The organism is Microbacterium sp. CFSPD4_SD4, from assembly GCF_057364585.1.
Genome location: NZ_JBNFOC010000014.1, coordinates 1 through 56,621, shown reverse-complemented (window position 1 = coordinate 56,621; position 56,621 = coordinate 1). Strand labels below are relative to the sequence as shown.

General features: G+C 69.6%; 56 protein-coding genes and 3 tRNA genes (1 of these 59 running past the window's edge). 12 read left to right on the top strand and 47 right to left on the bottom strand.

The genetic code is table 11. The annotated features are described in order from the left end of the window. Together AC2W7E_RS15350 and AC2W7E_RS15345 are read left to right on the top strand one after the other, a co-directional pair. On the top strand, positions 1-392 hold the 3' portion of the coding sequence (locus tag AC2W7E_RS15350; protein ID WP_485989448.1) for a glycosyltransferase. The gene continues 448 nt to the left of window position 1, outside the view; the window shows 392 of its 840 coding nt (coding positions 449-840); its start codon lies beyond the left edge, outside the window; the stop codon is at positions 390-392. A gap of 77 nt (positions 393-469) precedes the next feature. Further along, positions 470-1,864, top strand: a complete 1,395-nt coding sequence (locus tag AC2W7E_RS15345) for an O-antigen ligase family protein (protein ID WP_485989447.1) — start codon at positions 470-472, stop codon at positions 1,862-1,864. On the opposite strand, the gene AC2W7E_RS15340 is transcribed toward AC2W7E_RS15345, so the two are convergent. The 11 genes from AC2W7E_RS15340 to AC2W7E_RS15290 form a co-directional block, all read right to left on the bottom strand. Then, positions 1,830-2,627 carry a HisA/HisF-related TIM barrel protein gene (locus AC2W7E_RS15340; RefSeq protein WP_485989446.1) on the bottom strand — a complete coding sequence of 266 codons (798 nt, stop codon included), beginning with the start codon at positions 2,625-2,627 and terminating at the stop codon, positions 1,830-1,832. The two genes, AC2W7E_RS15345 and AC2W7E_RS15340, sit on opposite strands and share 35 nt — an antisense overlap. Beyond that, positions 2,612-3,214 carry an imidazole glycerol phosphate synthase subunit HisH gene (gene hisH / locus AC2W7E_RS15335; RefSeq protein ID WP_485989445.1) on the bottom strand — a complete coding sequence of 201 codons (603 nt, stop codon included), beginning with the start codon at positions 3,212-3,214 and terminating at the stop codon, positions 2,612-2,614. Before hisH ends, AC2W7E_RS15340 begins: the two co-directional genes overlap by 16 nt. Next, on the bottom strand, positions 3,211-4,455 hold the full coding sequence (locus tag AC2W7E_RS15330) for a glycosyltransferase family 4 protein (protein WP_485989444.1): 1,245 nt from the start codon (positions 4,453-4,455) through the stop codon (positions 3,211-3,213). The genes hisH and AC2W7E_RS15330 overlap by 4 nt, the downstream gene beginning before the upstream one ends. Beyond that, entirely contained in the window at positions 4,452-5,585 is a 1,134-nt protein-coding gene (locus AC2W7E_RS15325; RefSeq protein ID WP_485989443.1) for a glycosyltransferase, read from the bottom strand. The genes AC2W7E_RS15330 and AC2W7E_RS15325 overlap by 4 nt, the downstream gene beginning before the upstream one ends. Positions 5,586-5,593: 8 nt before the next feature. Next, complete coding sequence (locus tag AC2W7E_RS15320; RefSeq protein WP_485989442.1) at positions 5,594-6,715, bottom strand: N-acetyl sugar amidotransferase; 1,122 nt, start codon at positions 6,713-6,715, stop codon at positions 5,594-5,596. After that, the gene (locus AC2W7E_RS15315; protein WP_485989441.1) at positions 6,712-7,353 is read right to left on the bottom strand and encodes a NeuD/PglB/VioB family sugar acetyltransferase; all 642 of its coding nucleotides are present in this window, start codon (positions 7,351-7,353) and stop codon (positions 6,712-6,714) included. The genes AC2W7E_RS15320 and AC2W7E_RS15315 overlap by 4 nt, the downstream gene beginning before the upstream one ends. Beyond that, a complete protein-coding gene (locus AC2W7E_RS15310) occupies positions 7,346-7,966 on the bottom strand; it encodes a sugar transferase (protein ID WP_485989440.1) in 621 nt (206 codons plus the stop codon). Before AC2W7E_RS15310 ends, AC2W7E_RS15315 begins: the two co-directional genes overlap by 8 nt. Further along, positions 7,963-9,093: a DegT/DnrJ/EryC1/StrS family aminotransferase gene (locus AC2W7E_RS15305; protein ID WP_485989439.1), complete on the bottom strand. Its 1,131-nt coding sequence runs from the start codon at positions 9,091-9,093 to the stop codon at positions 7,963-7,965. Before AC2W7E_RS15305 ends, AC2W7E_RS15310 begins: the two co-directional genes overlap by 4 nt. Next, the gene (locus tag AC2W7E_RS15300; protein WP_485989438.1) at positions 9,090-10,961 is read right to left on the bottom strand and encodes a polysaccharide biosynthesis protein; all 1,872 of its coding nucleotides are present in this window, start codon (positions 10,959-10,961) and stop codon (positions 9,090-9,092) included. The genes AC2W7E_RS15305 and AC2W7E_RS15300 overlap by 4 nt, the downstream gene beginning before the upstream one ends. 71 nt (positions 10,962-11,032) lie before the next feature. Beyond that, on the bottom strand, positions 11,033-11,986 hold the full coding sequence (locus AC2W7E_RS15295) for a hypothetical protein (protein ID WP_485989437.1): 954 nt from the start codon (positions 11,984-11,986) through the stop codon (positions 11,033-11,035). A 4-nt stretch (positions 11,987-11,990) separates the two neighbouring features. After that, positions 11,991-12,179: a hypothetical protein gene (locus AC2W7E_RS15290; protein ID WP_485989436.1), complete on the bottom strand. Its 189-nt coding sequence runs from the start codon at positions 12,177-12,179 to the stop codon at positions 11,991-11,993. Between the two features lie 70 nt (positions 12,180-12,249). On the opposite strand from AC2W7E_RS15290, the gene AC2W7E_RS15285 reads away from it, so the two are divergent. Then, positions 12,250-13,614 (top strand): tyrosine-protein kinase domain-containing protein, encoded by a 1,365-nt coding sequence (locus AC2W7E_RS15285; RefSeq protein ID WP_485989435.1) that lies wholly within the window; start codon positions 12,250-12,252, stop codon positions 13,612-13,614. Between the two features lie 103 nt (positions 13,615-13,717). Next, positions 13,718-15,181, top strand: coding sequence for a tyrosine-protein kinase domain-containing protein (locus tag AC2W7E_RS15280; RefSeq protein ID WP_485989434.1), 1,464 nt, complete (start codon positions 13,718-13,720; stop codon positions 15,179-15,181). Positions 15,182-15,200: 19 nt separating this feature from the next. On the opposite strand, the gene AC2W7E_RS15275 is transcribed toward AC2W7E_RS15280, so the two are convergent. Then, positions 15,201-15,647 carry a GtrA family protein gene (locus tag AC2W7E_RS15275; protein ID WP_136052052.1) on the bottom strand — a complete coding sequence of 149 codons (447 nt, stop codon included), beginning with the start codon at positions 15,645-15,647 and terminating at the stop codon, positions 15,201-15,203. A 54-nt stretch (positions 15,648-15,701) separates the two neighbouring features. On the opposite strand from AC2W7E_RS15275, the gene AC2W7E_RS15270 reads away from it, so the two are divergent. Together AC2W7E_RS15270 and AC2W7E_RS15265 are read left to right on the top strand one after the other, a co-directional pair. Further along, a complete protein-coding gene (locus tag AC2W7E_RS15270; RefSeq protein ID WP_485989433.1) occupies positions 15,702-16,487 on the top strand; it encodes a glycosyltransferase family 2 protein in 786 nt (261 codons plus the stop codon). Then, positions 16,484-17,935, top strand: coding sequence for a hypothetical protein (locus AC2W7E_RS15265; protein ID WP_485989432.1), 1,452 nt, complete (start codon positions 16,484-16,486; stop codon positions 17,933-17,935). The genes AC2W7E_RS15270 and AC2W7E_RS15265 overlap by 4 nt, the downstream gene beginning before the upstream one ends. Positions 17,936-18,004: 69 nt before the next feature. Here the strand turns inward: AC2W7E_RS15265 and glmM are convergent, their stop codons facing one another. The 7 genes from glmM to AC2W7E_RS15230 all read right to left on the bottom strand — a co-directional run bounded on the left by glmM (position 18,005) and on the right by AC2W7E_RS15230 (position 24,138). Then, positions 18,005-19,363, bottom strand: coding sequence for a phosphoglucosamine mutase (gene glmM, locus AC2W7E_RS15260; protein WP_292787252.1), 1,359 nt, complete (start codon positions 19,361-19,363; stop codon positions 18,005-18,007). A gap of 14 nt (positions 19,364-19,377) precedes the next feature. Then, complete coding sequence (rpsI, locus tag AC2W7E_RS15255) at positions 19,378-19,863, bottom strand: 30S ribosomal protein S9 (protein ID WP_025104384.1); 486 nt, start codon at positions 19,861-19,863, stop codon at positions 19,378-19,380. A 26-nt stretch (positions 19,864-19,889) separates the two neighbouring features. Further along, a complete protein-coding gene (rplM, locus tag AC2W7E_RS15250) occupies positions 19,890-20,336 on the bottom strand; it encodes a 50S ribosomal protein L13 (protein WP_071327520.1) in 447 nt (148 codons plus the stop codon). 190 nt (positions 20,337-20,526) lie between these two features. Beyond that, positions 20,527-21,195: an endonuclease/exonuclease/phosphatase family protein gene (locus AC2W7E_RS15245; protein ID WP_025104386.1), complete on the bottom strand. Its 669-nt coding sequence runs from the start codon at positions 21,193-21,195 to the stop codon at positions 20,527-20,529. Between the two features lie 53 nt (positions 21,196-21,248). Beyond that, positions 21,249-22,097 carry a tRNA pseudouridine(38-40) synthase TruA gene (gene truA / locus AC2W7E_RS15240; protein WP_315107577.1) on the bottom strand — a complete coding sequence of 283 codons (849 nt, stop codon included), beginning with the start codon at positions 22,095-22,097 and terminating at the stop codon, positions 21,249-21,251. A 38-nt stretch (positions 22,098-22,135) separates the two neighbouring features. Next, positions 22,136-23,674 (bottom strand): APC family permease, encoded by a 1,539-nt coding sequence (locus AC2W7E_RS15235; protein ID WP_485989431.1) that lies wholly within the window; start codon positions 23,672-23,674, stop codon positions 22,136-22,138. 98 nt (positions 23,675-23,772) lie between these two features. After that, positions 23,773-24,138 carry a winged helix-turn-helix transcriptional regulator gene (locus AC2W7E_RS15230; protein WP_025104389.1) on the bottom strand — a complete coding sequence of 122 codons (366 nt, stop codon included), beginning with the start codon at positions 24,136-24,138 and terminating at the stop codon, positions 23,773-23,775. A 93-nt stretch (positions 24,139-24,231) separates the two neighbouring features. Between AC2W7E_RS15230 and AC2W7E_RS15225 the strand changes: the two genes are divergently transcribed. Further along, entirely contained in the window at positions 24,232-25,155 is a 924-nt protein-coding gene (locus AC2W7E_RS15225; protein WP_485989430.1) for an SDR family oxidoreductase, read from the top strand. On the opposite strand, the gene AC2W7E_RS15220 is transcribed toward AC2W7E_RS15225, so the two are convergent. From AC2W7E_RS15220 to AC2W7E_RS15180, 9 genes are all read right to left on the bottom strand, one after another. Then, the gene (locus AC2W7E_RS15220) at positions 25,094-25,483 is read right to left on the bottom strand and encodes a hypothetical protein (RefSeq protein WP_238695680.1); all 390 of its coding nucleotides are present in this window, start codon (positions 25,481-25,483) and stop codon (positions 25,094-25,096) included. The genes AC2W7E_RS15225 and AC2W7E_RS15220 overlap by 62 nt on opposite strands. Then, positions 25,480-26,082, bottom strand: a complete 603-nt coding sequence (locus AC2W7E_RS15215; protein ID WP_485989429.1) for an Asp23/Gls24 family envelope stress response protein — start codon at positions 26,080-26,082, stop codon at positions 25,480-25,482. The genes AC2W7E_RS15220 and AC2W7E_RS15215 overlap by 4 nt, the downstream gene beginning before the upstream one ends. Then, the gene (locus AC2W7E_RS15210) at positions 26,079-26,645 is read right to left on the bottom strand and encodes an RNA polymerase sigma factor (protein ID WP_485989428.1); all 567 of its coding nucleotides are present in this window, start codon (positions 26,643-26,645) and stop codon (positions 26,079-26,081) included. Before AC2W7E_RS15210 ends, AC2W7E_RS15215 begins: the two co-directional genes overlap by 4 nt. A gap of 117 nt (positions 26,646-26,762) precedes the next feature. After that, entirely contained in the window at positions 26,763-26,936 is a 174-nt protein-coding gene (locus tag AC2W7E_RS15205) for a CsbD family protein (protein WP_025104394.1), read from the bottom strand. Positions 26,937-26,950: 14 nt separating this feature from the next. After that, the gene (locus tag AC2W7E_RS15200) at positions 26,951-27,649 is read right to left on the bottom strand and encodes a hypothetical protein (protein WP_025104395.1); all 699 of its coding nucleotides are present in this window, start codon (positions 27,647-27,649) and stop codon (positions 26,951-26,953) included. Further along, entirely contained in the window at positions 27,646-28,212 is a 567-nt protein-coding gene (locus tag AC2W7E_RS15195) for a hypothetical protein (protein WP_485989427.1), read from the bottom strand. Before AC2W7E_RS15195 ends, AC2W7E_RS15200 begins: the two co-directional genes overlap by 4 nt. Further along, positions 28,209-28,550: a hypothetical protein gene (locus tag AC2W7E_RS15190; RefSeq protein WP_029989602.1), complete on the bottom strand. Its 342-nt coding sequence runs from the start codon at positions 28,548-28,550 to the stop codon at positions 28,209-28,211. The genes AC2W7E_RS15195 and AC2W7E_RS15190 overlap by 4 nt, the downstream gene beginning before the upstream one ends. Continuing rightward, entirely contained in the window at positions 28,547-28,738 is a 192-nt protein-coding gene (locus AC2W7E_RS15185) for a DUF2273 domain-containing protein (protein WP_025104398.1), read from the bottom strand. Before AC2W7E_RS15185 ends, AC2W7E_RS15190 begins: the two co-directional genes overlap by 4 nt. After that, on the bottom strand, positions 28,735-29,172 hold the full coding sequence (locus AC2W7E_RS15180) for an Asp23/Gls24 family envelope stress response protein (RefSeq protein ID WP_025104399.1): 438 nt from the start codon (positions 29,170-29,172) through the stop codon (positions 28,735-28,737). The genes AC2W7E_RS15185 and AC2W7E_RS15180 overlap by 4 nt, the downstream gene beginning before the upstream one ends. Positions 29,173-29,347: 175 nt before the next feature. Here AC2W7E_RS15180 and AC2W7E_RS15175 point away from each other — a divergent pair, with 175 nt between their 5' ends. Then, a complete protein-coding gene (locus AC2W7E_RS15175) occupies positions 29,348-29,959 on the top strand; it encodes a TetR family transcriptional regulator (protein WP_485989426.1) in 612 nt (203 codons plus the stop codon). Then, a complete protein-coding gene (locus AC2W7E_RS15170; RefSeq protein ID WP_485989425.1) occupies positions 29,959-31,626 on the top strand; it encodes an MDR family MFS transporter in 1,668 nt (555 codons plus the stop codon). The genes AC2W7E_RS15175 and AC2W7E_RS15170 overlap by 1 nt, the downstream gene beginning before the upstream one ends. Positions 31,627-31,632: 6 nt before the next feature. Here AC2W7E_RS15170 and AC2W7E_RS15165 read toward each other — a convergent pair whose 3' ends face one another. Continuing rightward, positions 31,633-31,788, bottom strand: a complete 156-nt coding sequence (locus AC2W7E_RS15165; protein WP_485989424.1) for a hypothetical protein — start codon at positions 31,786-31,788, stop codon at positions 31,633-31,635. A gap of 158 nt (positions 31,789-31,946) precedes the next feature. Here AC2W7E_RS15165 and AC2W7E_RS15160 point away from each other — a divergent pair, with 158 nt between their 5' ends. Then, on the top strand, positions 31,947-32,771 hold the full coding sequence (locus tag AC2W7E_RS15160) for a CPBP family glutamic-type intramembrane protease (RefSeq protein WP_485989423.1): 825 nt from the start codon (positions 31,947-31,949) through the stop codon (positions 32,769-32,771). A 9-nt stretch (positions 32,772-32,780) separates the two neighbouring features. Here AC2W7E_RS15160 and AC2W7E_RS15155 read toward each other — a convergent pair whose 3' ends face one another. After that, on the bottom strand, positions 32,781-33,260 hold the full coding sequence (locus AC2W7E_RS15155; protein ID WP_485989422.1) for a hypothetical protein: 480 nt from the start codon (positions 33,258-33,260) through the stop codon (positions 32,781-32,783). Between the two features lie 200 nt (positions 33,261-33,460). On the opposite strand from AC2W7E_RS15155, the gene AC2W7E_RS15150 reads away from it, so the two are divergent. Next, complete coding sequence (locus tag AC2W7E_RS15150; RefSeq protein ID WP_485989421.1) at positions 33,461-34,165, top strand: hypothetical protein; 705 nt, start codon at positions 33,461-33,463, stop codon at positions 34,163-34,165. Here AC2W7E_RS15150 and AC2W7E_RS15145 read toward each other — a convergent pair. From AC2W7E_RS15145 to AC2W7E_RS15075, 15 genes are all read right to left on the bottom strand, one after another. After that, positions 34,163-34,236: transfer RNA gene (locus tag AC2W7E_RS15145), tRNA-Met, on the bottom strand. The genes AC2W7E_RS15150 and AC2W7E_RS15145 overlap by 3 nt on opposite strands. A gap of 32 nt (positions 34,237-34,268) precedes the next feature. Continuing rightward, a tRNA-Thr gene (locus AC2W7E_RS15140) sits at positions 34,269-34,340 on the bottom strand. Between the two features lie 68 nt (positions 34,341-34,408). Continuing rightward, positions 34,409-35,557 carry a M23 family metallopeptidase gene (locus AC2W7E_RS15135; protein ID WP_366216354.1) on the bottom strand — a complete coding sequence of 383 codons (1,149 nt, stop codon included), beginning with the start codon at positions 35,555-35,557 and terminating at the stop codon, positions 34,409-34,411. A 239-nt stretch (positions 35,558-35,796) separates the two neighbouring features. Further along, positions 35,797-36,591, bottom strand: a complete 795-nt coding sequence (locus tag AC2W7E_RS15130; protein ID WP_025104405.1) for an inositol monophosphatase family protein — start codon at positions 36,589-36,591, stop codon at positions 35,797-35,799. Beyond that, positions 36,591-37,625 (bottom strand): hypothetical protein, encoded by a 1,035-nt coding sequence (locus AC2W7E_RS15125; RefSeq protein ID WP_025104406.1) that lies wholly within the window; start codon positions 37,623-37,625, stop codon positions 36,591-36,593. Before AC2W7E_RS15125 ends, AC2W7E_RS15130 begins: the two co-directional genes overlap by 1 nt. Positions 37,626-37,741: 116 nt before the next feature. After that, the gene (locus AC2W7E_RS15120; RefSeq protein ID WP_485989420.1) at positions 37,742-38,542 is read right to left on the bottom strand and encodes an enoyl-CoA hydratase/isomerase family protein; all 801 of its coding nucleotides are present in this window, start codon (positions 38,540-38,542) and stop codon (positions 37,742-37,744) included. Positions 38,543-38,587: 45 nt separating this feature from the next. Beyond that, a complete protein-coding gene (locus AC2W7E_RS15115; protein WP_025104408.1) occupies positions 38,588-39,079 on the bottom strand; it encodes an FBP domain-containing protein in 492 nt (163 codons plus the stop codon). A gap of 72 nt (positions 39,080-39,151) precedes the next feature. Continuing rightward, positions 39,152-39,236, bottom strand: a tRNA-Tyr gene (locus AC2W7E_RS15110). Between the two features lie 86 nt (positions 39,237-39,322). After that, positions 39,323-40,252, bottom strand: a complete 930-nt coding sequence (locus AC2W7E_RS15105) for a PfkB family carbohydrate kinase (RefSeq protein ID WP_485989419.1) — start codon at positions 40,250-40,252, stop codon at positions 39,323-39,325. A 181-nt stretch (positions 40,253-40,433) separates the two neighbouring features. Then, a complete protein-coding gene (gene rpoC, locus AC2W7E_RS15100) occupies positions 40,434-44,309 on the bottom strand; it encodes a DNA-directed RNA polymerase subunit beta' (protein ID WP_303708472.1) in 3,876 nt (1,291 codons plus the stop codon). Between the two features lie 87 nt (positions 44,310-44,396). Continuing rightward, positions 44,397-47,900: a DNA-directed RNA polymerase subunit beta gene (gene rpoB / locus AC2W7E_RS15095; RefSeq protein ID WP_025104411.1), complete on the bottom strand. Its 3,504-nt coding sequence runs from the start codon at positions 47,898-47,900 to the stop codon at positions 44,397-44,399. Between the two features lie 276 nt (positions 47,901-48,176). Next, complete coding sequence (locus AC2W7E_RS15090) at positions 48,177-49,922, bottom strand: ABC transporter ATP-binding protein (RefSeq protein WP_485989418.1); 1,746 nt, start codon at positions 49,920-49,922, stop codon at positions 48,177-48,179. After that, positions 49,919-50,884, bottom strand: a complete 966-nt coding sequence (locus AC2W7E_RS15085; protein ID WP_025104413.1) for an ABC transporter permease — start codon at positions 50,882-50,884, stop codon at positions 49,919-49,921. Before AC2W7E_RS15085 ends, AC2W7E_RS15090 begins: the two co-directional genes overlap by 4 nt. Before the next feature lie 34 nt (positions 50,885-50,918). Then, positions 50,919-51,923, bottom strand: a complete 1,005-nt coding sequence (locus AC2W7E_RS15080; protein ID WP_025104414.1) for an ABC transporter permease — start codon at positions 51,921-51,923, stop codon at positions 50,919-50,921. Between the two features lie 82 nt (positions 51,924-52,005). Further along, positions 52,006-53,679, bottom strand: a complete 1,674-nt coding sequence (locus AC2W7E_RS15075; protein WP_025104415.1) for an ABC transporter substrate-binding protein — start codon at positions 53,677-53,679, stop codon at positions 52,006-52,008. Positions 53,680-53,846: 167 nt separating this feature from the next. Here AC2W7E_RS15075 and AC2W7E_RS15070 point away from each other — a divergent pair, with 167 nt between their 5' ends. Further along, on the top strand, positions 53,847-54,767 hold the full coding sequence (locus AC2W7E_RS15070; RefSeq protein WP_085603763.1) for a sugar kinase: 921 nt from the start codon (positions 53,847-53,849) through the stop codon (positions 54,765-54,767). A gap of 12 nt (positions 54,768-54,779) precedes the next feature. On the opposite strand, the gene AC2W7E_RS15065 is transcribed toward AC2W7E_RS15070, so the two are convergent. Beyond that, positions 54,780-55,655: a MurR/RpiR family transcriptional regulator gene (locus AC2W7E_RS15065; protein WP_025104417.1), complete on the bottom strand. Its 876-nt coding sequence runs from the start codon at positions 55,653-55,655 to the stop codon at positions 54,780-54,782. 14 nt (positions 55,656-55,669) lie between these two features. Then, positions 55,670-56,621, bottom strand: a 952-nt coding sequence (locus tag AC2W7E_RS15060) for a glycoside hydrolase family 3 N-terminal domain-containing protein (protein WP_485989416.1), incomplete at its 5' end; no start/stop codon positions are given.

Genomic DNA, 56,621 nt, shown 5'->3' with positions numbered 1-56,621 from the left:
AGCTGCTGGAGCGCCAGGGAAGCATCGAGAGGATCCGAACCGGTGTGGTCTCGCACGAGGCCATGCCTGCTCTCCTGCACAGCGCCGACATCGTGATCGATCAAATCCAGACGGGAGCATACGGAGTGATCGCGATCGAGGCGATGGCTGCGGGCCGTGTGGTGGTGAGCAGCGTGTCGGAGCACACGCGACGAGTTCTGGGGGGCGTCGTCCCTCTCTTCGACGCTAACCCCGCGACCATCACGGCTGTACTCGACAACGTGCTCGCCGACCGGGAACGCGCGAGGGAAGTCGCTGCGAGCGGACCGGCGTTCGTCGAACAATGGCATGACGGCACCACCGCGGCGACAGTGCTGGATGACTGGCTCCGCGGACCCGCGCACCAGGGATAGGTCGGGATAGACTGCCCCTACCTTCGACCCCGTCTGCGTGTTCGCACCACGCGGCCACCGAGCCTGGAGATACCGCGATGCAACGGGCCGCCGCGACGAACACCGCGCTACCGCGCCAGACAACGCTCGTGTCGCCTGGTGAGGATCCCATCCCGTCCAGCACCAGAGCTGAGCGTGCCTTGATCTTCGTCCTTCCGACGCTCGCCGCCCTCGGCCCCCTCGCGCCCGGGCTCGGGAACCTGTTCGCGTTCCGTGTTGCCACTCTTCTGTTCTTCTTCATCGTTGTCTTCCGACGCCGCCCGAAGAGAGGCCCGTCTGCCTTGCGGACAGCGACCTGGGTCCTCCTGGTCATCGGCACGCTCGCCGCCTTGGGGCTGAGCTTCGTCCACGGCGTGGACCCCTACGCCGCGTCCGAGCTTGTCTCGTGCTTCTTTGGCGGCATGCTGGTGATTGCCGTCCTGCTCGCGCGGCTCGACCAGCGATTCGTGACTGCTCTCTTTCTCGGATGGGCGGCGTCTGTCATCGTCACGGGTGCGCTCGCCGCGTATGAGTTGCGGACGGGATGGCGCGCGAGCAACTACTTCGCGAACCGCGACGCGGAGAGCGTGCTCACCGACCCTGGCCTGGCCAGCACCTTCGGAAACCCGAACGACTTCGCGTATTTCCTGCTGATCGCTTTCCTCATACTGGTCGCGGGGTTCGCCGTTGTCCGCAAGCGCTCTGTGGGTCTACTGATCATCATGTTCTTGGTCGGAATCGCGTTTCTCATACGGGAGACGCAATCAACGCTGGGGTTCGTGGCCCTCTCGGTCATCGTACTGAGCTTGGTTCTGGCCAGGTTCCCGCGGACGATGATCATCGTCGCTCCCGTGATCGCAGCAGGAGCACTACTGGTGGTGACCTCACCCGGCGGGATCGCCGGGATCATCGGCGTGGAGCGCGCTCAAGTCTCCTGGTTCGACGAGGGGCAGACGGGTGCGATCCGCTTCAACTTGTTGGGCAATGGTGTGAACTTTGCGTTGGAATCGGGTTTCCTCGGCCTCGGGCCCGGCGGATACGAGCCGCGCACAGCCGAAGTGCACCCGTACGATCTGGCGACGAAGGGAATTCTGAGCCCCCACAGCGCAGCGCTGGAGATCTTGAGCCAGTATGGGATCTTCGTCTTCGCCGCAACTGTCGTGGTCATGTTCCACATCGCGCGCGCAGGATGGCGCTCTTATCGCGACAGGGGCTTCGGTCGAGGAAGACAGATCGCGGGCCTGGCACTCGTCGTGTTCGCGCTGCTCTCGCCCCTGATGACGATGATGGCCAGCGCGAGTCTTGAGCCGTCGTACACCTGGATGGCATTCGCGTCGATGCTTGCTCTGGCGATGTGGTTGACCGAGGCCAGGGCAGCAGGGGCGGATGCCGGCGCACCCCGCGCGTCGACGCAGCCGATCAGTAAGCAGTCCCGCTGGGGGACGCCTTCATGAGTGCCGCGACCTCTGATGGCTCTGGATACGTGATCAGCACGGCGTCGCGTCGACCGTAGAACACAAACTGACTGCCCGCCGCAACGGCGTCCGCTCCGGCGGAGATCGCTGCAACGAAGTCCTCGAAGGAACCGGAGCCGCCGAGAGCGACCAGCGGCACAGGCACCACTTCGGCTACCAGCCGGATCGCCTCCAGGTCGTAACCCTCCCGCGTCCCTTCCCGGTCGACGGCGGAGAGGATGATCTCGCCCGCGCCAAGGCCGACGGCACGACGAGCGACGTCTCCGACGTTCTCCGGCTCCCGGCGTGTGCCGGATGCGCTGGTCGTGACGAGCTCGCCGTCCACGCCACGGCGCACGTCGATGCTCGCGACCACGCTCTGCGACCCGAGAGCCGCCGCCATCGCCTCCACCGCTTCCGGCGCGGTGAAGAGGGCGGAGTTGACGATCACCTTCTCGATGCCGAGGTTGACCACGCGTCGGGCTTGAGCGACCGAGCTCAACCCGCCGCCGTACGCCACCGGCATGAACGCCTCGGATGCGATGTCGGCGAGAACCTCGTACGCCGGATCACGATGCGAGCGGCTAGCGGCGATGTCGACGACCACCAGCTCGTCGACCTGCTTCTCGTTGAAGATCTTCACGGCGTTGATCGGATCGCCGAGGTAGCGCGGACTCTGATACTGCCGTGTCTTGACCAGCCAGCCTCCGTCGTCGATCTGGAGGACGGGGATCACCCGCGGGGCGATCACGACCGTGCCCACTGATCGAGCATCTGCATCCCGAAGGCGTGGCTCTTCTCCGGGTGGAACTGGGCACCGGTGACGTTCTCGCGCTGCACCATCGAGGTGAACTCCCTTCCGTACTCGCTCCGTGCCAGCTCATCGCGCGCGTCCGAGACGACGACGCGATAGCTGTGCACGAAGTAGAAGCGATGATTCTCCGGGAGTCCGTCGACGATCGCCGCAGGTTTCTGCACGGCCAGCTGATTCCAGCCCATGTGCGGCACGCGGGTCCCCCGGGAGTCGTCGAAGCGCACGCTTCCGCCGGGGATGAGTCCCAGGCCGGAGGACGTGCCTTCCTCGCTCGAATCGAGCAGGAGCTGCATTCCGAGGCAGATTCCGAGAAGTGGACGCCCGGTGCGGGCGAACTCGAGGATCGCGGCGTCGAACCCTCCTTCGCGGAGCTTCGCGGTGGCGGCGTCGAAGGCTCCGACCCCCGGAAGCAGCAGGCGCTCCGCGCCCACGATCTGCTGCGGGTCCGCCGTGAGCTCGGCCTCCTGGCCGATCCGGCGGAACATGTTGACGAGGGACCCGATGTTCCCCACCCCGTAATCGACGATCGTGATCATCGGTACTCGTCTCCCTTGCGCGTGAGCATGACGCATCGATCGAGCACACCGTCCAGACGCTCGGCCAGTGCGCGGTAGTCGTAGTGGGCGATGACGTGGGCGCGGGCATTCACCGCCCAGCGTGCCCGGTCATCAGCGGCGTCCGGGGATGCCATCCGGACCATCGCTGCTCCGAGTGCCTCCGCGTCGTCAGCGGGGACGACGATCCCGGCATCGGCCTCGGCGACCACGTTGTTCCGTGCACTGCTCGCCGCGAGGATGGGGCGAGCAGCAGCGGCGTAGTCGAAGATCTTGTTCATGCTCACCCCGAATCGGTAGACATCGAGGTCGAGGATGTTGATGACCATCGCGTCGGCTCGACCGACCAGGACGGGAACCCGGCCCTTGGGCACCGGCGGCTCGAAGATGATCCGATGGCCGTGGGCGGATTCCGCCGCGCGCTGCCGGATCGCGGGGAGCTCCGCGCCGGTTCCGATGATGTCGAGCCGCAGTCTGGGCTCGACGGCGGCGGCGGAGAGGAAACCCTCCACGATGGCGCTCAGGCCGTTCGCGCGCCCGACGGAACCGAGATACATGAAGACGAAGTCGTCTCCCCCGGGCGGCGGCGCACCGTCGAAGTCGTCGGCGTCCGTGCCGTTGGATATCCACACCACCTTCTCCTCCGACACCCCCTGGGCGACCAGGTACTCGGACGCGAACGGAAGCAGTGTGATGACGGCGTCGGCACGGTCGCACAGCGTGCGCTCCAGCCGGCGCAGCATCCAGGACAGCGGACTCCGAGGCGAGAGCTTTCCCATATCGATGAGAGTCTGCGGCCAGAGGTCGCGGATCTCGAAGACGAACGGAACTCCGGCACGGCGGGCCAGAACCGAAGCCGACCATGCCGCGAGCGGGTGCACGGTGCTCCCGATCACCACATCAGGACGAGGGAGGTCTGCGACGTTCGACCGACGCAGAAGGGCCGCAGTGAAGGCGGCCATGTTCCGGAGCCGGCCCAGCCCTCCTTCGTACTCCGGCGTACGCAGGAATCGGAACCGAACACCGTCACGTACTCGATCGCTCGCTCGCGCGCCCGAGATCCCGGCTCTACGCCGACCGGAGGGGTGCTCGGTGCTTGCGGCGAGCAGAACCACGGTCCAACCGCGCTGCACGAGCCCCCGCGCGAGCGAGAAGTGACGAGACCCGGATGCGGTCTCCTGCGGGTCCGTCGCATAGTGGTTGACGATCCAGACGGTCTTCATGCCGCGCCCCGCACTCGTCGGTACTCATCGAGCATGCTCGCCGATTCCGTCTGCCAATCCGGCAGCTCGACCGCGGCGATCGCACGGCGTCCGGCCGCGATGTCGTCGTCGGTGAGCGATGACAGGGCACGGACGATCGAAGCCGCATCGCCGTCGATCTTCCAGGCTGCCGCCTCGGCTCCGAGAAGGCGGTCGACCTCGACGAGGTCCGTGGAGAAGAAGGGAACGCCGGCCATCGAATACTCCAGCGCCTTGTTCGGCAGCGACAACGCATAGGACAGGCAGGTCGCCTCGATCAGGCAGAAGCCGACGTCGCCTCCCGCGACGGCATCGACGACCTCGTCCGAAGGAACGGCCCCGAGGTGATGGATGTTCACGTGCCGGTCCGCGGCGCCCCGCACCACGCTCTCCAATGCTCCGGCACCGATGAAGACGATGTGATCCCCGGCGGACGCACGCGCGGCGAACGCGTCGAGGATCTCCGCGATGTGACGATGGGCCACGATGTTCCCGACGTGCACGAAGACGCGGTCGTCGGCGGGGATGTCGAACTTCCTCCGCAGATCGACCGCCTGCGGATCCCGCCCCCGGGACGGCGCATTTCGCACGCTGGTCACACGCGCTCCGGGATACGCGGTCCGATACCAGTCTGCGATCGACTCGTTGACGACGAACACTGCGTCGCACCGACGGATGTAATGCCGCTCGATCATCCGGAAGATCTTCCCCTGGACGCCGTGCGAGGTCGACGTCTCCGTCTCGAGCTCATGGGTGTCGTAGATCAGAGCGGCGCGATGGCGGCGTGCGATCGCATGACACACAGGCAGCACAGCCACCGAGTGGGCGTTGACGACGCGCACGGGACGCGATCGCCACCGGCGGTACGTCGCCACCGACCAGGAGATCTGTTCCAGGATGCGTCCCACGATCGACCGCGGCCTCTCGTCCGCGACGGAGCCGACGCGTTCGATCGATCGGACCTCGTCGAGTCTCTCGACGTCGGGGAGACCGGCGGCTCTCTGACCGGTCACCACGACCCGCTCGAACAGGCCGGCCTCCGCGACCGCCTTCGTCTCCCGGAAGATGCGGCTCTCGTTGACGATCGGTGCGGGATAGACGTGGACGTTCATGCTCTCGGTCATCGCGGGTAGAGCCCCAGCTTTCTCAGCCGATTGACCATGCCGCGAAGGAACTGCACGAAGCCGTAGGAGTTCCGGTAGGCGCGGTAGCTCGACGCGGGTCGCTCGACGATGTCGGCGAGTTGCGCAGGCGTCAGCGAGAGCTTTTTCAGCAGCAGGAGTTCGTCCTCGGCGCGGAGACGCTCGCTGTAATCGCTCTCCGCCACGGCCGCCAGCGCCTCCTCGCGCGAGATCTGCCCCGAGTTGATCAGATCGGAGTAGTGGCCGCGACGCTTGTCGATGCCGAACTTCTTCGGGAGATAGAAGCCCTGCACCCAGCGGGTGAAGATGGATTCGTAGTGCTTCCCCTCGTACGGAACCCAGCCGAGCTCCTCGACGAGCTCTGCCATCGCCTCGGACTTGTCGTATTCGAGGTAGTTGAGGATGGAGACGATCCGCACGCGCCGTACGAAGGTCGTCCAGGCGAGCGTCACGAACCCGAAGTGCGGATAGGTGCGCAACGGCACCCGGCCGAATCGGCGGTGCACGTCCTTGAGGTACCGCCAGTCCGAATGACCGTACGACCAGGAGGGTACGCTGATCGACTCCGTGGCGAAGTTCATCCCGGAGATGATGAACCTCACACCGTGCTCACGCGCGACCCTCCAGAGCGTGGCCTGGATGGCATGGTCACTCGGGATGTCGGCGTCCGGCGTCGATGCGAACAGGTACGACCGTTGCAGGTCGTAGAACTCGTCGAGACGCAGGACTTCCGTGTGAAGGTCGATGTCGAGGGTGCGCAGGAGCCGTTCGATGTTGAGGACGGCGAGGGCCGAGTTCCATCCGTTGTCGACATGGACGGCGAGCGGACGGAGGCCCAGTCGCTTCACCTGAAGCGCCACGTAGGAGCTGTCCACTCCCCCGCTCACGCCGATGATGCAGTCGTACTCCCGTCCCTTCCCTGCGCGCGAGATCGCATCGACGACCTGCGCCATCTTCGCCGGGCGCTGCTCGACGGGGACGACACGGGACTCCAGCAGCGCGTCGTATCGGAGGCAGTGGTTGCACACGCCGTCCACGAGGACGATGTCCGGGTCCACGTCCGAGTTCATGATGCATCGCGTGCATTCCCGAACCGTCATCGAGCAGGCACCCCTTTCACGGTCGTTCCGGCCTCGACATCCCGCGTCACGCACGCCGCCGCCCCCACCGTCGCACCCGCACCCACGGTGAGGCCCTGGAGGACGACCGATCCGGCACCCAGCAGGACTCCGGTCTCGACGCGGACGTTTCCGGACACGATCGCCCCGGGATTCACCGACGCGAAGTCGGAGAGCACCGCGTCGTGCCCGATGACGCTGGCCGGGTTGAGATGCACATGATCGCCGACCGTCACGTTGGTCGACACCTGCACACCCGACGTGATGACCACACCGACACCGATCCGGCTCCGCGACCCGACGACGGCGCGCGGATGGATGAGGGTGGCCGCGCGCAGGCCCGCCGCGGTCAGACGGCGTGCGACGGCCTCGCGCACGCGCGGCGCACCGATCGCGACGACGAAGCGCTCGTCGCCGGATGCGTGCGGCAGCCACTCCTCCTCGGTGCCGAGGTAGGCGACGTCGCGTTCCGCGAGTCGATCGAGGTCGATCTCGCGCGGTCCGGCATCGATGACGCCGACGACATGGAGAGTCCGTCCTTCGGCATTGATCGCCTCGATGACATCGAGTGTCTCCCTGCCGAACCCGCCGGCACCGACGACGACGATGCGCTCAGTCATTCTCCTCACCGAACCTCGCCATCGTCACATGCCCCTCCGCGGAGATCCCCTCACGGGTGACTACCGCACCGATCGTAGCGATCACGATGCGCAGGTCCAGCCCGACGCTGCGCCGATCCACGTACCGCACGTCCTGAGCGAAACGCTGCTCCCAGGTGACGGCGTTGCGTCCCGTCACCTGCGCGAGCCCGGTGATCCCCGGCCGCACCTCATGCCGTCGCGCCTGCTCCGGCGTGTAGCGGTCGAGGTACTCGACCAGGAGCGGGCGCGGCCCGACGATGCTCATGTCGCCGCACAGCACGTTCCACAGGCTGGGCAGCTCATCCAGGCTGGTGGCACGCAGGCGGACCCCGAAGGGCGTGAGCCGGTCGGCGTCGCTCACCCAGCCTCGCGCCGCGTCCACCGACCGCATGGAGCGGAACTTGTACAGCGTGAAGATGCGGCCGTGCCGCCCGGGCCGCGGCTGCGCGAACAGCACCGGCCGCCCGAGCCGCGCGGCGACCAGGACCGCCGTCGCGAGGATCACGGGCGACAGCAGGACCAGCGCGACCCCCGCGACGAGGATGTCGAGGCCGCGCTTCACGATGTCGTACGCCCGGAGACCGCCGCTCATCGGTCCAGGAAGCCGCGGATCGCGGTGGTCACCCGCGCGCGCTGGTCGTCGGAGAGCGCGGAGCCGCTCGGCAGCGTCAGCCCGCGCGCGAACAGCGAATCCGAGGCGCCGGAGAGCCGTCGGCGCGCGGTCGCGAAGACGGGCTGTGCATGCATCGGCTTCCACAACGGACGGCTCTCGATGTCGTCCTCCGCGAGCGCGGCGGCCAGCACGGACGGCTCCCATCCGGTCACGGCGGAGTCGACGAGGATCGACGTCAGCCAGACGTTGTCGTCCTCGTCGCCTTCCGCGCCGAACACCTCGACGCCATCGATCTCGGCGAACAGCCGCTTGTAGAGTTCCCGCATCTCACGGCGTCGCGCGATCATCGCGTCGAGACGGACGAGCTGCGCGCGACCCAGCGCCGCCAGGAGATTGCTCATCCGGTAGTTGAAGCCGATGTCGGTGTGCTCGTAGTGGACCACCGGCTGCCGTGCCTGCGTCGCGAGGTAGCGCACGTGCTGGGCGAAGGCCTCGTCGTCCGTCAGCAGCATGCCGCCGCCGGACGTGGTCATGATCTTGTTGCCGTTGAACGACACCACCGACGCCCGCCCGAAGCTCCCGGCAGGGCGTCCGGCGTGGACGGCGCCGAGCGACTCGGCGGCATCCGCCAGCACCGGCACACCGAACTCGTCCGCGATCGCCAGGATCGCGGTGTAGTCGACAGCCTTGCCGAGGAGGTCGACGGGGACGATGGCCGCCGCGCTCTCGCCGCCGTCGCGGAGCTCGATCAGTGCTTCCCGCAGCAGCACGGGGTCCATGTTGCCGGTCCGGGGATCAGCGTCGATGAAGTAGGGCTCCGCCCCGGTGTATGTGATGGCGTTGGCCGTGGCCGCGAACGTCATCGACGACGTCAGGACCACGTCTCCCGGCTTCACCCCGAGGGTGAGCAGCCCCAGGTGCAGTCCTGCCGTGCCGGAACTCAACGCGACGCCGTGCGCGACGCCGACCCGGTCCGCCAGCTCGCGCTCGAACGCGTCCACGTCCGGCCCGAGGGGCGCGATCCACCCGGAGCGCATCGCCGCGACGACGGCTTCCTCCTCCTCCACCCCGACATCCGGGGAGGACATGAAGATGCGGGTGCTCATCGCTGCGCCACCGACCCCATCCGCACCGGGGCGATCGTGACCGTGTCGTTCTCGCGGGGCGTCGCGAACATCCGGCGCATCCAGCCTTCCTTGTCGAGACGGTCGGGCGTGATCGTGTCGACACGCGTGTGGGAGACCTTGGGGTGGAACGGACGCTCGAGGTTCTCCCGGGAGCCGACGAGCTCCTCGTGCAGCTTCTCGCCGTTGCGCAGCCCGGTGAAGACGATCTCGATGTCCTTGCCGGACATGGCGATCATCCGCTTCGCGACCTCGAGGATCGACACGGGCTCGCCCATGTCGAGGATGAGCACCTCCCCCGCACGCCCGATGCCGCCCGCCTGCACGACGAGCTGGCAGGCCTCGGGGATGGTCATGAAGTACCGCGTCGCCTGCGGATGCGTGACCGTGAGCGGCCGCCCCTCCGCGATCAGTCGCTGGAACGTCGGGAGCATCGATCCGCGGCTGCCGATGACGTTGCCGAAACGCACCGAGAGGTAGCGCATGCCTGTCTCTTCTCCCGCCCAGGCGGTGAGCTTCTCGGCCACGCGCTTGGAGTGCCCGAGCACGCTGGTGGGGTTGGCTGCCTTGTCCGTCGAGATGTTGACGAAGGTCGTCACGCCGGCGCGGCGGGCGGCGTTGATGACGTTGAGAGTGCCGATGACGTTCGTCTTCCAGGCTTCGTCGGGGTATTGCTCGAGCATCGGCAGGTGCTTGAGCGCGGCGGCGTGGAAGACCACCTCGGGACGGCGCTCGTCGAAGATCCGGTCGAGCGTCGCCGTCTCGCGGATGTCGGCCAGCACGACGTCCGGCGTGTCGAGCAGCCCGTGACCGGCGGTGCCGAGCTGCGCGAACTGCAGCCCCGTCTCGTCGCGGTCGAGCATGACCAGCTCGCGCGGACCGAACTTGGCCAGCTGGCGGCACAGCTCCGCGCCGATCGATCCTCCGGCGCCGGTCACGAGCACACGACGACCGGTGATGTAGCCGGCGATGAGCTCGACGTTGGTGTCCACGGGGTGACGGCCGATGAGGTCCTCGATGCTGATGTCACGGACGTCGGTGAGCGCCCGGGTCCCCGAGGTCATCATCTCGATGCTGGGGGTCACCGCCACACGGAGCCCCGCCGCCTCGGCGCGATCGGTGAGCGTGCGCAGCAGGGAGCTGTCGGCACGGGCGATGGCGATCACGGCGAGAGTGGCCCCGGTGCGGGCACGCGCGGCAGCGATGTCCCGCGTGGTGCCGATCACGGCGACCCCGCGCAGGCGCAGGTTCCGCTTGTCCGGATCGTCCTCGAGGAGCCCGACGGGCCGGATCGGCGACAGCGGGTCGGTGGTCATGTTCGCGAGGAGCTTGTCGGCGACGAACCCGGCGCCGATGATGAGCGCAGGCTCCGCGTCCACCCCGGGCTTGCGCGAACGCTCGATGACGAGCCGCGCCACGTACCGCACACCGAACATGAGCAGCAGCACGAAGGGGAACGCGAGGATCAGTGTGGCGCGGGGGACGCCGATCACCGTGCCGAGCGGGATGACGACGAGTGACAGCGCCAGCGCTTCGGCGACGACCAGGAACGCCAGCGTGCGGACCTCGTCGAAGGATCCGTACGTGAACCGGCCGCGATACAGCGCCGTCGCCAAGCCGAGGACGATCTGGATGGCGCCGGCGACGACCGCGAGGACCACGGTCGTGATCCACCCCTGGGCGTCCATCTGGAACTCGAACCGGAGCGCCACGGCGAGAACCACCCCGACGCTCCAGCACGCACCATCGACCAGCGCGGCGAGCAGGCGACGGCGCCGCTGCTTGACCGATGCCTGCGCCGGCAGCCGGTTCTCGTCGGCCTCATCGCCGATCCTCTGTACGCCGCTCACGACAGTCTGCTCCCCCGCATTTTTCTCCACCTGTGTGCCATGCTCTCACAGCAAACGAGAAGGTCCGTGCGTTAGGGGGTGCCGTCGCCGTCCTGCGTGTCCGGTTCCGTGGGGGCGGGAGACTCGACCGGGTCGGGCGGAGTGGTGCCGCCGGTCCCCGGGTTCTGCGGGAAGCTCTGCTGCTGCTCCGCTGCGCGGCGATCGGCCTCCTCGCGCTCGGCCCGCAGCTGGTCCTCGACGAGCGCGCCGAAGGCATCGCGGTACGCCGCATACGCCGTCTGCGCGTCCGCGGACCACGGGTCGGCGGCGGCCGCGGCGTCGGCCGTCTGGGTCACGGCGACGCGGAACGGCTCCCCGGCCCCCGGCCGCTCCTCCGTCGCCGATTCGGCGGAGGGGACGAACGAGTCGGCGAAGGCGGCGAGAGCCGGTGCGGCAGCCGGCCGGAGCGCGTCGAGCGCCCCTCGGACCGTTCGCATGTCCGCCGTCTCGCGGTCGAGGGCCTCCAGGCGCTCCTGCGCCGCGTCGATGGCACCGCCGACCTCGACCAGGGAATCCTCGTCGACGTCTCCGCGCCGATACTCGGCGGGCGCCGCGGGGATGTCGATGGCGGCGAGACCCGCGAGGTAGGTGTCGAGCGCCGCGACCGCCGCCTGCCGCGGCGCGGGGTCGGTCACATCGAGCACGTCGCCCTCCGACGAGAGCGGATCGGGGACGGTGGCGGTGTCGAGCAGAGCCGCGCGCAGCGCCGTCGCTTCCGCTGTCTGCGTCGCGATGTCGGCGACGATGCCGTCCCTGGTCGTCGTCAGAGCCTGCTGCGCGTTCTGAATGGTCGCCTCATCGGCCTGGAGCGACTCGAGCGCACTGGCCGCGGGGCTCGCCGTGGCGGCCTGGATCCCACCGACGGTGACCGCGGTGACGACCGCGACGACGGCCAGCGCGGCAGCGGACAGGGACAGCGGATCGAGCTTCCGACGACGGCGCGGGGCCTCCGAGGCGACCGCGGGCGCGACGGCGGCGAAGGGCACCGCGCTACGGGCGGCGGCCTCCCGCGCGGCGCGCGAGTTCCCGGGTGTCCGACATGCCGGCGGCGCGGGGCGAGCGCGAGCGCGGATCCCCGACGAGATCGCGCAACCGTGCGGCGGAGGCCACCTCGCGCACGGCGGACTTCTCATGGTCCGTGCGCGGGCCGTCGGGGAAGAGAGTGTCGAGAGCCGTCATGCCGCCTTCAGGGAATCGGTAGTCTCAAGAGAACATACCGCCGATCCGGCCTGACCATGCGGGGAGACCGATGCAGCTCCAGGACTATCTCCGGATCGTCCGACGGCAGATCGTCGTCATCCTCTCCGGCCTGCTCATCGGGGTCTCGGTGGGCGCGGTGGTGGCGATGCTCACCCCGCAGCGCTACGAGGCGTCGACACAGGTGATGGTCACCGTGCAGCTCTCCGAGACGGCCTCCCCGACCGAGCGTGCGCAGGCCACCGGCTACGCCACCCAGATCGTGCAGACCTACCGCGACGTCGTCACGACCTCGCTCGTGCTCGACCGCGTCATCGACGACCTCGGCCTCTCCGCGTCGCCGTCGGAGATCGCCGCGGGTACGACGGTCTCCTCGGAGCTGAACAGCTCGATCCTGACCATCCAGGTCGGTGACACGAATCCCGGTCAGGCCGCCAGGATCGCGAACGGCATCGCGGAGAGCTTCACCGCCGTCGTGGCCGACACGCTCGAGAACCGCGGCCAGGAGACCCCGTTCTCGATCCGCGTCGTCACCCTGCAGGCGGCCCAGGTACCCACCATGCCCGTCGCGCCGAACATGCCGCTGTCGTTGGCGATCGGCGCGGTCGTGGGCCTCGGCCTCGGCCTGGCAGCGGCCCTCCTCCGGTCGGTGCTCGATCAGCGTGTGCGCACGCAAGCCGACGTGGAGGCCGCCGTGCCCGCTCCCCTCCTCGGCCGCATCCCGTTCGACACCGATACGGAGGAGCGGCCGCTCGCGATCAGCTCCGCGCCGCAGAGCGCACGCGCCGAGGCCTACCGTGCCCTCCGCACGAACGTGCACTTCCTGTTCCGCGAGAACCGCGGCGTCTTCGTCATCACGAGCTCCGGCCCGGGAGAGGGCAAGTCGACCACGGCGGCCAACCTCGCCCTCGCCTTCGCCGATGCGGGGCATCGCGTGGCCCTCATCGATGCAGACCTGCGGCTCCCCCGCGTGGCCGAGTACTTCGGGATCGAGGGCGGGGTCGGCCTCAGCGACGTCCTGGTCGGGCGCGTCCGACTCAACGACGTCATCCAGCGGTGGGGCCGCAGCGCGTTGTTCGTGCTCCCCGCCGGCACCGTACCTCCGAACCCGGCCGAGCTGCTCGGCTCATCGGCGATGGAGGAGCTCGTGCAGGCGGCCTCCGCCGCGTTCGACGTGGTCATCATCGACGCACCGCCCCTGCTCCTCGTGACGGACGCCGCTGTCATCGCCCGGATGACCACGGGAGCGATCCTCGTCGCCGCGTCGGGGAGCACTCCGTCCGGGCGCCTGTCGGCCGCCGCCAAGAGCATCGAAGCAGTCGGCGCACCGGTGCTCGGGACCGTCCTCACGAAGGCTCCGTTCGCCCGGCGAGACGCCGCCGTGCAGGCCGCCACGGCGGCCGGAACTCCGCGATGACGCCGACGCGAGGCGTGACGCCTGCTTTTTGTGAGAATATCGGGATTTGACTCTGCGGCTCACCGATGAGCGGGAGCTGCCCAGCAACAGAAAGAACTGCCGCGTGGAACTTCGCGACTATGTGCGCATCCTGCACCGCAACTGGATCATGATCCTGATCCTGCTCGTCCTCGGCGTCGTGGGCGGTGCCGGATACGCGGCGCTGCAGCAGCCCACCTACGTCGCCTCGACGCAGCTGTACGTGTCGGTGCGGACCGAGGGCGCCGCCACCGGCGACCTCGTGCAGGGCACGACGTTCGCGCGGCAGATGGTGACCAGCTACGTCGACGTCGTGGGCACGGCCCTCGTGCTCGACCCGGTCATCGAGGAACTGGATCTCGACGAGACCGTCTCGAGCCTCGGCCGCAACGTCACCGCCACGACACCGTTGAACACCGTCCTCATCGATGTCAGCGTGACCGACGACGACGCAGCCAGAGCCGCGGAGATCGCCGACGCCGTGGCCGCCAGCTTCCAGAACGCGGTGCAGAACACCCTGGAGCAGCCGGCCGCCGAGGGTGCGGTCAGCCCCGTGCAGATCACCGTGACCGAGCCGGCCGCGGTCCCCACCTCCCCGGTGAGCCCCAACACGCGCATGCTCATCCTGCTCGGCGGCGTCATCGGCCTCGCCATGGGTGTCGGCATCGCCATGCTGCGCACGGTGCTGGACAACCGCATCCACACCCTGCATGACATCGAGGCGCTCACCGACCGACCGGTGCTCGGCGGCATCGCCTTCGACCCGGAGGCACCGAAGCGTCCGTTGATCGTGCACGCCGATCCGCGGAGTCCCCGCGCGGAGTCCTTCCGGAGCCTGCGGACGAACCTGCAGTTCCTGAACCTCGACAGCGGACCGCGCATCTTCGTCGTGTCCAGCGCGGGCCCCGGCGAGGGCAAGTCGACCACGACCGCGAACCTGGCGATCGCCCTCGCGGAGACCGGCGCGCGCGTCGCCCTCCTCGACGGCGACCTCCGCCTCCCCCGTGTCGCCGACTACATGGGCCTCGAGGGTGGCGCCGGTCTCACCGATGTGCTGATCGGCCGGCTGGATGTGGCAGACGCCCTCCAGAAGTGGGGTCGCAACGACCTCTACGTCCTCCCCAGCGGACAGGTTCCGCCGAACCCCAGCGAGCTGCTCGGTTCGTCGGCGATGGATGACGTGCTCCAGGCGCTGGGCGAGTACTTCGACTACGTCCTGATCGACGCCCCGCCGCTGCTCGTGGTGACCGACGCGGCGGTCCTCGGTACCAAGACGCGCGGTGTCATCCTCGCCGCCGCGTCGGGGAAGACCAAGAAGCAGGAGCTCTCCGGCGCGGTCCGCGCCCTCGAGAACGCCGGCGTGCAGATGCTGGGCGTCGTGGTGACCATGCTCCCGACCAAGGGACCGGACAGCTACGGCTACGGGGCGTACACCTACGGCTCGACCCACGAGCTCGACGGCACCCCCTCCACGAAGGCCACCGCGAAGCTCGGACGCCGCTGGGGCAAGAAGAACGCCCCGAAGAAGCGCACGACCGCCCGTGCCTGACGCCGACCCCGTCGGCCGCTCAGGCCTTCGGCGACGCGACCCGGAAGACGATCGAGTGGTAGAGCACGAAGCGCAGCAGCACGACGATGACGATGCTGACGAGATTCACGGCGTTGACGGCCACGGCGCCCGGCGTACGGCCGAGGATGCCGCCGACCGCTTCGACACCGACCCACACGAGCGCCGCGCCGAGCGCGGTGCACACGGCGTTGGTCGCGAGGAACAGACCGACTTCCGCGACCCGTCCTCGACGATCGCGGTGGCGGAAGGTCCACTCCCGGTTGCCGATGTAGGCGTTGATGAGGGCGACGAGCGAAGCGACGATCTTCGCGGCGACGACGTCCCACCCCCACGCATAGACGAGAAGGTTGAAGACACCGACCTCGATCAGAGTGCTCAGCGCCCCGACCACGAGGAAGCGGCTGCCCACGCCGGCGAGGCGACGCAGTCGGGAGGGAGGATTCATGGCTCAACTAGGCTACTGGCTGACACCTCCGCACCCCGCCACCGCAAGGACTCCGTGACTCTCCGCCACCTCGCCGTCGTCATGCCCGCCTACAACGAGGTGGAGGGCATCCGAGGCTTCATCGACGAGATCCGGTCCGCGGTCGCTCCGCTGGCCGACGAGGTCTCGTTCCACATCGCCGACGACCGCTCGACGGACGCCACGGCCGTCCAGTTCGACGACGTCGACGATGCCACCGTCGTGGTGCAGCCGGCCAACCGCGGCCACGGTCCGACCGCTCTCGCGGCCTATCGCGCCGGTCTCGCCGCTGACCCGGACGCGCTCGTGCACGTCGACGGCGACGGCCAGTTCCACGGGGCCGACTTCCCGCGGCTGCTGCGCGCGCTCACCGGCGAGCAGGCCGACGTCGTGCACGGCGTGCGAGACGGACGCACCGATCCCTGGTACCGCAAGACGCTCACCGGCGCGGTCGGCCTCCTCATCGCGGTCGCAGCGGGTCGCCGCATCCCGGACGTCAACACGCCGCTGCGCGCCTACCGACCTGAGGCGCTGCGTGTCCTGGTCGAGGCGGTGCCCGCGGACGCGACGGTGCCGCACGTGCACTTCTCGCTCGCCGAGGCCCGCGGCGGCTTCCGCGTGCGGTACGTCCGGGTGGCCAGCATCCCGCGCCGCGGCGCATCCAGTACCGGCACCATGTGGGGCCGCGGCGGCGGACTCCCGCTGCCGCCGAAGCGCCTGCGCGTCTTCGTGCGCTCCGCGCTCACCGAGGCATGGCGGCTCTCGCTGCGTCCGTCCGCTCCGCTCCGCGCCGTCCGTCGTCCGGAGCCCGTACGGCGATGACGCGGCTGCGCACGGCCCTCTTCTGCGCGGCGGCCGCCGCCCTCGTGGTCGGCCACGTCGTCCTCGCCTGGCACAGCCTCACGGTGGCCCGTTTCTGGGAGGACGAGGCCTTCAACCTGACCGTGCCCCGCAACCTCCTCGCCGGGCTCGGGTACGCCAGTGACGGCGCCCTGTCCGGCTCGACCATCACGCCGTTCGACCCCCGCATCTCCACAGGCCCGGTCGTCCTCCTCCCCGTGGCGGCGCTCCTGGCGACCGGCATGGACCCCGTGCTCGCCGGCCGGCTCGTCCCGCTCGCGTTCTGGGTGCTGCTCCTCGCTGGACTCGCCGTTCTCGGGCGGCGTATCGGCGGACGCTGGGCGGCGCTTCTCGCCGTCGGCGTCCCGCTGGCGTTCACGGCGAGCGCCGGGGTCTCTCCCCTCCAGGGGCCGGCCGACCTGTTGGGTGAGATCCCTGCGGCGGCGCTGCTGGTCTGGGCTCTCGCCGTGCTTCCGCGGCGTGCCTGGCTCGCGGGGCTTCTCGTCGGACTCGCGGTGCAGGCCAAGCTCATCGCCGCGCTCGCGCTCCCCGCTTTCGCTGTCGCGCTGTGGGTCCTCGCGGAAGGCCACGGCTGGGCGCGGATCCGTGGCACGCTGCGGACCTCCTGGCTCCCGCTGCTCTTCTCGGCGGTGCCCGCGGCGCTCTTCGAACTGGGGGCACTCCTGGCTCTCGGCCCGGCAGGGTTCGTGGATCATCTGCGCGCGTTCGTCCGGTTCGTGCGCAGCGGCGGCCAGACCGATGCCGCCACGACCGTGCTGGACAAGCTCGGCACCCTGGCCGAGTCCTGGTCGCTGCCGCCGGTCGTCGCCCTCCTGGGCGCCGTCCTCACCCTCGCGCTCGTGGCACTCGGGGTCGCCCGTCGCTGGCGGACCGCGACGGAGGAGGAACGCGTGGTCATCGCCTACGCTCTCGCCGCCGTCGTCGGCGCCCTCGCCTTCGTGGCGTGGTGGGCGACCGCGTCGCGGCTGCCGCTCTGGGTCCGTCATCCCGCGCCCGGGATCCTCGCCTTCTTCCCGGTCCTCGCCGCCGTCGCTGTGTGGGCGGTCGCCCGGCTGCCGGAGCGAGGCGCGTGGCGGGTCGGCGGGACCGTGGCGGCGGCCCTGATCGGAGCGATCGTCGCGACGGGGGCGGCGCTGCACGTCGCGGACACCGTCTCATCCCGCGGACTGACGCTCGCCGAGCAGCGGGCCGATGTCGAGCCGCTGCGGGCCTGGGTCGAGGAGAACGACGTCGAATGGGTGGCGGCGGAACGCTGGGGCTGGGCGGTGCCCCTGGTGGTGCTCACCGGTGCGCATCTCGGTCTGCAGGATGCACCGTCGATGACCGAGGCGCCGCGTCTCGCCCTCGACGACTGCGGCACCGCGACGCTGGTCTCGGGCGCGACGAGCCGCCTCTGCGCGGCCCGCTGAACCCGAGCCCTCCGGAGACGACGAACCGGCCGGCCGCCGAGGCGACCGACCGGTTCGGAGACGACAGTCCTAGAGCGCGAGGCGCTCCTGCACGACGGCCGCGAGACGCTCTGCGTAGGCCCGGGCCGACTCGGAGTCGGCGGCCTCGACCATCACCCGCACGAGCGGCTCAGTACCGGACTTGCGCAGCAGCACGCGCCCGGTGTCGCCGAGCTCGGCCTCGACATCACGCACCGCCTGCTGCACGACCTCGTCCTCGGCGACACGATCCTTGTCGACGTCGCGGACGTTGATCAGCAGCTGCGGGTAGACCGTCATGACCGATGCGAGCTCCGCGAGGGACTTGCCCTGTCGCGCCATCTCGGCCACCAGGTGAAGTCCCGTGAGCAGGCCGTCGCCGGTGGTCGCATACTCGCTCATGATGACGTGGCCGGACTGCTCGCCGCCGAGCGCGTACCCGCCCTCGTTCATGTCCTCGAGCACGTAACGGTCCCCGACGGCGGTCTGGCGCACCGTGATGCCGTGCTCGCGCATCGCGACGTGCAGACCGAGGTTGCTCATGACCGTCGCGACGAGCGTGTCGTCGGTGAGGCGTCCGCGCTCCTTCATCGACAGAGCCAGGATCGCCATGATCTGATCGCCGTCCACGACGTTGCCCTGCGCGTCGACCGCGAGACAGCGATCAGCGTCGCCGTCGTGCGCGATGCCCACGTCGGCGCCGAGCCGGACGACGGCTTCGGCGAGGTTGTCGAGGTGCGTGGAGCCGACGCCGTCGTTGATGTTCCAGCCGTCGGGGTCGGCACCGATCACGGTGACCTCGGCGCCGGCGTCGCGGAACGTCTCAGGAGAGACTCCGGAAGCGGCACCGTGGGCGCAGTCGAGCACGACGTGGACGCCCTCGAGACGGTGCGGCAGCGAGCCGAGCAGGTGGACGACGTAGCGGTCCTCCGCATCGGAGAAGCGGTCGATGCGACCGACGCCGGCGCCGGTCGGGCGCAGCATCTCGCCGTGCATGGCCTCTTCGATGCGCTGCTCGACCACGTCGGGGAGCTTGCGTCCGCCACGGGCGAAGATCTTGATCCCGTTGTCGGGCGCCGCGTTGTGCGACGCGGAGATCATCACGCCGAAGTCCGCATCGCGATCCGCGACGAGGAACGCCAGAGCGGGCGTGGGGATGACCCCGGCCTCGAGGACGTCGACCCCCGAGGAGGCGAGGCCCGCGGCGACCGCAGCGGTCAGGAAGTGCCCGGAGACCCGCGGGTCACGGGCGACGACGGCGGTGAGTCGCTTGCCTTCGGCCTTGCGAGCCTCCGCCGTACGGCCCTGGCCCAGGACGACAGCAGTCGCCTGGGCCAGGGTGAGCGCCAGGTCGGCGGTGAGGATGCCATTGGCGAGTCCTCGCACGCCGTCCGTGCCAAAGATCGGCATCGGAGCAGTGGACCTTAACGCTTCGAGTACTGAGGCGCCTTACGGGCCTTCTTGAGTCCGGCCTTCTTGCGCTCCTTGACGCGGGCGTCGCGCGAGAGGAAGCCGGCCTTCTTCAGGGTCGGACGGTTGTTCTCCGCGTCGATGCCGTTGAGGGCACGCGCGATGCCGAGACGCAGGGCGCCGGCCTGGCCGGAGTCGCCACCACCCGAGATGCGGGCGATCACGTCGTAGGCACCGGCGAGGTTCAGCGCGGTGAACGGGTCGTTGATGAGCTGCTGGTGCAGCTTGTTCGGGAAGTAGTCCTCGAGCGTACGGCCGTTGACCGTGATGGTGCCCGAGCCGGGAACCAGACGCACGCGGGCGATGGCCTGCTTGCGACGGCCGACAGCGGCGCCGGGGACGCTCAGCACGGGGCGGGGAGCCGCCTCGACCGCGTCGGTCTCCGGGGTCGACGTCGAGAAGTTCTGGAGGTTTTCGGTGGAGTCCTGGATGTCAGCCACGAGTATGTCCTTAGTCTGTACGGCGCTTACTGGGCGACCTGGTCGAGGGTGTACGGCTGGGGCTGCTGCGCGGCGTGCGGGTGCTCGGCACCGACGTACACCTTGAGCTTCGACAGCTGCTGGCGGCCCAGGCTGTTCTTCGGGAGCATGCCGCGGATGGCCTTCTCCACAGCGCGGACCGGGTTCTTCTCGAGGAGCTCGGCGTAGCTGACGGCCTTGAGGCCGCCCGGGTAGCCGGAGTGGCGGTACGCCATCTTCTTCTGGAGCTTCTGACCCGTGAGCGCGACCTTCTCGGCGTTCACGATGATGACGAAGTCACCCGAGTCGATGTGGTTGGCGAAGGTCGGCTTGTGCTTGCCACGCAGGAGCGTCGCCGCGTGCGAAGCCAGACGGCCGAGAACGACGTCGGTGGCGTCGATGACGACCCAGTCGCGCTGGACTTCGCCAGCCTTGGGGGTGTAAGTGCGCGTCACGATAGTGCTGCTTTCTTGTCGAACGGAGGTGTTCGTGAATCCCACTCCGGGGTGGTTCTTCCCGACGGGGAGGAACACGCCAGTGGAGGGCTCACGTTCGGATGTGCATCTTCCCCGCAGGCAGGGAAGGGCACCAAAGAGTCAGCATACGCCACCGGAACGGCATTCCCAAACCCGCCGGCGCCCGGACTCAGTCCGGGCGGACCGTCACGAGGATCGGGCGGTGGTCGCTGGAGCGCTGCGGCAGCGTGGTGATGCGCTCGATCTCGAAGCCGGACGACGTCGCGAAGTCGTAGTGCCCGCGGAAGACGCGGTAGCGCGTGTAGGTGTGGTCGTCGCTGAGGGAGAGCGCGTAGCCCTGGTCGCGCACGGCCTGCCCGAGGTTCTCCTTGAACACGGGGTAGTTGTAATCCCCCACCATGAGCTGCGGCAGCCCCTCGCCCAGCGTCGCGAGCTCGGCGAGCGCCGCACGGATCTGATGCCGCCGCAGCGAGTTCAACGCCGTCAGGGGCGCGGCGTGGAAGGACGCGACGATGAACTCGCCGCCGTCGTCGATGTCGCGCAGGCGCGCGCCGAGCACGCGCTCGTGCGCCGGCTTCGCGATGCGATCGTGCAGCGACTTCTTCAGGCCGAGGGTGCGGATGCCCTGCAGGCGGTAGGTGCTCTCGCGATAGAAGAGCGCGAGACCGAGACGGTTGCCCTGCGTCGCATCCGCCAGCACGAGACCGCCGATCCGGTCCGGCAGCTCCGGGACGTCGCACTCCTGCAGGCAGAGGATGTCGGGATCATGCTCATCGACGAGCGCCGCGAGCTCGCCGGCGGCCCGGTGCTTGCGCAGGTTGTAGGAGATGACCTTCATGATCGTCACCACGCTACCCGCCCCATCTGTGCCCCGGCTCCGGATCCGGACGATCAGTCGGTCTCGTGGTCCCGGCGGGCGCGGGTCTGGGTTGCCCGCGCGGCGAGGAGGTCGTCGGCGGGGTATCCGACCTCGGTGAGCGTGAGCCCGCGGGCGGCGAGCACCTTGAACTCGCTGGTCCGCGTGAGGGCATCGCGGAGCACGACGAGGTCGCCCACGTCGAGGCGCCCCTCCCCCACCGCCGCGCAGGCGCCGACGAGGGCCCGCACCATGCTGTGGCAGAACGCGTCGGCCTTCACCTCCGCGACGAGCACCCCGTCCGCGTCCCGCTGCCACCGGTAGTCGAGCAGCGTGCGGATGGTCGTGGCCTCCTCGCGCGGCTTGCAGTAGGCGGCGAAGTCGTGCAGACCGATGAGGGTCCGGGCGGCGGCGTCCATGGCCTCGGCGTCCAGCCGACCGCGGATCGTCGTGGTGTCGAGACGCCGTAGCGGGTCATAGCCGGCGAGGTCGTCGGCGAGCCGGTACCGATAGCGTCGCCAGACCGCGGAGAAGCGCGCGTCGAAGCCCTCGGGGGCGAGGGAGGAGCGCACGACCGACACGTCGGGGTAGGCGCCGAGCACCCCGCGCATGCGCGCCGCGATGCTGCCCGCGGGATCCTCGGCGGCGCGGCCGTGTCGTGCCTGGATCCGGGCCCACTGCGCCTCGTCGAGATCCACGTGCGCGACCTGTCCGCTCGCATGCACGCCGGCGTCCGTCCGTCCGGCGACGACGAACCGCACGTCGGAGCCGACGATCCGGGCGAGCGCCGCCTCCAGCGTCCCCTGGACCGTGCGGAGCGTGGGCTGCGTGGCCCACCCGCGGAAATGGGTGCCGTCGTAGGCGATGTCGAGCCGGATGCGCACGAGGCCAGCCTAGGACAGCCGCGCGCGCACCCTGCGCCTCAGATGCCGCCGTCGACCGAGCGGATCATCGCGCCCGGCTCCTCCGGCACCATCACCTCGGTCTCCCGGTTCAGGCTCTCGCCCCGGAAGAACCGCTTCGACCGCGGGAAGAGGTACCAGAGGAACATCAGGACGAGGCCGATCGCCAGCGACCCGATGCCGATCACGAACGTGCCGCCGATGCCGAAGAGCACGGTGTAGCCGTAGTCGACATCCCACATGTCGATCGCCGACTGCACGAACGCGCCGGTCAGCAGCAGCGCTCCGAGCAGCGGGAAGATGCCCTTGAAGAACAGGTCGCGGGTCGAGCGGCGCAGGTCGGCACGGAAGTACCAGACGCAGGCGAAACCGGTGATGGCGTAGTAGAACGCGATCGCGAGGCCCAGCGAGAGGATCGAGTCCTGCAGGATGTTGTCGCTGATGAGGGTCATGCCGACGTAGTAGAGGGAAGCCACCACGCCCATGACGATGGTCGAGAACGACGGCGTCTTGTAGACGGGGTGCACGTCCTTGAACTTCGCCGGGAGCGCCCTGTACACGCCCATCGCGAGCGTGCCGCGGGCGGTCGGGAGGATGGTCGTCTGGGTGGACGAGATCGCCGAGATGATGACCGCGACCACCAGCACCCAGCCGAACGGTCCGAGCAGCCCGTCCTTGATGGCCAGGAAGAAGTCGTCGGCGTTGGCCTCGTTGCCGAGTCCCGTGCCGTCCTCGCCGAGTCCGGCGTACATCATCGCGGCGATCGTCACCGCGACGTACGTCGCCAGGAGGATGACGCAGGTGAGCACCGCGGCGCGGCCGGGGATGCGCTTCGGGTCCTTCGTCTCCTCGTTGAGGGCGAGGCAGGTGTCCCATCCCCAGTAGATGAAGAGCGCGAGGAGGATCGCCTCGGTGAAGCCCGACCAGTCGGTGAAGCCGAAGGGGTTCAGCCACTCCCACGAGAACGGGGTGGCGTCGGGGGCGTCGCCCGTGAAGAACTGCCAGAGGGCGGCCACGATGAAGATCGCCAGCGCGAGGTACTGGATCGCGAGGAGCACGTTCTGGATGCGCTCGCCGATCTCGACCCCGCGCCAGCTCACCCAGGTCATCGCCGCGATGAAGAGAACCGCCACGACGACGACGCGCCAGTCGTTGTTCTCGAGGTCCTGCCCGATCAGCGACCAGAAGTACACGGAGGCGATCTGCGCGAGGTTCGCGAGCACGACCATGCCGGCGACCGCGACGCCCCAGCCGCCCATCCAGCCCACCCACGGCCCGAAGGCCTTGCTGCCCCAGGTGAACGTGGTACCGCAGTCGGGGACGGCGTTGTTGAGCTCGCGATAGGCGAAGGCGATCAGCAGCATCGGCACGAAGGCGATGATGAAGGCGATCGGCGCCTGCGCGCCGACGGCGAGCACGACGAAGCCGAGCGTCGCGACGAGCGAGTAGACGGGGGCCGTGGAGGCGAGCCCGATGACGGTGGAGCCCCACAGGCCGAGGGTGCCTGCGGCCAGGCCCTTGCCGTCGGGGCGTTCGAGGTGGATGGGCGTCGTTGCCATGTCCTGAACAGTACGGCTCGCTGCGGTATCCCGTCAATCCTTTTGTTTCTGCAACGGAATCCATGCGTCGCGTTCAGATACGCGAAGGATTCCGTGGGTCAGTCGCGACCGAGCATTCCGTCGGCGTGCGCCGCGACCCACTCCATCAGCGGAAGCATCCGCTCCATCAGGTCACGCCCGAGAGGCGTGAGGCTGTACTCGACATGCGGCGGCACCGTCGGCAGCGACTCCCGATGCACCAGGCCGTCGTCGGTGAGGGTCCGCAAGGTCGACGCGAGCATCTTCTCGCTGATGCCGTCCACCTCCCGACGCAGCTCGCCCCAGCGCCGCGTGCCGTCGGAGAGACAGGAGAGTACGAGCACGCCCCACTTGCTCATGATGTGGTCGAGGATGACGCGTGTCCCGCATCCCTGATCGAAGAGAGCGGGCTGGGAGTCGCGGATCTGCGCAAAACTCACCGTCATGTGGGTACCTTACCGAAAAGTGGGTACCCGCCGAAAGGAATGCGGAGCACGGCTGCCGGGGTTGTCCGGGGAGTCAGCAACGAAAGGACTCCCATGACCATCCTCGTCACCGGTTCGACCGGTCACCTCGGCCGCCTCATCGTCGCCGCCCTGCTCGCGCGCGGCGTCGACCCGCAGACGATCCGCGCCGGTTCGCGCGACCTCGCCAAGGGGGACGACCTCGGCGTGCCCGTCGTCCGTCTCGACTACACCGACCCGGCGTCGGTCGCGGCGGCGCTCGACGGCGTGGACACCGTCGTGCTCGTCTCCGGCTCGGAGGTGGGCCAGCGCGTCGCGCAGCATCAGGCGGTCATCGAGGCCGCGAAGGATGCCGGGGTGTCGAAGTTCGTCTACACGAGCGCTCCGAAGGCCACCACGAGCTCCCTCGTCCTGGCTCCCGAGCACAAGGCCACCGAGGAGCTCATCGCGGCTGCAGGTCTTCCCGCGGTGATCCTCCGCAACAACTGGTACACCGAGAACTACGCCGCCGACCTGGCTCGTGCAGCGGAGACCGGCACCCTCAGCGCCGGCACCGGAGAGGGCCGCGTCGCCTCCGCCAGCCGGAAGGACTACGCCGAGGCCGCCGCCGTCGTCGCCACCGAGGACGGACACCTCGGTGCGGTCTACGAGCTCGGCGGGGACGTCGCATGGACCTACGCCGACCTCGCCGCCGCGATGACCGAGGTGACGGGCCGCGAGGTCGTGTTCGTCCCGCTCTCCGCCGACGAGCAGCTCGCCGCGCTCCGCGCCGCCGGCCTCGACGAGGGCACCGCCGGGTTCGTCGTCGCCCTGGACGCCGGCATCCGCGACGGCGCCCTGGCGGACACCGACGGCACCCTCCGCCGCCTCATCGGCGCCCGACGACCCCGCTCGTCGAGGGCCTCCGCGCCCTGGTGTGACCCGTGGAGCGCCGCCGTCACGGACGGCGGCGCTCCCCCGGCTCCGGCTCCACGGCGCTCTGCACGTAGGCGACGGTGAGCGTGAGGCTCCCGCGGCGCAGGCCTTCGGCCCGCAGCACCGCGTCCACGGCGTCACGGGCATGCCGCAGCGTCGCGACGCTGCGCACCCGCCCGTCGACGCCGATCGCCGCCTCCACCGCCACGCCGTCCGCTCCGGCGGCGACGGACACGATCGGTTCGACTCCGCGCTCGTTCCCCCACGCCGACGCACCCGCACGCAGGAGGTTGGAGACGAGGGAGCCCGATCGGTATACGCCGCGCACCCCGGAGCAGGCGCGCAGCGCCGCCTCGATCCGGAGCGCGAGACCCGCGCGCTCCTCCTTCGACAGCTCGGTGCCGGTCATCATGCCCCCTCCCTGACGTCGGTGATCGCGACATCGATGGCCACGACCTGCAGCTCGGTATGACGACGCAGGCGGGCCTCCACCTCCGCGCGCAGCCGGTCGGCGACGCGACGGAGAGGGTCGCCGAGGCGCACGCTCGCGTCGATCGCCACCCGCACCGGCGCTCCGGGCTCTGTGACATCGCCCTCCAGCCGGCACCGGCCGACCAGCACGCCGGGGACGGCCTCCTCCGCGGCACGGACCAGTCCGCGCACGGCGCCTTCGGTGATCGCCAGCTCCACGTCCGGATCATCGGAGGCGAAGGGGATGCGGCGCCCCGCCTGGGCGTCCATCGCGATGCCGCTGAGGATCCTCTCCACCCAGCTCTCGTCCGCGGCAGGCGCGGAGGAGGCATCCTCATCCATCAGGGCGCTGCCCAGCCCGCGCAGCCTCTCCAGGGCATCGAGCGCGAGCTGGCACCCCGGCGACTCCTCGATGGCGGGATTCCGCGGGGTGCGGCCGGAGTCCAGGTAGTCGCTGAGCTCCTCGATCGTGCGCCCGTCGAGGTCGGCGGGCTCCAGGCCGAGGCGGCGCAGCTGGTCGTCCTCGTGGTGATCGGTCATCGCCACGCCTCCATCCGTGTGATCAGGAACCGTCGCGCGCGGGACAGCAGTCCGCGCACCGTGCTGACGGGGATGCCGAGCTCCTCGGCGATCTCGTCGTAGCTGTAGCCGGCCAGCTCCCGCAGCACCCAGCATTCGCGCTGGGCCTCCGGGAGTTCGCGCAGGGCCGCGCCGAGGGCCTCGACGCCCGCTCTCGCCTCGACGACCGCATGGGGCGATGCCTGCGGCGGCGCGGGTCGGTCGATCTCGTCCACGTCGAGCGCGGGACGCGTCCGGCGCAGCCGATCCACCGCCTTGCGGCTCACGATCCGCATGAGCCAGCTCTTGACCTTCGCGGGGTCCTCCAGCTCACCGAACCGCTGCCATGCCGTCACGAACGCGTCCTGCACGATGTCGTCGACCTCCGCCGACGCGTTGAGCATCCGCTGCGTGTAGGCCCTCATCATCGGCGTGTACCTGCGCACGAGCACCGCGAACGCGGCGACGTCGCCGTCCATCGCGCGGCCGGCGACGATACGGTCTCCGACCTGCTCCAGCGCCTCACCCCAGTGATCGGCTGCCATTCCCCCACCCCTCGTTCACGGTTCCCCGGACGTTCGGAGCCCGCGCCGCATCGGATCGGATCGACCCTCTGCGCGCGGGCGGAGGAGACGCCCCTCCGGGCGCCTCCTCCCCTTCCGTCACTTGGTGAACGTGTCCTTGACATCCTCGGCCGCGTTCCTGACATCGCCCTTGGCCTGCTCGGCCTTGCCCTCGGCGACGAGCTTGTCGTTGTTCGTGACCTCGCCGACGACCTCCTTGGCCTTGCCTGCGACCTTCTCGGCTGCGGCCTTGATCTTGTCCTCCGCGCTCATGGCGCCTCCTTTCCTCACACGACCCCGACGGTCGGGGTCGATGTCTGTGTGCTGTGCGGCTCACGCGCCGCCGTGCTCTGTCCGGCCACCAGCGAACGGCGCATCCGCTGCCGGGAGCGGAAGAGTTCCCGCCAGCCGCGGTCGGCGATGTGCACGACGACCGGCATCCGCGTCCCGGTGACGGCGTCCCACTCCTGCACGACCGCATCGGCGGCGGCGAGCACCTGCCCCAGGGCCGCGCCGGGGCGTGGAGTGACCACGAGGCCGAGAGCGATCTCGCGGCCGGCCTTCCGGCTCGTCACCCGGGCGGCCAGCACGTCCGCTCGATCGGCGAGGGGGGCTGCGAGCAGCTGCTCCGCCACACTCCGGTCGACGGTGGTCGTGCCGCCCTCACCGGCGAGCCGGAGAAGGGTGCGCTCCCGCCTCGGCCTGCGGGTGAGCAAGAACGCGAGGAGGAGGACGACGAGCAGCACCGCGGCGGCGAGCCCCGCGAGCGCCCACAGCGGCACGAAGCCCGCACCGGGGATGTCGAGGCCCCAGGCCCCCGACCACGCCACGACACCGTCGGCCTCGGCGAGCACATCCTCGGCGGGGGCCGGAAGCGCCCCCGCGCCCCGCAGTCCCGCAGCGAGGAGGACGACGCCCCCGCCCAGAAGCATCGCGGCTCCTCCGAGGAGGACGATCCGGTTCGCGACGGTCCCTGCCGACGTCACGCGATCACTCCTTCCCGCGCCACCCGCACCCGCGGCGAGAGCCGGAATCCGGTCTCGTCCAGCACGCGCAGGGCCGCGTCTCCCGCGGCGTCCGCATCCACCGGGACCCCGCTCGTGGGCGTGACCCGGATCAGCACCGTGCGTCGTCCCACGGTCACGCGCACCTGGCCGCGTGGCACGCCGACCCGGCGCGCGGTGCCGTCGGCGATGGCGTCGGCGAGCACCCCGTCGTCGATCACGAGCGCGGCCCGTGCGGCGAGCCGCGTGCGACGGGCCCGCCGACCGGGAAGCACGGCGAGTCCGAGGAGGAGCAGCGCCACGACCACGAGCACGGCCCCGGCGGCGATCATCACCGCAGGCGCCGCGGCGGAAGCCGTGACGGGCGTGAGCCATCCGGTGATCTGCGCGCGGAAACCCGCGTCGAGAGTCCCGGCGACCATCGCGCCCAGCAGAGCGAGGAGGAGCACCGCGAGGACGACCGCGAGCGCGATCGCCGGGCCCCGGCGCGTCGCCCTCGCCTCTCGACGAAGCAGTCGCCGCGACGTCGTCGTGTTCGCCGTCATGCCACTCTCCTCTCGTCCTCACGCCGGACTCCGGTGAAACGCACGTCCACCGCTCCCACGCGGCGGGCCGCCAGCTCGCGCATGCCGCGGACGACCGCGTCGCGCACGGCGTCGGCGCGGACCGCCACGGGACCGCCCCCGCGGCTCCCCAGGACGACCGGGACCGCCACGGAGACCCGCAGGTCGCCGCGGCTGTCGGCGAGGTCGACGCTCGCGTCTCCCGCGCCGACTCCGGCGACATCGCGGACGATCCCCAGCGCGAGCCGATGCAGCGCCCGGGCCTCGACGACCGTGGCCCCCGCCACGGTCGTCGGCCCGTCCGTCACTGCGACGCTCATGAGGACGATCGCCGCCCGCGCACCACGTCGGCGAGCGCCCGCACGTCCAGGCGACCGTCGACGATGCGGCCGACGACCGCACCGACGAGCATCGCGAGGGTGACGAGCAGGAACGCCCAGAACCCCCAGACGATCCAGGTCAGCGCGAGCACCGTCGCCGCAGCTCCGCCGATCACCGAGGCGTTCACTGGACTCGCGCCTCCGGAGCCTCGTCGTCGTCCTCGGAGGGGATGTGCACGTCGTTGACGGTCACGTTCACCTCGGCGACCTCCATGCCCACCAGCTCCACCATGGCCCGGTGGATCGCGGCCCGCACCTGGTCGGCCACCTTCTGCAGGGACACGGGGTACTCCGCGACGATCGTCACGTCGACGGCCACCTGCGTCTCGCCCACCTCGACGCTGATCCCCTGCGCGAGGTCGGTCGTGTTGAGGGCGTCGCGGATGGCGCCCATCATGCGTGCGGCGCCGCCGCCGAGCGCGTAGACCCCGTCCACCTCTCGTGCCGCGATGCCGGCGATCTTCGCGACCACCGCATCCTCGATCGTGGTCTTCCCCGCCGCCCCCTGCGACGCCGGAACGACCTGAGCCTTGGGCTGGGTGCCCCCAGTCACGTTCGCCATCTCGAGCTCCTTCATCCGTGTGACCACGCGGTTCCCGCGCGGGCCGTGTTCTCACGACACCACTAAGACGGTCGGGGAGCACAGAATGTCACAAACTTCTCCGAACGAATTTCGGCCCGCCGCTCGGCGGCACCTCTCAGTGCACTCCAAGGTTCAGAGTGCAAAGTTGCACTTTATGGAGACCAGTGCAGAATCCACCCGGGAGCAGCGCAAGCGTCGGACCACGCGCGCGCTCACCGAAGCCGCGCGCCGCTTGACCACCGAGCGGGGCTTCGCGGGCTTCACCGTCGAGGAGCTGTGCGCCGACGCCGGGGTCTCGCGGCGCACGTTCTTCAACTACTTCGAGAGCAAGGAGAACGCCGTCTTCGGCTTCGCCGTCATCGACTCCCGCCAGGAGGAGCTCGAAGCGGCCTTCCTCGACCGCGAGGGCGATCTCCTGGACGACTTCGTGCAGCTCACCATCGAGCGCTTCGCCCTCTTCGATCCCATCGAGCACGCCGCGGAGCTGTTCGCCGTCATCGAGCAGGAGCCGCGGCTGCTGCGGGCCGCCTTCGAGCAGCAGGAGAAGCACGAGCGCCGCGACATCGCCCTCGTGGCCCGCCGCATCGGCGCGGAGCCGGACGCGGAGCTGCGCGCGGAGGTGCTCGTCCACTCCGTCGGCGCGCTCGTGCGCCTGTGCATGGAGCAGCTGCTGCACCACCACTCCACCGAACCGTTCGCCGACCTCATCACCCGCCGGCTGCGCCTCGCGCGCGACCTCTACTCCCCTTCACAGAAAGCCCACTGATGTCCGCCACCGCCACCGCGGATGCGCCCTTCCTCCTGACGAAGCGCCGCATCTGGATCATCTTCAGCGCCCTGATCGCGGGCATGCTGCTCGCGAGCCTCGACCAGACGATCGTGTCGACCGCGATGCCCACCATCGTCGGCCAGCTCGGCGGCGTCGACCATCAGGTCTGGATCACCACGGCCTACCTGCTCGCCACCACCATCGTCATGCCGATCTACGGCAAGTTCGGCGACGTGCTGGGCAGGCGGTCGCTGTTCCTCGTCGCCATCGCCCTGTTCACGCTCGCCTCGGTCGGCTGCGCTTTCGCGTCGGACTTCTGGATGTTCGTCGTCTTCCGTGCCCTCCAGGGTCTCGGCGGCGGCGGGCTCATGATCCTCTCGCAGGCGATCATCGCCGACATCGTGCCCGCCAACGAGCGCGGCAAGTACATGGGCCCGCTCGGTGCGGTGTTCGGCCTCTCCGCGGTCGCCGGACCGCTCCTCGGCGGCTTCTTCGTCGACCACATGACCTGGCAGTGGGCGTTCTACATCAACATCCCGGTCGGCATCGCGGCGTTCCTCATCGCCCTCGTAGCGCTGAAGCTCCCCAGCAAGAAGGCGGAGAAGCCGATCGACATCCTCGGCGTGCTCTTCCTGTCCGCTGCCACGACGTGCCTCATCTTCTTCACCGACTTCGGCGGCGACGCCGCGTTCGGCTGGGATTCCCTGGCGACCTGGGCCTGGGGCGCCGGCCTCGTGGTGTCGGCGACGGCGTTCGTCATCACCGAGTCGCGCGTGCAGGACCCGATCATCCCGCTCAGCCTCTTCCGCAACCCGATCTTCGTGAACGCCACCGCGATCGGCCTCGTCCTCGGCATCGGCATGTTCGCGGCGATCGGCTTCGTCCCGACATTCCTGCAGATGTCGTCCGGAACGTCCGCCGCCGCGTCGGGGCTGCTGATGATCCCGATGATGGTGGGCCTCATGGGGACCTCGATCTTCTCCGGCATCGCGATCTCGAAGACCGGGAAGTACAAGATCTACCCGATCCTCGGCACCATCATCACCGGCATCGCGATGGTCGCCATGACCACCCTGTCGGCGGAGACGCCGATCTGGCTGATCTGCGCGTTCCTGTTCGTCTTCGGCGCCGGGCTCGGCCTCATCATGCAGGTCGTCGTGCTCGTCGTGCAGAACGCCGTCCCGGCAGGCGAGATCGGCACCGCCACGAGCACGAACAACTACTTCCGCGAGGTCGGCGCCTCGCTGGGGACCGCGGTGTTCGGCACGATCTTCACCACGCGGCTGACGGAGAACCTCCTCGGCGTGTTCGCCGGCGCCGGGGCATCCCCCGAGGCCGCGTCCCAGGCCGCATCCACGATCGACCCCGCCACGCTGAACAGTCTGCCGGACGAGGTGCGCGACGGCATCGTCACGGCGTACGCGGACGCGCTCGCGCCGGTGTTCTGGTACCTCGTGCCCTTCATCGCGCTCGCGCTCATCCTGTCGCTGTTCCTCAAGCAGATCCCGCTGTCGGATCAGGCCGGTCTCGTGGCCCGCGGTGAGGCGATCAGCGGCGAGGAGGCCGAGCGCCTGGAGGCCGAGCTCCGCGCCGGAGGGCGGGTCGACGCCGCACGCGCGGACGCCGAGCCGGGAGAGACCGGCTCGGCGCCCGCAGGCAAGTAGCCCGCGCTAGGGGAGGTCGGCGACGTCGACGTCGTCCTCCCCGCCGCCCGTCGCCGGAAGCTCGTCGGGCTCGGGGTCGTGGTCGGTGGTGACGAAGTCGGGGTCGACGCCGATGGCCTCGATCTCCTCCTGGTTCTCCTGGCTGTTCGATGTGTCGGACATGGCGCCTCCTGACGTTGGGGATCCGGACGGCCAGTCTGAGCGGGCGGCTTCCCGGGGCCGAGGGGGTTGACACGGCGTGTCGTCCGGCGCTTTCGTCGGGTCCGGCACGGAACCACCAGACTGGAGCCGTCCGCCCCTTCCCCCTTCGAGGAGCACCCGTGATCGACGCCGCACCGCACCGTTCCGCCTGGCAGCGCTTCTGGGATTGCGGAGGCTGGTGGCGCGCTCTCCTGCTCGCGGCGGTGTACTACGGCCTCTATCAGCTGTTCTCGCTCGCCTTCCTCCCGCTGGCCGCGCAGGTCGACGACCCGGCCAGCGCAGCCGGCGTCCTCGTCTACGACGTCCTTCCGATCCTCGTCGGGGGTCTCCTGCTCATCGGGTTCATCGCCTCGGTCGGGTGGTGGCGCCCCGTGTTCGGGCGCCAGCCGATCCGGGGAGCGGGATGGATGTGGATCGCGATCGTCGCCGTCCTGCTGTTCAACGTCCTCCGCTTCCTCACGATCGACTATGGCAGCGTCGGGTTGGATGTGGTCGCGACCTGGCTGCTCGCGGGACTCGCCATCGGCTTCGCGGAAGAGGTCCTCACCCGCGGCCTCGTCGTGAAGATGATGCGCGACGCGGGGGCGCGCGAGCTCGTCGTCGCCGTCGTCTCGTCCGCCGTCTTCGCCGCGCTGCACTCGGGGAACCTGCTGACCGGTCAGGATCTGTTGCCGACGCTCTTCCAGCTCGTGTACACGTTCGCGTTCGGCATCTGCATGTACCTCGCGCTCCGCGTCACCCGGACCATCGTCGCCCCGATCCTCCTGCACGCCAGCACCGACCCGAGCATCTTCCTGCAGACGCTGCACCCCGCCGAGGGTGGGCTGACGGCGTTCGCGGCTCTGGGGAACATCGTGGTGGTCGTCGTGGGTCTCGTGCTGATGATCTTCATCCGCGGTCGCGTCCGCACCTCCGCACCCGACGCCTTCGCCCCTCAGCGCTGACAGCGCGCGTCACCCCGCACGCCAGACGGCGTGGGTGCCGACCGCCGCGATCGCGAACACCAGCACGGCCACCCGGTGCGCGTCGCCGACGGCCAGGGCCGCATCGGAGGCACCGATGAGGTCGTCGGCGACACCGGCCACCATCGTCCGCGACACGACGGCATCGTCCATCTCGGCCACGCCGTCCGCGAGCCATCCCCTGACGAGCCGGAGGCTTCTCGGCCCGAGCTCGACCCCGAGAGGGACCGCAAGACAGCTCAGCACGTCGGCGACGGTCACGCCGTGCCGCCGCAGCCCGGCGAGGGCCCCGGCGAGGGCGCCGGTCAGCAACGCGCGCCCGTACCCTTCGGCGACCAGCACGTCCCACGACTCCTGCGGCGCGAGCGTCTCCAGCCCGAGGCAATGACCGCGCCCGTCGGCGACAGCTTCCTCCAGGGCGCGCCGGGCGTCCCGGAACACGATGCTCGCACGGCGATCGGGCGCAGACACGGCAGACCTCGTCCCTCGATGCCCGCCATCTCGGTGGCCGGCTGGGTGGCCGACGCGTCACACACTCTAAGACGCTCCGCGCGGGTGAGGACGGTATCCCGGCACGGAGGTCGGAGACGACAACACCCCCGGAAGGTTCCGGGGCGCAGCGACGGTGCTCCCGTCCGGAGCGCGTCTGACGCTGCCCTTGCGGTGGTGGAGTGACCTTCCGCCCCGATGACCGCGTCTACGTCGACGAGTCGAAGGCCCGCGGATACTACGTCGTTGCGACAGCATCCGCAATCAGCGACGTCCGGGCATCCGGGCGGGCGCTGCGTGACCTCCTCAAACCGGGTCAGCGACGCCTCCACTTCAAGAGTGAGAGCGACAGTCGACGCCGCCAGATCCTCTCCCGCATGTGCGCTCTCGATGTACGCGTGTCCGTGTGGCTCGTCAGGCAGCGGTCAGACAAGGAAGCGCGTCCCCTGTCGCTCGCTGCGCTCACTGAGGATGCGATCCTCGGCGGCGTGGCGAAGCTGGTCATTGAACGAGACGCGTCCCTCGAGCGCGCCGATCGGCGATTGATCGCAGAGACGATCCGCCGCGTCGGGCCCGCGGAGATGCAGTATCTTCATGTCGCGCCGCACGAGAATCCGTTGCTCTGGGTGAGCAACGCCGTCGCCTGGTGCTATTCGAACGGTGGAGACTGGGTACGCCGCGTCGAAGCGCTCGTGGGGTCGCGGGTCACCCGGATGGAGAAACACGTGAGCCTGGCTCGTCATACCGTCCGGAAGACTGCCAGGCTCCGAGGGCTACTGCCCGCCGTGCTTCCAGTGTACTCGGCACATGGACGAGCCAAGGCCGAACCGGCATCCCTGCGGGGAACGACAAAACCCCCGGAAGGTTCCGGGGGTTTCATGCTGTAGCAGGAGCGGGGCTTGAACCCGCGACCTCACGATTATGAGTCGTGCGCTCTCACCAACTGAGCTACCCTGCCGCACGGCATCCGCATCGCAGATGCGAACTCCGAGCCCCGAGTCAGGATTGAACTGACGACCCCTTCCTTACCATGGAAGTGCTCTGCCACTGAGCTATCGGGGCGTGCTGCCCCTCGCGGGGCAACCACACGAGAATACCATCACTGTGGCGTCCTCATGAAATCGAGACGGTCACTCCTCCGAGGTGAGCGACGTGCGTCCGGCGTTCTTCTTGAGCCACGGCATCGGGTCGATGGTCGTCCCGTTCACGATGAGCTCGAAGTGCAGGTGCGCCCCGTAGGAGCGGCCGGTGTTACCGGTCTTGCCGACGATGTCGCCGACCTTGACCTTGTCGCCCGCCTTCACCTGCAGCGAGCCGTACTGCATGTGCGAGTAGTGGCTCGTGATGACCGAGCCGTCGATGACGTGGTCGATGTAGACCGTGACACCGTAGGCGGCGCCCTGCTCGGTCGCGATGCGGACGGTGCCGTCGGCGATCGCCTGGATGGGCGCGCCGTTGCCCGGCACGAAGTCGATGCCCTCGTGGAGGCGGCCACTGCGCATGCCGTAGCCGTAGCTCATGCCCACGCCGACGAGGAACGGCCACTGGATGGCGGCGTCCGGGTCGTTCGTGAAGATCTCGCCGGAGTAGTTGATGCCCTGCTCGGCGGCGACCTCGACGAGCGAGACCGTGCTGAAGTTGTCGGCCCGCGAGAGCGGCTCGTTCTGCACGCCGGACGGCGCGACGAACGCCTGGATCTCGTCGTCCGCCGAGCCTGCCGCATCGGCGGCAGCCGCCGTGACGAGGGACGTCGAGGCGAGCGATCCGCCCTGGGCGGCCGCGACGGCCTCCGCGGGCAGGGTCATGGACACGGCCAGGAGTCCGGCGAGCCCCATCGCGCCGACGGTGGCACCGGCGGCGAGGGTCTTGCGGATGCGGCGGGTGCGGCGAGGACCGACGGCCGCGAGGCCGGCGGTATCGATCTTCGGCGCGGTCTGCGATGCGGCGTTCGCGACGAAAGCCGAACGGCGGGACGCCGACGGCGTCGGGATGGAGCCGGTCTCGCGGAAGGCGCGGGAGGCGCGCTCGAAGGCGTCGCCCTCGGCGTCAGCCTCGGCGACGAAGGGCTCGGATGCCGGGGCGATGTCCTCGACCGGGACGGTGTCTTCTGACTTCTCGACGATCTCGGCGACGACGGGCACCGCGGGGACATCGGCGATGGCGGGCGCAGCCGCGGCGATGAAGGGCTCCTCGGGTGCGACCGGCACCGGGGGCACCTCGGCCTGGCGCTGACGCGCGGCGCGACGGGACAGGGGGATGACAGCAGCGAGGGCGATCACGGTCTCCGCGTCAGCGAGGGGTGCCGTCGACCCGCTCGCCGAGGCCTCGGAGGCCGCAGTGCGAGGGCGGCTAGACCGGCGCGTGGGCGCAGCGGCAGCCTGGGGGTTCTCGAAGGGCAAAGCTAATCTCTCGGTCGTTCGTGATGCTCGGGGGCGCAATGACAACTCTCACCTTCGGGTGGTGAAAGTAACGATCGGGTAAACACTACCCCGATCCTCCTGTGAAAGCCATGGACCGGTCAGGGTTTTTCCTCATCGAGGATATCCCGGAGTCGGTCGTGCACGGTCACGCCACCCGCGATCAGGAAGGGCCGCGGCGATTCCCGGTCGATCCGGCTCACGCGCCCACCCGCTTCCTGGACGAGCAGGGCACCCGCCGCGTGATCCCACGGTTTGAGGCCGCGCTCGAAGTATCCGTCCAGTCGGCCCGCCGCCACGTAGGCCAGGTCCAGGGCCGCCGAACCCATACGGCGGAGATCCCGGGCGATGGGCATCACCCGGCGGACCGTCGCGAGGTCGCCGTCGTGCGTCGCCGGGTCGTAGCCGAACCCGGTCGCCAGGAGTGCCCCGGCGTCGGTCACCGCGGTCACCGCGAGCCGGACGCCGTCCGACCAGGCACCGTGCCCGCGAGCGGCCGCGAAGGTCTCGCCGATGGCGGGCGCGTGCACGGCGGCGGCCAGCGCCTCCCATGCGTCGGGCTCCGGAGGGCCGCTGACGGCCGCGATGCTCACGTTGTACGCGGGGATGCCGTAGGCGTAGTTCACCGTGCCGTCGATGGGGTCGACCACCCACGTGATGCCGCTGTCGCCGGTGGCCGCCCCCGACTCCTCGCCGAGGAAACCGTCCGCCGGCCGCGCCGCGCGCAGTCGCTCGCGGATGAGCGCCTCCACCTCGCGGTCCGCCTCGGTCACGATGTCGGCGAGCGTCGACTTGGTCGCCGCGAGCCGGACGCCCTCCCGGCGTCGGGTACGGGCGAGCGCACCCGCCTCCTCGGCGATCTCCGTCGCCAGCGCGCTGAGCTCGAGAGCGTCGATCACAGCGCCGGGTGCGAGGGTGCGGGCGGCGGCGGCGGGAAGGCCGGGGGCTCACCCTGGGTGGGCGGAGCGGGCTGCGGCGGCGCCGGCTGCGCAGGTGCCGACGAGGGCGACGCCGGCTGCGGCGGCGCCGGCAGGTCGGGCGCGGGAGGCACAGGGCCAGGAGCGGGAGGCGCCGCGAAGTCCGGAAGGGCCGGAGCCGTCGGCGCCAGGGGCGGGGTCGCCACGGGGAACCCCGCGGCGGGCGCCTGACCCAGGGCCTGGGGAGCCGTCGAGGGGTACCCCGTGTAGAACGCATTCCAGTCCGGGCTCCCGTCCGGAAGGACCGGGAGGGGCGTGATCCCGTCGGCGTAGGTCGGCCAGGACGGTGCGGAGGCGACCGGCCGGGCGGCAGGAGCCTTCTTCGGCGCGAACAGGGCGTTGAGCAGCGGAATGAGCGTGGTGCCGACGGCGACGAGGATCGTGAGGGCGACGACGATGCGCCAGTACAGCTCGGTGTAGTCGAAGGTGTTGGGGAACGCGAGGAAGAAGACCAGCAGGGCGACGAGGGCGCCGAGGAAGACGATCGTCACGATGTGGATCACCTTCGTGAAGGTCGTGACATGGCGCTGCGCGGCACGGGTGAAGAGCCGCACATGGAGCAGTGCGAGCTGCAGGATCCCGATCACGAGCAGCAGCTGGAAGAAGCGCTCCGCGCCGAAGTAGAGCCCGTCTTCCGGGAGCCAGATCTTCACGAGGCCGACGAGGAGCGCGATGACCCAGGAGACCATGCTCGCGAGCTGGAGCCAGTCCGGCCGGTTCGGCGCGAGGCCCGCCTCGAGGATGGCGATCCCGGCGAAGGCGGCGAGCAGGAGGATCGTGAGGAAGGCGCGACCGATGAGGCCGTTCTGATCACCGACCAGGACCCACACGACGCAGACCAGAGCCGCGGCGATGAGGGCGCCGATCGCGACCCACAGCGAGCCCCTGATGAGCAGCGACATGTTCTTCTTGTCACCCTGCGGCTGCAGCCGGGCGGTGTCCGGATGGGACATGGGGATCCTCTCGTCGAGCGGCGATGCCTTCATCCTGCCACGCGCGGGCCCGCTTGTTCCGGCTTCCCTCGAGTGCGAAGGAGATCGGGGACCGACCGAGGTCTGGGGAGGAAGGGTCAGCCGGCCTTCTTCGCGGAGGCCGCCGCGAAGGCCGCGACCCGCGCCTGTGCGTCCGGGGTCTCCAGGGCGGCGCCGATGGACCGGGCCTCCTCGCTCAGCTGCTCGGCGAACGTGCGCTCCGGCTGCGACCGCACCAGCCGCTTGGCCTGCCCGTACGCGTCGGCGGCGCCGGCGAGCCAGAACCGCGCGATCTCCTCGGCCCGCGCACGGACCCGGTCGGCCTCCGTCCTGCCGTCCTCGCCCTCCACGACCTCGGCCACCAGACCCCAGTCGAGAGCCTCCGCGGCCGTGAGCAGCCGGTCCTGCAGCACGAGCTGGAGGGCGCGGCGCTGACCCACGGCCCGCGCGAGCTGCGCCGACACGGAGAGGTCGGGCGTGAGGCCGATGTTCGCGTACAGGCTCCCGAGCTGCGACCGCGAGCCCACCACCGCGTAGTCCGTGGCGAGCAGGATGCCGAGTCCGCCACCGGCCGTCGTCCCGTGCGCCGCGGCGACCACGGGCACGCTCGACTCCGTGAGCGCGCGGATCCCGGTGTTGATGACCTCCGCCAGCGCGGTGATCTCCGCCCCGGACGACCCCATGGTCGCCGCCATGTCGATCACGTCACCGCCCGCGCAGAACGCCGGTCCCGCCGCGTCGATGAGGATGGCCTGCACGTCGTCGCGCGATGTCGCCTCGACGGTCGCATCCCGCCAGGCGTACGCCAGATCGGCGTTGAAGGCGTTGAGGCGGGTCGGACGGTTGAGCGTGAGCCGCGCCATCCCCTCGTCGACGGCGAACAGGATGGCATCACTCATGGCTTCTCCTTCGAGCACAGGCGGATGCCTCCAGGCTAGTCGCGCTCAGGCGCCCTCCCAGACGCGCGCCACGAACCGCTCCATCCGTCGCCGGGTGCCATCGAGCCGGAAGTCGACCTGTCCCGCCGCCCGGATCTCGTTCGGTGCGAGCGGATGCGCCAGGCGCACGTTCTCGTGGCAGGACAGATCGGCGCAGATGTAGGTGCCGACCGAGTCGCCGCGCTCCCCCGCCTCTCCCGTGCGTCGCGCCGCGAACAGCGCCACCTGGTTGCCCGGCTGCATCGTGTGGCAGATGTTGCACATGCCCGAGCGCCCGCGCCCTGGTTCCGACGCCCGCAGCACCACGCCGACCACGCGCCCCTCGTGCGGGATGAGGACGTAGCCGCGCTTGCCGGCGCTCGGGTCGCGCCAGGCGAAGAAGTCGAGGTAGTCCCAGTCCACGAGGAGGAAGTCGTGCGGCATCTCCATGACGCGCAGCTCGTCGGCGTCCGCGTTCACGAACGAGGCCCGGACGTCGGCTTCGGTGAGAGGTCGCATCGCTCCAGTCTAGGAACTCGGCGCGGAGGTGAGGCCGGGAACAGGAGAAGCCCCCGCGAGCGGGGGCTTCCGTGGTGGCGAGTGAGGGATTCGAACCCCCGAAGTCGAAGACGGCTGATTTACAGTCAGATCCCTTTGGCCACTTGGGTAACTCGCCAGAGCGCACCCGTCCGACTTGAACAGCCAACCGGGGGCACGAAGAACAATCATACCTGCCGGATGCGGGCGCGAGAAATCGAGGCGTCAGCTCCCGTGCACGCCGCGGTCGGCGGCGGCCAGCGACTCCGGCGTGCGCAGCAGCCCGCCCTCGGCGCGGCAGGTCGCGGCGGCCACATCCATCGCGCGCTCGAGCAGGGCGGACCATCCTTCGACCGCCTCCGGGGCACCGTCCACCAGTCCGGCGGCGACGGCGGCGAGCGTCGCGTCCCCCGCGCCCACGGTATCGACCACCCGACCCGGCAGCGCCGAGATGGGGGCCGAGACCGACCCGGCGTCCGCCTCGAGCACGGCGCCGTCCGCTCCGGCCGTCGCCAGCACCGCCGTGACGCCGAGGCCCCGGAGCCGCGCGCGCAGGGTGTCGAGGTCGCCGTCATAGAGCACGTCGGCATCGTCGGCGCCGACCTTCACCAGGTCCGCCCGCGCGGCCAGCCGCTCGAAGCCGCGGACGAACTCCTCGCGGTCGGACAGCATCCCGGTGCGGGGATTCGGGTCGATCGCCAGCCGCGCGCCCTCCACCGCGGCGGCGAGGGCCTCGACCTCGGCCGGGACATCGAAGGGGAAGCAGCTCACCGCGACGATGTCCGCGCCGGCGATGGCAGCCTTCGCGTCGTCGGAGTACCGGACGGTCCGCTCCTGGGCCGCGCGGTTGAAGACGTAGCTCGGCTCGCCGTTCGCGGTCCGGGTCACGACGGCCCGCGACGACCCGTGCGGTGCCGCGCTCGCGATCAGCCGCACGCCGTGATCGGCCAGATACTCGCGGATGTGCGCGCCGGCGACGTCCTCCCCCACCATCGCGATGAGCGTCGTGGGGATTCCGAGCCGGCGCAGCCCCACCGCGACGTTCAGGGCGGCTCCGCCGACGAACTCGCGGACGCCGGCCTCATCCCGGATCTCGTCGATCAGGGCATCTCCGATGACGACGGCCGCGCCGCCGGGGGAAGTCTCAGTGGTCACTCGCCGACCCTACCGCGCCCGCCCCGGTCACAGCTTCGGAGATGACACCCGACACCCCGATGGATGAGCCCCACCGGCGGCGCGCCGCGCCGGATCTCCGAAGCTGTGCACACCCGACCGCGCCGAGGGACGACGAAGGCCCCGGGGAGAACCCCGGGGCCTTCGTTCACTCACTCACACCTCAGTTGTAGGTACCGGGGGTGATGTCGTCCGTCGAGAACGCGTCGAAGTCGACGTAGCCGAAGTCGCCGTCCGCGTACGCGCCGTCGGATGCGAAGATCCGGTTCGGGTAGCGCTCGCTCTTGGCTTCCTCGGTGGCCTCGACCGTGACGTCGCGGTACTTCGAGAGACCGGTTCCGGCGGGGATGAGCTTTCCGATGATGACGTTCTCCTTGAGACCGACCAGCGGGTCGCGCTTGCCCTCCATGGCGGCCTGCGTGAGCACGCGGGTCGTCTCCTGGAAGGACGCAGCGGACAGCCACGACTCGGTCGCGAGCGACGCCTTCGTGATACCCATCAGCTCCGGGCGACCGGACGCGGGGCGCTTGCCCTCGGCCACGGCCTCGCGGTTGATCTGCTGGTAGCGCTTCAGGTCGACCATCTCACCCGGCAGCAGGGTCGTGTCGGCGTGGTCGACGACGGTGACCTTGCGGAGCATCTGGCGGACGATGACCTCGATGTGCTTGTCGTGGATCGGCACACCCTGCGAGCGGTAGACGCCCTGGACACCGCCGACGAGGTACTTCTGCACCTCGCGGGCACCCATGACGCGCATGACCTCCTTGGGGTCGAGCGTGCCGACCTGCAGGGGCTGACCGACCGAGACGTGCTGGCCGTCCTCGACGAGGAGGGTGGCACGCTTCAGCACCGGGTAGACGACGGGCTCGTCGCCGTTGTCGGGCGTGAGGATGACCTTCTTGGCCTTCTCGGTCTCGTCGATCGTGATGCGGCCGTCGGCCTCCGCGATCGGCGATGCACCCTTGGGGGTACGCGCCTCGAACAGCTCCTGCACACGGGGCAGACCCTGCGTGATGTCATCCGCCGACGCCGAACCACCGGTGTGGAAGGTACGCATCGTCAGCTGGGTACCGGGCTCACCGATCGACTGGGCCGCGATGATGCCGACGGCCTCGCCGATGTCGACGGTCTTGCCGGTCGCGAGCGAACGGCCGTAGCACTGCGCGCACACGCCGACGGCGGAGTCGCAGGTCAGGACCGAGCGGACCTTGATGGTCTCGACGCCCGCGGCGACCAGCTTGTCGATGAGCACGTCGCCCACGTCGTCGCCGGCCGCGGCCAGGACCTCGCCCGGCGCGTTCACCACGTCGGAGGCCAGCGTGCGGGCGAACACCGAGTTCTCGACGTTCGCGTCGCGCACCAGCTCACCCTGCGAGTTCGGAGCGGCGATCGGGAGCTCGAGGCCCTTCGACGTGCCGCAGTCCTCTTCGCGGATGATGACGTCCTGCGAGACGTCCACCAGACGACGGGTCAGGTAACCCGAGTCGGCGGTACGCAGAGCGGTGTCGGCCAGACCCTTACGGGTACCGTGCGTCGCGATGAAGTACTCCGCCACCGACAGACCCTCGCGGTACGAGGAGATGATCGGACGCGGGATGATCTCACCCTTGGGGTTGTTCACCAGACCACGCATACCGGCGATGTTCCGGATCTGCAGCCAGTTACCACGAGCGCCAGAGGACACCATGCGGTTGATGGTGTTGTCCTCCGGGAAGTGCGCCTTCATCGCGGCCTGCACCTCGTCGGTCGCCTCGGTCCAGATCTTGATGAGCTCCTGACGACGCTCGGCGTCGGTCGTGAGGCCCTTCTCGTACTGGGACTGGACCTTCGCGGCCTGCTTCTCGTAGCCCGCGACGATCTCCGCCTTGTTCGGCGGGGTGAGGATGTCGCTCAGCGCGACGGTCACACCCGAACGGGTCGCCCAGTAGAAACCGGCATCCTTGATGCGGTCCAGCGTGGCGGCCGTCTCGACCTTGGGGTACTCCTCGGCCAGCTTGTTGACGATCTGCGACAGCTTGCCCTTGTCGGCCTGCTCGCGGACGAAGGGGTAGCCCTTCGGCAGCGCGTCGTTGAAGATCGCCTGACCCAGCGAAGCGTCGACCAGGCCGTGCTTCTCGTAGCCCTCGGGAGCCTCGCCCTCGAGGAAGGCCAGACCCGGGATGCGGATGCGGACCTTCGCCTGCAGGTCGAGCGTGCCTTCGTCATACGCGAGCTGTGCCTCGCCGACGGAGCCGAACGCACGACCCTCGCCCTTGGCGCCGGCCTTGACCGTCGTGAGGTGGTGCAGACCGATGATCATGTCCTGCGAGGGCAGGGTGACCGGACGGCCGTCCGACGGCTTCAGGATGTTGTTCGACGCGAGCATGAGCACGCGGGCCTCGGCCTGAGCCTCGACCGACAGCGGCAGGTGGACAGCCATCTGGTCACCGTCGAAGTCGGCGTTGAATGCCGCGCAGACGAGCGGGTGCAGCTGGATGGCCTTGCCCTCGACGAGCTGCGGCTCGAACGCCTGGATGCCGAGACGGTGCAGGGTGGGTGCACGGTTCAGCAGCACCGGACGCTCGCGGATGATCTCCTCGAGCACGTCCCAGACCTCGGGACGGGTGCGCTCGACGGCGCGCTTGGCGGCCTTGATGTTCTGCGAGTGACCGAGGTCGATCAGGCGCTTGATGACGAACGGCTTGAAGAGCTCGAGCGCCATCTGCTTGGGCAGACCGCACTGGTGCAGCTTGAGCTGCGGGCCGACGACGATGACCGAACGGCCCGAGTAGTCGACACGCTTGCCGAGCAGGTTCTGGCGGAAGCGACCCTGCTTTCCCTTGAGCATGTCGCTCAGGGACTTCAGGGCGCGGTTGCCGGTACCGGTGACGGGGCGACCGCGGCGGCCGTTGTCGAACAGCGCGTCGACGGCCTCCTGCAGCATCCGCTTCTCGTTGTTGACGATGATCTCGGGCGCACCGAGGTCGATCAGGCGACGGAGACGGTTGTTGCGGTTGATCACGCGGCGGTAGAGGTCGTTCAGGTCGGAGGTCGCGAAGCGGCCACCGTCGAGCTGGACCATCGGACGCAGCTCCGGCGGGATCACCGGGACGACGTCGAGCACCATCGCGGCCGGGCTCATGCCGGTCTCGAGGAACGAGTTGACGACCTTGAGGCGCTTGATCGCACGGATCTTGCGCTGGCCCTTGCCCTCCGAGATCTGGAGGTGCAGGCTCTCGGCCTCGGCGGCCAGGTCGAACGCGGCCAGGCGACGCTGGATCGCCTCGGCACCCATGTAGGCCTCGAAGTACTGGCCGAAGCGGTCCTGCAGCTCGTGGAAGACGTCGTCCTCCGGGCGCAGGGCACCGACCTCGAGCGTGCGGAAGTCCTCCCACACGCGCTCCAGCTTCAGGATCGCCTCGTCGGCACCCTTGCGGATGAGCGACATCTCCTTCTCGGCGGCGTCCTTGACCTTCTTCTTGGCGTCGGCCTTGGCACCCTCGGCCTCGAGGGCCGCGAGCTCCTCCTCCAGCTTCGCCAGGCGCTCCGCGATCTTCGCGTCGCGGCGGTCGCCGAGCGTCTTCAGCTCGAGACGGATGTTGTTCTCCTGGGTGCCCAGGTCGCGGTGACGGGCCTCCTCGTCGACCGAGATGACCATGTACGCGGCGAAGTAGATGACCTTCTCGAGGTCCTTCGGCGCCATGTCCAGCAGGTAGCCGAGGCGCGAGGGCACGCCCTTGAAGTACCAGATGTGGGTGACGGGAGCGGCGAGCTCGATGTGACCCATGCGCTCACGACGGACGGAGCTCTTGGTGACCTCCACGCCGCAGCGCTCGCAGACGATGCCCTTGAAGCGGACGCGCTTGTACTTGCCGCAGGCGCACTCCCAGTCACGGGACGGGCCGAAGATCTGCTCTCCGAAGAGACCGTCCTTCTCCGGCTTGAGGGTGCGGTAGTTGATGGTTTCGGGCTTCTTGACCTCGCCGTAGGACCACGCGCGGATGTGGTCTGCGGTCGCCAGGCCGATGCGAAGCTCATCGAAGGTTGTGGACTCGAGCACTAGTTCTCCTGTGTCGGAAATTCTTTTTGAGAAGTCTGGGCTTCGACCGGCTCAGCCGTCGCGGGGACGGCTGAGCCCGTCGAAGGATTAGATCTCGTCGATCGAGGCGGCCTCGAAGCGGCTGGAGATGTTGATACCGAGTTCCTCTGCGGCGCGGAACGCCTCGTCGTCGGTGTCGCGGAGGTTGACCAGCGTGCCGTCGGCCGAGAGGACCTCGACGTTCAGGCAGAGCGACTGCATCTCCTTCATGAGCACCTTGAACGACTCGGGGATGCCGGGCTCCTGGATGTTCTCGCCCTTGACGATGGCCTCGTACACCTTGACGCGGCCGAGGATGTCGTCGGACTTGATCGTGAGGAGCTCCTGGAGGGCGTACGCCGCACCGTAGGCCTCGAGGGCCCACACCTCCATCTCACCGAAGCGCTGTCCACCGAACTGCGCCTTACCACCGAGCGGCTGCTGGGTGATCATCGAGTACGGACCGGTGGAGCGGGCGTGGATCTTGTCGTCCACCAGGTGGTGGAGCTTCAGGATGTACATGTAGCCCACGGAGATCGGCGCCGGGAACGGCTCGCCGGAGCGGCCGTCGAACAGCTGCGTCTTGCCGCTCGAGTCGATCAGGCGCAGGCCGTCACGGGTCGGGAGCGTCGAGTCGAGCAGACCGGAGATCTCCTCCTCGCTGGCACCGTCGAACACCGGGGTGGCGACCTTGGTGCCGGGCGCGGCCTCGAACGCCTGCTGCGGCAGCTTGGCGGCCCACTCCGGGGTGCCCTCGACCTTCCAGCCCTGCTTCGCGATCCACCCGAGGTGGGTCTCGAGGACCTGGCCGAAGTTCATTCGACCCGGGATGCCGAGCGGGTTGAGGACGATGTCCACCGGGGTGCCGTCCGCGAGGAACGGCATGTCCTCGACGGGCAGGATCTTCGCGATGACACCCTTGTTGCCGTGGCGGCCGGCGAGCTTGTCGCCCTCGGTGATCTTGCGCTTCTGGGCGATGTAGACCACGACGCGGCGGTTGACGCCGGAGCCGAGCTCGTCGTCGCCGTCCTCGGCGTTGAACTCCTTGACCGCGATGATCGTGCCCTGCTCACCGTGGGGCACCTTCAGCGACGTGTCGCGGACCTCGCGGCTCTTCTCGTTGAAGATCGCGCGGAGCAGACGCTCCTCGGCCGAAAGCTCGGTCTCACCCTTCGGCGTGACCTTGCCGACGAGGATGTCGCCGGGGCGGACCTCGGCGCCGATGCGGATGATGCCGCGCTCGTCGAGGTCCTTCAGCAGCTCCGGGCTGACGTTGGGGAGGTCACGGGTGATCTCCTCCTTGCCGAGCTTCGTGTCGCGGGCGTCGACCTCGTACTCCTCGATGTGGATCGACGAGAGGGTGTCGTCCTTCACCAGGTCCTGGCTCAGGATGATGGCGTCCTCGAAGTTGTAGCCCTCCCACGTCATGAACGCGACGAGGAGGTTCTTCCCGAGGGCCAGCTCGCCGTTCTCGGTGGCGGGGCCATCGGCGATGACCTCTCCGACCTCGACGCGCTCACCGGCCGAGACGACGACCTTCTGGTTGTAGGAGGTGCCCTGGTTCGAGCGGTCGAACTTGCGCAGGTGGTACTCCTGCGTGCCGCCCTCGTCGAGCATGACGACGACGCGGTCCGCGGAGACCTCGGAGACGACACCGGCCTTCTCGGCGGTGATCACGTCACCGGCGTCGATGGCCGTGTAGCCCTCCATACCGGTTCCGACGAGCGGCGAGTCGCTGCGGAGCAGCGGTACGGCCTGACGCTGCATGTTGGCGCCCATGAGCGCGCGCTGCGCGTCGTCGTGCTCGAGGAAGGGCACGAGCGAGGTCGCGACCGACACCATCTGGCGCGGCGAGACGTCGATGTAGCCGATCTCCTCCGGGAGGAACAGGTCGACCTCACCGCTACCGCCCTTGGGGCGCGCGAGCACGTGGCTCTCGCGGAAGCGACCCTTCGCATCGAGCGGCGCGTTGGCCTGCGCGATGTTGAAGTCGACCTCCTCGGAGGCGGTCAGGTAGTCGATCTGGTCGGTCACGACACCGTCGACGACCTTGCGGTACGGGGTCTCGATGAAGCCGAACGAGTTGATGCGCGCGAAGGTCGCGAGCGCACCGATCAGACCGATGTTCGGGCCTTCCGGCGTCTCGATCGGGCACATGCGGCCGTAGTGCGAGGGGTGGACGTCGCGGACCTCGACGCCGGCGCGGTCACGGCTCAGACCACCGGGGCCGAGAGCCGACAGACGGCGCTTGTTGGTCAGACCCGCGAGCGGGTTGTTCTGGTCCATGAACTGCGACAGCTGCGAGGTTCCGAAGAACTCCTTGATCGCGGCGACGACGGGGCGCACGTTGATCAGGGTCTGCGGCGTGATGGCCTCGATGTCCTGCGTGGTCATGCGCTCGCGGACGACGCGCTCCATGCGGGACAGACCCGTGCGGACCTGGTTCTGGATCAGCTCGCCGACCGCGCGGATGCGACGGTTGCCGAAGTTGTCGATGTCGTCGGTCGCGAGGCGGATCTCGGTCTTCTTGCCGCCGCGGATGCCCTCGAAGGTCTCCTCGGTGCCCGCGTGCAGACGCACGAGGTACTTGATCGTGGCGACGATGTCCTGCACCGTCAGCACCGACTCCGTCAGCGGGGTGTCGAGACCCAGCTTGTGGTTGATCTTGTACCGGCCGACCTTGGCGAGGTCGTAGCGCTTCGGGTTGAAGTAGAAGTTGTCGAGCAGCGCGCGGGCGGCCTCGGCGGCCACCTGCTCGCCCGGACGCAGCTTGCGGTAGATGTCGCGCAGCGCGTCTTCCTTGGTGACGATCGTGTCCTTCGCGAGCGTCTCCTCGATGGAGGTGTAGCCGGCGAACTCCTCGAGGATCTCCTCGCTGGTCATGCCCAGCGCCTTGAGGAAGACCGTCACGGACTGCTTGCGCTTGCGGTCGACGCGGACGCCGACCTGGTCGCGCTTGTCGATCTCGAACTCGAGCCAGGCACCGCGGCTCGGGATGACGCGCGCCGAGACGATGTCCTTGTCGCTCGTCTTGTCGGGGGTCTTGTCGAAGTAGACACCGGGCGAGCGCACGAGCTGCGAGACGACGACGCGCTCGGAGCCGTTGATGATGAACGTGCCCTTGTCGGTCTGGAGCGGGAAGTCGCCCATGAAGACCGTCTGGGTCTTGATCTCACCCGTGAGGTGGTTCATGAACTCGGCCTCGACGTAGAGCGGGGCCGCGTAGGTCTTGCCACGCTCCTTGCACTCCTCGATGGAGTACTTCTCGGGCTCGAGGTACGGGTTCGTGAACGACAGCTGCATCGTCTCGCCGAGGTCCTCGATCGGGGAGATCTCCTCGAAGATCTCGCCCAGACCGCTGTTCTCGTTCACGTCGGTGCGACCGGCGGCCTTGGCCTCGGCCACGCGCGCCTTCCAGGCGTCGTTGCCGACCAGCCAACCGAAGGACTCGGTCTGCAGGGCGAGAAGGTCGGGGACCGTCAGCGTGTCGGAGATCTTGGCGAACGAGAGACGGGAAGCTCCGCGTCCGTTCTTGGTGGTGGTGGATGTGGATGCGTTGGGAGCAGCAGCCAAGGGAATAACCTCCGTGAGCCCCGCAGGGCTTCTCGATTCCTTTGTCGTCAGGTGGAGTGCGCTCAGAAGCTCACGAGATGCCGACCACCATATGAGGGCAGGGAGAAGCGAGCGCAACTACCAACTATAGACGCGATCTCGCGACATGGCAAGCGCAATCCTTGACCAATCTTCGATGCTGCGGTAATGGGACCGCCGAGACCCCGCCTGCGCGCCGAAACCCCGCCCTCGCCGCGGAGGCAGGGCGGGGTTTGGACGCGAAACCGGGGTCTCGGGTCAGGACGCGATGTTGAGCTCGTTGCCGGGGATCGAGGCGAGGAGGCGGCGCGTGTAGGGGTCGCGAGGATTCGTGAAGATCTCCTCCGACGACGCGGCCTCCACGAGCTTCCCGTCCTTCATCACGCACACGTAGTCGCTGATGAGCCGCACCACCGCGAGGTCGTGCGAGATGAACAGGTAGCTCAGGCCGTACTCGCGCTGGAGGTCGCCCAGCAGCCGCAGGATCTGGTCCTGCACGAGCACGTCCAGCGCCGACACGGGCTCGTCGCACACGATGAGATCCGGCGACAGTGCCAGCGCTCGCGCGATCGCCACACGCTGACGCTGCCCGCCGGAGAGCTCGGACGGGTAGCGCCGCAGCATCGACTGCGGCAGCGCGACGTCGTCCAGGAGCTGCCGCACGCGCTTGCGCCGGTCGGCCCCGCTCCCCCGCTTGTAGAACTCCAGGGGCTCCGCGATCAGGCGCTCGATCGTGAACATGGGGTTCAGGCTGGAGTACGGATCCTGGAAGATCGGCTGCACCCGCTGCCGGAAGTCCTTCGTCTCCGCACGGCTCAGCGTCGAGATGTCCTTGCCCTCGTAGCGGATGAGGCCGCTCGTGGGCTCGATGACCTTGAGCAGCATGCGCGCGGTCGTGGTCTTGCCCGATCCGGACTCCCCCACGATCGCGACGGTCTCCCCGCGCGGGATCGCGAGCGACACGTCGTCGACGGCGACGAAGTCCTCGTGCTTGCCGCGCACGGGGTACACCTTCGTGAGGTTCTCGATCTCGACGATGTTGCCCTTCGACGAGCTCAGGGACCCAGACTCACTATGGGTCGCTGAGCCTGTCGAAGCGCCCTCCTGGGTCGCTGAGCCTGTCGAAGCGTCTCGGACGAAGGCCTCCGGACGAAGCCGGGCCACCGCCACCGACGGCGCCGCCTTCACGAGCGACTGGGTGTACGGGTGCTGCGGGTCCTCGAGGATCCGCCGCGCCGGCCCTTGCTCGACGACCTTGCCGCGGTGCATCACGATCACGCGCTCGGCCCGCTCCGCGGCGAGCCCGAGGTCGTGCGTGATGAGGAGCACGGCGGTGCCCAGCTCCCTCGTCATCTCGCCGATCTGGTCGAGGATGGTCTGCTGCACCGTCACGTCCAGGGCACTGGTGGGCTCGTCCGCGATGAGCAGCCGCGGCTTGCACGCCAGCCCGATCGCGATGAGGGCCCGCTGCCGCATGCCGCCGGAGAACTCGTGCGGGTACTGCTTGGCCCGACGCTCCGGATCGGGAAGACCGGCCGCGGTCAGCGCCTCGACGACCTTGGACTGCACGTTCTGCCGGGTGGCGAGGCCGTGGGCGAGCAGCGTCTCGGCGACCTGGGTGCCGATCTTCGCGACCGGGTTGAGGTTCGACATGGGGTCCTGCGGCACGAGCCCGATGTCCCGTCCGCGGATCGATCGCAGCTCGTTCTCGGAGGCACGGGAGATGTCGCGTCCGTCGAGCTTGATGCTGCCGGCGGCCACCTTCCCCCCGCCCGCGAGCAGCCCGATGATCGCCATCGCGGTGGTCGACTTGCCGGAGCCGGACTCGCCGACGATCGCCACGGTCTCCCCCGGACGGATCTCGAGGTCGACGCCCTCGACGGCGTGCACGACGCCGTCCATGGTGGCGAAGTCCACCGCCAGGCCCTCGACCGACAGCAGGGGCTGGTCCGCCATGCCGTTCTCCTTCGCGGCGCGCACGGCGCCCTCGTCGCGGATGTTCATCGTGCCCTCGTCCTCGGGTCCATGGCCTCGCGCAGCGCCTCACCGAGCAGGGTGAAGCCGAGCGCGGTGACGGCGATGCAGATGCCGGGGAGGAACGCCAGCCACGGGGCGATCGCCAGCTCCGCCTGCGCGTACGTGAGCATGCGACCCCACTCGGCCGTCGCGGGGCCGCCGCCGCCGAGACCGAGGAACGACAGCGCCGCCGCATCGATCACGGCGGTCGCGAGGGTCAGGGTGCCCTGCACGATCACGGGCCCGATCGCGTTCGGGAGGACGTGCGACATCGTGATCCGGCCGCGGCCGAGGCCGAGCGTCTGCGCCGAGAGCACGTAGTCACTGGAGCGCTGCTGGAGCATGGACGCCCGCAGCAGGCGCGCGAAGATCGGCACCTGGGAGGCCCCGATGGCGATCATCACGGCGTACGGCGTCTGTCCGAGGATCGCGGCGATCGACACCGCCAGCAGGAGGTTCGGCACCGAGAGGATGATGTCGACGACGCGCATGATGACGGTGTCGACCCAGCCTCCGAACGTGCCGGCGAGGAGTCCGAGGATCATGCCGCCGACGAGACCCATCGCAGTGGAGACGACGCCGATCAGCAGCGACGCCTGAGCGCCCCAGATGAGCTTGGACAGCACGTCGCCGCCGAACCGGTCCAGACCGAGGGGGAACTGCGGCAGCTCCCCCGGGCCGGGGATGTGCGTCGGCGTGATCTCCTTCGCCCCGGGGAGCGCGGTCTCGGGGTACGGAGCGAGGACCGGCGCGAGCACCGCGACGAGGAGGAAGAGGAGCACGATGACGGCGCCGATCCACGCCGTCGGATTGCGGCGGAGCCGGCGGAACACGTCGCGCCAGAACCCGCCGCCGCTCTCCTTGAGGTCGGCCTGGGCGATGGCGACGGTGTCGATGCTGCCGCCGCTCTCGGCGGACGGCCCCTGTGCGGGTGGGAGGGCGATGCTCATGCGAGCGCCTCCTTTCGGATGAGGGAGGAGGACATCACTGCACCCTCACTCTCGGATCGATGAGGCTGTACGACACGTCCACGGCCAGGTTGATGAGGGCGTAGGCGATCGCGATGAAGATGATGAACCCCTGCAGCACCGGGAAGTCGCGCGTGAAGATGGCGCGCGCGAGGAACGATCCGATGCCGGGGAAGGCGAACACGGTCTCGGTGAGCACCGCCCCCGAGATGAGGAGTCCGGTCTGCAGGCCGATCGTCGTGATGACGGGGAGCATGGCGTTGCGGAGGATGAACCGGCTGCGCAGCGTGCCGGAGCCCACGCCCTTCGCCCGCCCCGTCCGCACGTAGTCGGCGTTCTGCACCTCCAGCACGCTCGCCCTGGTGATGCGGACGATGATCGCGAGCGGGATGGTGCCGAGCGCGAGCGCCGGGAGGATCAGATGGAGGATCGCATCCCACGCGGCGTCGAACTCCCCCGTGATGATGCCGTCCCAGACGTAGAAGCCGGTGGGATGGGTGGCATCGATCCGGGGGTCCTGCCGGCCGTCCGAGGGGAGCCACCCCAGCTGCACGGCGAAGACGTACTTGAGGATGAAGGCCAGGAAGAAGACCGGGATCGTGATCCCGATGAGGCTCAGCACGACCGACGCGTGGTCGGTGAACTTGCCGTGGCGGCGGGCCGCCCAGTACCCGAGCGGGATGCCGACGCCCACCGCGAAGATGAGCGCCGCGACGCTCAGCTCGATCGTCGCGGGGAAGCGGCGGAGGAACTCCTCCGTGACCGGCCGGTTGGTCTGGATGGACGTGCCGAAGTCGCCCTGCAGCAGGCGCGTGACCCAGATGAAGTACTGCTCGATGAGGGGCTTGTTGAAGCCGTAGAGCTCGTTGACCCTGGCGATGGCCTCGGGGGTGGCCTTCTCGCCGAGGAGGGCGACCGCGGGGCCGCCGGGGAGGGCCCTGACCCAGGCGAACAGCAGGATGCTGAGCCCGAACAGGGTGGGGATGAGGAACAGCAGTCGCCTGCCGATGGTGCGCAGCACAGAGTTCTCCGTCGATCAGAAGGTACGCCGTGCCCCGGTCCCGCGAGGCGGAACCGGGGCTCGGCATATCAAATGGTCAGGCCTACTTCGTGAGGACGATGTCCGTGAAGACCTCGTCGTTCACCGGGCTGGCGGGGTAGCTCTCGACGCGCGGGTCGAAGGCGAGCGTCGGCGCCGGGTGCGCGAGCGGGACGCCGGGGATGAACTCCGCGACCATCTCGTTGATGTCCTCGTAGAGCGCCGTCTGGTCGTCGAGGTTGGAGACCCCGCGCGCCTCGGTCAGCGCCTGGAAGAGCTCCGGGTTGTCGAAGCCCCACTCCGAGCTCTGCTGGCCGAAGAACACACCGACGAAGTTGTCGGTGTCGTTGTAGTCGCCGGTCCAGCCGAGCAGGTGGATGCCGTGGTCGGAAGTGCCGGTGGTGCGGTCGAGGTACTCGACCCACTCCTCGGAGACCGGAGTGGTCTCCACGCCGACCTCCGAGAGCTGCGAGGACAGGACGGTGTAGATCTGCTCGGGGTCCGGCATGTACGGACGCGAGACGTTGACCGGGTAGTTGAAGTCCAGCGACAGCGGGTTCGCCTCGTCGTAGCCGGCCTCCGCGAGCAGCTCCTTGGCCTTCTCCGGGTCGTAGTCGTAGGTCGTGACCTCGTCGTTGTAGCCGTTGACCACCGGCGGGACGAACTGCGTCGCCTTCTCGGTACCCTCCGGGAGGACCTGGCTGATCAGGGCGTCCTTGTCGATCGCGTAGGACAGCGCCTCGCGCACCTTCGGGTCCTGCAGCTCCGGGATCGCCTGGTTGAAGGCGAGGTAGAGGATCGTGAACGGGGGACGCGACACCATGGTGAAGTCGTCCTCCTCCAGGGCCTTCGTGTCGGCGGGGCCCACGAGGTCGTAGCCGTCGATGGAGCCCGACTCGAGCGCCTGGCGACGCGCCGTCGGGTCGTCGATGGTGCGGAAGATGATCTCGTCGATCTGTCCGGCCTCGCCCCAGTAGTCGTCGTAGGCCTTGAGCGTGACCTGCTCGCCCGGAGCCCACTCCTCGAACTGGTAGGGGCCCGTGCCGACCGGGTGGCCCATGGCGTACTCGGACAGCTGCGGGGCCTCGGCGGTGCCGCCGACCTCGTCCGCGCCGAACTCCTGCATCGCCGAGGGGCTCTGCATGCCGAAGGCCGGGAGCGACAGCGAGGCGATGAAGCCGGCGAACGGCTTGTTCAGCTCGATCGTGACGGAGTTCTCGCCGTCGGGCGTGCAGGACTTGTAGACCGCGTCCTCCGGGTTGGAGGCGTAGCCCTTGAAGAGCTTGTTGTAGTAGTACCCGAAGGCCTCGGAGGCGGCGAGACCGGTCCAGTTGTACCAGCGGTCGAAGTTGGCGCAGACGGCCTCGGCGTTGAACGGCGTGCCGTCCTGGAAGGTCACGCCCTCCTTCAGCGCGAAGGTGTGGGACATGCCGTCCTCGGACGACTCCCACGACTCCGCCAGCAGCGGCGCCGGGTCGGCCGTGCCGGGCTCCGTGCCCACCAGACCCTCGAAGATCTGGCGGGAGACGCGGAAGGTCTCGCCGTCCTGCGCGAACGCCGGGTCGAGGCTCGCGGGATCCGACGAGGCGGCGAAGACGAAGGTGCCGTCGACGTCACCCGATCCTTCCGACCCGTTGTCCCCGCGCTCGCTGGCGACGCATCCGGCGAGTGCGAGAGCGGCGATGGTCGCCCCGGTGACGGCGGCGAGTCCTCGCCGAGGCATGGCTGACTGGTGCATGTGTGTATGACCTTCCCTGTCGGGCGCTTCCTTGCGCGTCTCCGAGCATCGTCGCCGCGGAGACGGTGATTCCTCGAAGGTACCCAGCGGTCCGGCCGATGCCAAGAGTCCGAGGTTGCGATCCGGTATCGACGCGGCACCGCCCTCGATCCGGTAATGTCCAGAACGTGCCGGACACCACTCCCCGCGTCGTGTGCCTGGGCGAGGGCCTGGTCGCCCTCGTCGCCGCCACCGCCGGACCGCTCGAGACCTGCCGCACGTTCCACCGCTCCCTCGCCGGGGCCGAATGGAACACCGCCATCGCGCTGTCCTCCGCGGGCATCCGCACCGCGGTCGTGTCCCGTGTCGGTGACGACGGCTTCGGACGCTTCCTCACCGCCGAGCTCCGTGCGCACGGCGTCGACGATCAGGCCGTGGAGATCGACCCGATCGCACCGACGGGCCTCTACGTCAAGGAGCTCTCCCCGCGGGCGGACGGCGCCGTGGAAGGGACGATGCACTACTACCGCGCCGGGTCGGCCGCGGCGGCGCTGTCGCCGGCCTCGCTGGAGTCGCCCGTGGCGGTGGACCTGCTCGCCGCGGCGGCCCTCGTGCACACCTCCGGCATCACGCCCGCGCTCTCGCCCACCACACGCGCCGCCCAGGAGGCTCTGGTCGCGGCGCCGCGACCGGGCCGTCTCGTCAGCTTCGATCTGAACTGGCGCCCCGCGCTGTGGCGGGGCCGCGAGGACGAGGGACGCGCCGTCCTCACCGATCTCGCCCACCGCGCCGACGTCCTGTTCTGCACCCGCCCCGACGCCGAGGCCGTGTTCGGCACGAGCGCACCGGACGAGCTGCGGGCGCTGTTCCCCGAGCCGCGCTACCTGGTCGTGACCGACCCCGCCGGCGCCGTGGCGTTCGACGGCGCGGACCGGGTGGGCAGCGAGGCTCTCGATGCACCGGTCGTGGAGACGATTGGCGCGGGCGACGCGTTCGCCGCCGGCTTCCTCGCCGGCGTCCTCACCGGCCTGACGCTGCACGGGAGCCTGGCCCGCGCCCACCGCATCGCGACGCGCGCGATCGCCAGCACGCGCGACCACGTCGACTGAGCCGGCGGCGGCTCAGTCCGCGGGGTGCCCGCGCCGTGGCGGGACCGCGTCGTGGGTGCGCTGCAGGGACACCGCGACGTGCTCGCCCCGATGCTGCACGATGCGCACGAACAGCACGTCGATGAGCGCGAGCTGCGCGATCCGGCTCGACATGGCGGCCATCCGGAACGGCGATTCCTGGGCCTGGCTGAGGAGCACGACGTCGGCGAGGGCCGCGAGCGGGGAGTCGGCCGCGCTCGTCACGGCCACCGCAAGAGCGCCCGCGGCCCGGGCGACCTCCAGGGCACGGACCGTCTCGGCCGTCTCGCCGCCGTGCGAGAAGGCGATCGCCACATCCGCGGAGGACCGCAGTGCGGCCGCGGTGACGGCGAGATGCGGATCGGCCGAGTGGGTCACGGAGCAGCCGATCCGGGAGAGCTTGAGCTGCAGGTCCTGGGCCGTCAGCGACGATGCCGCCTGCCCGAACAGGTCGATGTGCCGCGCCACGACCACCGCCCGCGCGACCCGGTCGAGGGCGTCCGCATCGAGAGCCCGGGCCGTCTTCTCGATCGCGTCGATCTCCTGGGCCGCGAGCTTCGCGGCGATCGCGGCCGGGCCGTCGTCGCGGTCGATCGCCGTGGAGTCGAGTCCGAACCGGGCCTGCTGCGCCTGGGCCAAGGTGACCGCCCGCGCGACGGCGACCCTCAGCTCCCGGTAGCCGCTGTAGCCCAGCGACTGCGCGAAGCGGGCGACGGTCGACAGCGAGGTCTGGCAGAGCTGCGCGAGATCGTTGATCGCGAGGTCCACCACGAGGGTGGGGTCGCCGAGGATCCTCTCGGCGACGCGTCCCTCCGCCGCGCTGAGCTTGGGGAGGGAGCGCCGCACCACGGCCAGAACGTCGTCGTCCATGCGCTGATCCCGTCTCAACCGGCGGCGGTCGTCCTCTGTCGCGGCCGGAAGCGGCCGAGCAGCGCGTCCCGCGCGGTCTGGGCGCCGAGCCGGCTGGCCGCGCCGACCTCGACGGTGGGCAGCGGCAGCGGCTCCTGCACGGGCAGGCCGACGTTCACCACGACCGCATCCGGGTCCCGGAGCGCGGTCCGCTCGATCAGCGCCCGCTGCGCCGGCTCCGCATCCGGTCGATCCACGAGGACGACCGTCGTGCCGGTCGCCGCGGCGACCTCGTCGATCACGGCGTCCTGCTCGACCACGGGCCGTGCGGCCACGTCGAGCCGCACGCGGATGCCGTCTCCCGCGAGCGCCTCCGCGACGTACGAGGCGGCGCTGTCGACCGCGAGCGTCGAGCGACGGCGGGCATCGATCACCGCCAGGGCCTCCGCGGCCTCGGGGGCATCGCCGGCGAGCGACACGGACCGGCGGACGATCTCGGCGGCGTCGAACGCGGCAGCCTCCTCGTCCGAGGTCGCGCTCGTGCGCAGCCGGGTCGCGAGAGCCGACACCCGCGCGGCGGCCTCCTCGACGCGCTCCCGGGAGAGCGAGCCGTCCCGCAGCGCGGCGACGATCCCGTCGCGGGCGGCGAGGAAGTCGCGCCGGTCCTGGTCGGGAAGAGCGGCCTCGCCGGGGTTGGTCGGGTTGCCGATGCACAGCAGGTCGGCGCCGGCGGCCAGAGCGAGGGCGGCGCCCCCGCCGAGTCCGACGGTCTCGCGGATCGCGGCCATGTCCAGCGCGTCGGTGATGATGACGCCCTGGAAGCCCCACTCCCGCAGCATGCCGAGCACGCGCGGGTTGAGGGTGGCCGGCTGCGCGCCCCACGCGGGGACGACGATGTGCGCGGTCATGATCGCGTCCACCCCCGCCTCCACGGCGGCGCGGAACGGCTCGAGGTGCACGCGCTCGTACTCGGCCACGTCGAGCGCG

Coding starts and splice junctions, on each gene's coding strand:
- AC2W7E_RS15345 (WP_485989447.1), top strand. CDS start 470: ATGCAACGGGCCGCCGCGACGAACACCGCGCTACCGCGCCAGACAACG.
- AC2W7E_RS15125 (WP_025104406.1), bottom strand. CDS start 37,625: ATGTCCCATCCGGACACCGCCCGGCTGCAGCCGCAGGGTGACAAGAAG.
- AC2W7E_RS15205 (WP_025104394.1), bottom strand. CDS start 26,936: ATGAGCGCGGAGGACAAGATCAAGGCCGCAGCCGAGAAGGTCGCAGGC.
- AC2W7E_RS15165 (WP_485989424.1), bottom strand. CDS start 31,788: ATGTCCGACACATCGAACAGCCAGGAGAACCAGGAGGAGATCGAGGCC.
- AC2W7E_RS15235 (WP_485989431.1), bottom strand. CDS start 23,674: ATGGCAACGACGCCCATCCACCTCGAACGCCCCGACGGCAAGGGCCTG.
- AC2W7E_RS15065 (WP_025104417.1), bottom strand. CDS start 55,655: ATGGACGACGACGTTCTGGCCGTGGTGCGGCGCTCCCTCCCCAAGCTC.
- AC2W7E_RS15215 (WP_485989429.1), bottom strand. CDS start 26,082: ATGACCGATCACCACGAGGACGACCAGCTGCGCCGCCTCGGCCTGGAG.
- AC2W7E_RS15175 (WP_485989426.1), top strand. CDS start 29,348: ATGGAGACCAGTGCAGAATCCACCCGGGAGCAGCGCAAGCGTCGGACC.
- AC2W7E_RS15210 (WP_485989428.1), bottom strand. CDS start 26,645: ATGGCAGCCGATCACTGGGGTGAGGCGCTGGAGCAGGTCGGAGACCGT.
- AC2W7E_RS15290 (WP_485989436.1), bottom strand. CDS start 12,179: ATGACGGCTCTCGACACTCTCTTCCCCGACGGCCCGCGCACGGACCAT.
- glmM (WP_292787252.1), bottom strand. CDS start 19,363: ATGCCGATCTTTGGCACGGACGGCGTGCGAGGACTCGCCAATGGCATC.
- AC2W7E_RS15310 (WP_485989440.1), bottom strand. CDS start 7,966: ATGAGCGGCGGTCTCCGGGCGTACGACATCGTGAAGCGCGGCCTCGAC.
- AC2W7E_RS15275 (WP_136052052.1), bottom strand. CDS start 15,647: ATGAATCCTCCCTCCCGACTGCGTCGCCTCGCCGGCGTGGGCAGCCGC.
- AC2W7E_RS15195 (WP_485989427.1), bottom strand. CDS start 28,212: ATGACGGCGAACACGACGACGTCGCGGCGACTGCTTCGTCGAGAGGCG.
- AC2W7E_RS15225 (WP_485989430.1), top strand. CDS start 24,232: ATGACCATCCTCGTCACCGGTTCGACCGGTCACCTCGGCCGCCTCATC.
- hisH (WP_485989445.1), bottom strand. CDS start 3,214: ATGATCACGATCGTCGATTACGGGGTGGGGAACATCGGGTCCCTCGTC.
- AC2W7E_RS15220 (WP_238695680.1), bottom strand. CDS start 25,483: ATGATGACCGGCACCGAGCTGTCGAAGGAGGAGCGCGCGGGTCTCGCG.
- AC2W7E_RS15320 (WP_485989442.1), bottom strand. CDS start 6,715: ATGACGGTTCGGGAATGCACGCGATGCATCATGAACTCGGACGTGGAC.
- AC2W7E_RS15115 (WP_025104408.1), bottom strand. CDS start 39,079: ATGCGACCTCTCACCGAAGCCGACGTCCGGGCCTCGTTCGTGAACGCG.
- AC2W7E_RS15325 (WP_485989443.1), bottom strand. CDS start 5,585: ATGAACGTCCACGTCTATCCCGCACCGATCGTCAACGAGAGCCGCATC.
- AC2W7E_RS15245 (WP_025104386.1), bottom strand. CDS start 21,195: ATGAAGGTCATCTCCTACAACCTGCGCAAGCACCGGGCCGCCGGCGAG.
- AC2W7E_RS15085 (WP_025104413.1), bottom strand. CDS start 50,884: ATGAGCATCGCCCTCCCACCCGCACAGGGGCCGTCCGCCGAGAGCGGC.
- AC2W7E_RS15330 (WP_485989444.1), bottom strand. CDS start 4,455: ATGAAGACCGTCTGGATCGTCAACCACTATGCGACGGACCCGCAGGAG.
- AC2W7E_RS15170 (WP_485989425.1), top strand. CDS start 29,959: ATGTCCGCCACCGCCACCGCGGATGCGCCCTTCCTCCTGACGAAGCGC.
- AC2W7E_RS15075 (WP_025104415.1), bottom strand. CDS start 53,679: ATGCACCAGTCAGCCATGCCTCGGCGAGGACTCGCCGCCGTCACCGGG.
- AC2W7E_RS15285 (WP_485989435.1), top strand. CDS start 12,250: ATGCAGCTCCAGGACTATCTCCGGATCGTCCGACGGCAGATCGTCGTC.
- AC2W7E_RS15265 (WP_485989432.1), top strand. CDS start 16,484: ATGACGCGGCTGCGCACGGCCCTCTTCTGCGCGGCGGCCGCCGCCCTC.
- AC2W7E_RS15305 (WP_485989439.1), bottom strand. CDS start 9,093: ATGAGCACCCGCATCTTCATGTCCTCCCCGGATGTCGGGGTGGAGGAG.
- AC2W7E_RS15315 (WP_485989441.1), bottom strand. CDS start 7,353: ATGACTGAGCGCATCGTCGTCGTCGGTGCCGGCGGGTTCGGCAGGGAG.
- AC2W7E_RS15230 (WP_025104389.1), bottom strand. CDS start 24,138: ATGACGGTGAGTTTTGCGCAGATCCGCGACTCCCAGCCCGCTCTCTTC.
- AC2W7E_RS15180 (WP_025104399.1), bottom strand. CDS start 29,172: ATGGCGAACGTGACTGGGGGCACCCAGCCCAAGGCTCAGGTCGTTCCG.
- AC2W7E_RS15120 (WP_485989420.1), bottom strand. CDS start 38,542: ATGAGTGATGCCATCCTGTTCGCCGTCGACGAGGGGATGGCGCGGCTC.
- AC2W7E_RS15090 (WP_485989418.1), bottom strand. CDS start 49,922: ATGAACATCCGCGACGAGGGCGCCGTGCGCGCCGCGAAGGAGAACGGC.
- AC2W7E_RS15190 (WP_029989602.1), bottom strand. CDS start 28,550: ATGAGCGTCGCAGTGACGGACGGGCCGACGACCGTGGCGGGGGCCACG.